The sequence below is a fragment of the Streptomyces silaceus genome, from assembly GCF_001419745.1.
Classification (GTDB): Bacteria; Actinomycetota; Actinomycetes; order Streptomycetales; family Streptomycetaceae; genus Streptomyces; species Streptomyces silaceus.
In genome coordinates this window covers 1-53299 of sequence record NZ_LIRJ01000004.1, presented here as the reverse complement: position 1 = coordinate 53299, position 53299 = coordinate 1, and the positions used below count along the sequence as shown (strand labels likewise).

73 protein-coding genes, 1 tRNA gene and 1 pseudogene (1 of these 75 cut by a window edge) are annotated in these 53299 nt (G+C 71.0%); 63 read left to right on the top strand and 12 right to left on the bottom strand.

Annotated features, from left to right (window positions below; translation table 11 throughout):
• The 12 genes from AOK22_RS00660 to AOK22_RS00605 form a co-directional block, all read left to right on the top strand.
• Positions 1 to 34 carry the 3' end of an AAA family ATPase gene (locus AOK22_RS00660; RefSeq protein ID WP_055696528.1) on the top strand. The gene continues 1763 nt to the left of window position 1, outside the view, so only the last 34 of its 1797 coding nucleotides appear in the window; its start codon lies off the left edge, out of view; its stop codon occupies positions 32 to 34.
• A gap of 85 nt (positions 35 to 119) precedes the next feature.
• Complete coding sequence (locus AOK22_RS42085) at positions 120 to 839, top strand: hypothetical protein (RefSeq protein WP_063795168.1); 720 nt, start codon at positions 120 to 122, stop codon at positions 837 to 839.
• Positions 840 to 877: 38 nt separating this feature from the next.
• On the top strand, positions 878 to 1210 hold the full coding sequence (locus AOK22_RS00650) for a hypothetical protein (RefSeq protein ID WP_055696527.1): 333 nt from the start codon (positions 878 to 880) through the stop codon (positions 1208 to 1210).
• The gene (locus AOK22_RS00645; RefSeq protein WP_157872140.1) at positions 1207 to 1710 is read left to right on the top strand and encodes a hypothetical protein; all 504 of its coding nucleotides are present in this window, start codon (positions 1207 to 1209) and stop codon (positions 1708 to 1710) included. Before AOK22_RS00650 ends, AOK22_RS00645 begins: the two co-directional genes overlap by 4 nt.
• Positions 1707 to 1895: a hypothetical protein gene (locus tag AOK22_RS00640; protein ID WP_055696525.1), complete on the top strand. Its 189-nt coding sequence runs from the start codon at positions 1707 to 1709 to the stop codon at positions 1893 to 1895. Before AOK22_RS00645 ends, AOK22_RS00640 begins: the two co-directional genes overlap by 4 nt.
• A gap of 235 nt (positions 1896 to 2130) precedes the next feature.
• Complete coding sequence (locus AOK22_RS00630) at positions 2131 to 2568, top strand: helix-turn-helix domain-containing protein (protein ID WP_055696523.1); 438 nt, start codon at positions 2131 to 2133, stop codon at positions 2566 to 2568.
• Positions 2565 to 2966 (top strand): hypothetical protein, encoded by a 402-nt coding sequence (locus AOK22_RS00625; protein WP_055696522.1) that lies wholly within the window; start codon positions 2565 to 2567, stop codon positions 2964 to 2966. Before AOK22_RS00630 ends, AOK22_RS00625 begins: the two co-directional genes overlap by 4 nt.
• Positions 2963 to 3208 carry a hypothetical protein gene (locus AOK22_RS00620; protein WP_055696521.1) on the top strand — a complete coding sequence of 82 codons (246 nt, stop codon included), beginning with the start codon at positions 2963 to 2965 and terminating at the stop codon, positions 3206 to 3208. Before AOK22_RS00625 ends, AOK22_RS00620 begins: the two co-directional genes overlap by 4 nt.
• Positions 3205 to 3375: a hypothetical protein gene (locus AOK22_RS41770; protein ID WP_167357815.1), complete on the top strand. Its 171-nt coding sequence runs from the start codon at positions 3205 to 3207 to the stop codon at positions 3373 to 3375. The genes AOK22_RS00620 and AOK22_RS41770 overlap by 4 nt, the downstream gene beginning before the upstream one ends.
• Positions 3372 to 3881: a hypothetical protein gene (locus AOK22_RS00615; RefSeq protein WP_055696520.1), complete on the top strand. Its 510-nt coding sequence runs from the start codon at positions 3372 to 3374 to the stop codon at positions 3879 to 3881. The genes AOK22_RS41770 and AOK22_RS00615 overlap by 4 nt, the downstream gene beginning before the upstream one ends.
• A 95-nt stretch (positions 3882 to 3976) precedes the next feature.
• Positions 3977 to 4693, top strand: coding sequence for a hypothetical protein (locus tag AOK22_RS00610; RefSeq protein ID WP_055696519.1), 717 nt, complete (start codon positions 3977 to 3979; stop codon positions 4691 to 4693).
• Positions 4690 to 4914, top strand: a complete 225-nt coding sequence (locus AOK22_RS00605) for a hypothetical protein (protein ID WP_157872138.1) — start codon at positions 4690 to 4692, stop codon at positions 4912 to 4914. Before AOK22_RS00610 ends, AOK22_RS00605 begins: the two co-directional genes overlap by 4 nt.
• Before the next feature lie 25 nt (positions 4915 to 4939).
• On the opposite strand, the gene AOK22_RS39240 is transcribed toward AOK22_RS00605, so the two are convergent.
• Positions 4940 to 5748, bottom strand: a protein-coding gene (locus AOK22_RS39240; RefSeq protein ID WP_167357814.1) for an IS5 family transposase whose coding sequence is annotated in 2 segments (ribosomal slippage) — positions 4940 to 5409 and positions 5409 to 5748 — 810 coding nt in all. Because the reading frame shifts where the segments join, the coding sequence is not laid out codon by codon here.
• Positions 5749 to 5976: 228 nt separating this feature from the next.
• Between AOK22_RS39240 and AOK22_RS00600 the strand changes: the two genes are divergently transcribed.
• Positions 5977 to 6294 carry a hypothetical protein gene (locus AOK22_RS00600; protein ID WP_055696517.1) on the top strand — a complete coding sequence of 106 codons (318 nt, stop codon included), beginning with the start codon at positions 5977 to 5979 and terminating at the stop codon, positions 6292 to 6294.
• A 31-nt stretch (positions 6295 to 6325) separates the two neighbouring features.
• Here the strand turns inward: AOK22_RS00600 and AOK22_RS00595 are convergent, their stop codons facing one another.
• From AOK22_RS00595 to AOK22_RS00585, 3 genes are all read right to left on the bottom strand, one after another.
• Positions 6326 to 6538 carry a hypothetical protein gene (locus tag AOK22_RS00595; RefSeq protein ID WP_055696516.1) on the bottom strand — a complete coding sequence of 71 codons (213 nt, stop codon included), beginning with the start codon at positions 6536 to 6538 and terminating at the stop codon, positions 6326 to 6328.
• Positions 6539 to 6619: 81 nt separating this feature from the next.
• The gene (locus AOK22_RS00590; RefSeq protein ID WP_055696515.1) at positions 6620 to 6835 is read right to left on the bottom strand and encodes a hypothetical protein; all 216 of its coding nucleotides are present in this window, start codon (positions 6833 to 6835) and stop codon (positions 6620 to 6622) included.
• 121 nt (positions 6836 to 6956) lie between these two features.
• Entirely contained in the window at positions 6957 to 7223 is a 267-nt protein-coding gene (locus AOK22_RS00585) for a sigma factor-like helix-turn-helix DNA-binding protein (RefSeq protein ID WP_055696514.1), read from the bottom strand.
• 192 nt (positions 7224 to 7415) lie between these two features.
• Here AOK22_RS00585 and AOK22_RS00580 point away from each other — a divergent pair, with 192 nt between their 5' ends.
• From AOK22_RS00580 to AOK22_RS00530, 12 genes are all read left to right on the top strand, one after another.
• Complete coding sequence (locus tag AOK22_RS00580) at positions 7416 to 7598, top strand: hypothetical protein (RefSeq protein WP_055696513.1); 183 nt, start codon at positions 7416 to 7418, stop codon at positions 7596 to 7598.
• Positions 7595 to 8068, top strand: a complete 474-nt coding sequence (locus tag AOK22_RS00575; protein ID WP_055696512.1) for a hypothetical protein — start codon at positions 7595 to 7597, stop codon at positions 8066 to 8068. The genes AOK22_RS00580 and AOK22_RS00575 overlap by 4 nt, the downstream gene beginning before the upstream one ends.
• A gap of 90 nt (positions 8069 to 8158) precedes the next feature.
• A complete protein-coding gene (locus AOK22_RS41245; RefSeq protein WP_157872136.1) occupies positions 8159 to 8335 on the top strand; it encodes a hypothetical protein in 177 nt (58 codons plus the stop codon).
• Between the two features lie 79 nt (positions 8336 to 8414).
• Positions 8415 to 8708: a hypothetical protein gene (locus AOK22_RS41240; RefSeq protein ID WP_055696511.1), complete on the top strand. Its 294-nt coding sequence runs from the start codon at positions 8415 to 8417 to the stop codon at positions 8706 to 8708.
• On the top strand, positions 8705 to 10189 hold the full coding sequence (locus AOK22_RS00565; RefSeq protein ID WP_157872134.1) for a DUF2637 domain-containing protein: 1485 nt from the start codon (positions 8705 to 8707) through the stop codon (positions 10187 to 10189). The genes AOK22_RS41240 and AOK22_RS00565 overlap by 4 nt, the downstream gene beginning before the upstream one ends.
• 12 nt (positions 10190 to 10201) lie before the next feature.
• The gene (locus tag AOK22_RS00560; RefSeq protein ID WP_157872132.1) at positions 10202 to 10696 is read left to right on the top strand and encodes a hypothetical protein; all 495 of its coding nucleotides are present in this window, start codon (positions 10202 to 10204) and stop codon (positions 10694 to 10696) included.
• Between the two features lie 600 nt (positions 10697 to 11296).
• A complete protein-coding gene (locus tag AOK22_RS39235; protein WP_055696508.1) occupies positions 11297 to 12946 on the top strand; it encodes a hypothetical protein in 1650 nt (549 codons plus the stop codon).
• Between the two features lie 17 nt (positions 12947 to 12963).
• The gene (locus AOK22_RS00550; protein WP_055696507.1) at positions 12964 to 13344 is read left to right on the top strand and encodes a hypothetical protein; all 381 of its coding nucleotides are present in this window, start codon (positions 12964 to 12966) and stop codon (positions 13342 to 13344) included.
• A 27-nt stretch (positions 13345 to 13371) separates the two neighbouring features.
• The gene (locus AOK22_RS00545; RefSeq protein ID WP_055696506.1) at positions 13372 to 15744 is read left to right on the top strand and encodes a P-loop NTPase family protein; all 2373 of its coding nucleotides are present in this window, start codon (positions 13372 to 13374) and stop codon (positions 15742 to 15744) included.
• Between the two features lie 25 nt (positions 15745 to 15769).
• A complete protein-coding gene (locus AOK22_RS00540; RefSeq protein WP_055696505.1) occupies positions 15770 to 16330 on the top strand; it encodes a restriction endonuclease in 561 nt (186 codons plus the stop codon).
• Between the two features lie 16 nt (positions 16331 to 16346).
• The gene (locus AOK22_RS00535) at positions 16347 to 16805 is read left to right on the top strand and encodes a hypothetical protein (protein ID WP_055696504.1); all 459 of its coding nucleotides are present in this window, start codon (positions 16347 to 16349) and stop codon (positions 16803 to 16805) included.
• 82 nt (positions 16806 to 16887) lie between these two features.
• Positions 16888 to 17190, top strand: a complete 303-nt coding sequence (locus tag AOK22_RS00530; protein ID WP_055696503.1) for a hypothetical protein — start codon at positions 16888 to 16890, stop codon at positions 17188 to 17190.
• 55 nt (positions 17191 to 17245) lie between these two features.
• Here the strand turns inward: AOK22_RS00530 and AOK22_RS41235 are convergent, their stop codons facing one another.
• Positions 17246 to 17509 carry a hypothetical protein gene (locus AOK22_RS41235; protein ID WP_157872131.1) on the bottom strand — a complete coding sequence of 88 codons (264 nt, stop codon included), beginning with the start codon at positions 17507 to 17509 and terminating at the stop codon, positions 17246 to 17248.
• Positions 17506 to 17757: a hypothetical protein gene (locus AOK22_RS00525; protein ID WP_055696502.1), complete on the bottom strand. Its 252-nt coding sequence runs from the start codon at positions 17755 to 17757 to the stop codon at positions 17506 to 17508. Before AOK22_RS00525 ends, AOK22_RS41235 begins: the two co-directional genes overlap by 4 nt.
• A gap of 102 nt (positions 17758 to 17859) precedes the next feature.
• Here AOK22_RS00525 and AOK22_RS00520 point away from each other — a divergent pair, with 102 nt between their 5' ends.
• From AOK22_RS00520 to AOK22_RS00395, 27 genes and pseudogenes are all read left to right on the top strand, one after another.
• A complete protein-coding gene (locus AOK22_RS00520; protein ID WP_055696501.1) occupies positions 17860 to 18207 on the top strand; it encodes a DUF6011 domain-containing protein in 348 nt (115 codons plus the stop codon).
• Positions 18208 to 18224: 17 nt separating this feature from the next.
• Positions 18225 to 18401 carry a hypothetical protein gene (locus tag AOK22_RS41230; RefSeq protein ID WP_157872130.1) on the top strand — a complete coding sequence of 59 codons (177 nt, stop codon included), beginning with the start codon at positions 18225 to 18227 and terminating at the stop codon, positions 18399 to 18401.
• Positions 18402 to 18417: 16 nt separating this feature from the next.
• A complete protein-coding gene (locus tag AOK22_RS00515) occupies positions 18418 to 18633 on the top strand; it encodes a hypothetical protein (protein WP_055696500.1) in 216 nt (71 codons plus the stop codon).
• A 95-nt stretch (positions 18634 to 18728) separates the two neighbouring features.
• The gene (locus AOK22_RS00510; protein ID WP_157872129.1) at positions 18729 to 19262 is read left to right on the top strand and encodes a hypothetical protein; all 534 of its coding nucleotides are present in this window, start codon (positions 18729 to 18731) and stop codon (positions 19260 to 19262) included.
• On the top strand, positions 19259 to 20599 hold the full coding sequence (locus AOK22_RS00505; protein ID WP_055696498.1) for a phage terminase large subunit: 1341 nt from the start codon (positions 19259 to 19261) through the stop codon (positions 20597 to 20599). The genes AOK22_RS00510 and AOK22_RS00505 overlap by 4 nt, the downstream gene beginning before the upstream one ends.
• 187 nt (positions 20600 to 20786) lie before the next feature.
• Complete coding sequence (locus AOK22_RS00500; protein ID WP_055696497.1) at positions 20787 to 22352, top strand: phage portal protein; 1566 nt, start codon at positions 20787 to 20789, stop codon at positions 22350 to 22352.
• The gene (locus AOK22_RS00495) at positions 22349 to 23434 is read left to right on the top strand and encodes a head maturation protease, ClpP-related (RefSeq protein WP_055696496.1); all 1086 of its coding nucleotides are present in this window, start codon (positions 22349 to 22351) and stop codon (positions 23432 to 23434) included. Before AOK22_RS00500 ends, AOK22_RS00495 begins: the two co-directional genes overlap by 4 nt.
• An 11-nt stretch (positions 23435 to 23445) precedes the next feature.
• Positions 23446 to 24804: a phage major capsid protein gene (locus AOK22_RS00490; RefSeq protein ID WP_157872128.1), complete on the top strand. Its 1359-nt coding sequence runs from the start codon at positions 23446 to 23448 to the stop codon at positions 24802 to 24804.
• 97 nt (positions 24805 to 24901) lie between these two features.
• Positions 24902 to 25342, top strand: a complete 441-nt coding sequence (locus tag AOK22_RS00485; RefSeq protein WP_055696494.1) for a hypothetical protein — start codon at positions 24902 to 24904, stop codon at positions 25340 to 25342.
• 1 nt (position 25343) lies between these two features.
• The gene (locus AOK22_RS00480) at positions 25344 to 25703 is read left to right on the top strand and encodes a hypothetical protein (protein WP_055696493.1); all 360 of its coding nucleotides are present in this window, start codon (positions 25344 to 25346) and stop codon (positions 25701 to 25703) included.
• Positions 25704 to 25803: 100 nt separating this feature from the next.
• Positions 25804 to 26862, top strand: a complete 1059-nt coding sequence (locus tag AOK22_RS00475; RefSeq protein ID WP_157872127.1) for a hypothetical protein — start codon at positions 25804 to 25806, stop codon at positions 26860 to 26862.
• 3 nt (positions 26863 to 26865) lie between these two features.
• A complete protein-coding gene (locus tag AOK22_RS00470) occupies positions 26866 to 27240 on the top strand; it encodes a hypothetical protein (protein ID WP_055696491.1) in 375 nt (124 codons plus the stop codon).
• A gap of 5 nt (positions 27241 to 27245) precedes the next feature.
• Positions 27246 to 27704 carry a hypothetical protein gene (locus AOK22_RS41225; RefSeq protein WP_157872126.1) on the top strand — a complete coding sequence of 153 codons (459 nt, stop codon included), beginning with the start codon at positions 27246 to 27248 and terminating at the stop codon, positions 27702 to 27704.
• Positions 27705 to 28478 (top strand): hypothetical protein, encoded by a 774-nt coding sequence (locus tag AOK22_RS00460; protein ID WP_055696489.1) that lies wholly within the window; start codon positions 27705 to 27707, stop codon positions 28476 to 28478. It begins immediately after the preceding gene.
• 5 nt (positions 28479 to 28483) lie between these two features.
• On the top strand, positions 28484 to 28921 hold the full coding sequence (locus AOK22_RS00455; protein ID WP_157872125.1) for a hypothetical protein: 438 nt from the start codon (positions 28484 to 28486) through the stop codon (positions 28919 to 28921).
• Between the two features lie 3 nt (positions 28922 to 28924).
• Positions 28925 to 29332 (top strand): hypothetical protein, encoded by a 408-nt coding sequence (locus AOK22_RS42355; RefSeq protein ID WP_244164650.1) that lies wholly within the window; start codon positions 28925 to 28927, stop codon positions 29330 to 29332.
• 11 nt (positions 29333 to 29343) lie between these two features.
• Entirely contained in the window at positions 29344 to 29754 is a 411-nt protein-coding gene (locus AOK22_RS00445; RefSeq protein WP_055696487.1) for a hypothetical protein, read from the top strand.
• A gap of 147 nt (positions 29755 to 29901) precedes the next feature.
• Positions 29902 to 33684: a phage tail protein gene (locus AOK22_RS00440; RefSeq protein WP_244164649.1), complete on the top strand. Its 3783-nt coding sequence runs from the start codon at positions 29902 to 29904 to the stop codon at positions 33682 to 33684.
• Between the two features lies 1 nt (position 33685).
• Entirely contained in the window at positions 33686 to 37543 is a 3858-nt protein-coding gene (locus tag AOK22_RS00435) for a carbohydrate binding domain-containing protein (protein WP_055696485.1), read from the top strand.
• Positions 37544 to 37553: 10 nt separating this feature from the next.
• Positions 37554 to 38087 carry a hypothetical protein gene (locus tag AOK22_RS00430; RefSeq protein WP_055696484.1) on the top strand — a complete coding sequence of 178 codons (534 nt, stop codon included), beginning with the start codon at positions 37554 to 37556 and terminating at the stop codon, positions 38085 to 38087.
• 9 nt (positions 38088 to 38096) lie between these two features.
• Positions 38097 to 38318, top strand: a complete 222-nt coding sequence (locus AOK22_RS00425; RefSeq protein ID WP_055696483.1) for a hypothetical protein — start codon at positions 38097 to 38099, stop codon at positions 38316 to 38318.
• Positions 38315 to 38797, top strand: coding sequence for a hypothetical protein (locus tag AOK22_RS00420; protein WP_055696482.1), 483 nt, complete (start codon positions 38315 to 38317; stop codon positions 38795 to 38797). Before AOK22_RS00425 ends, AOK22_RS00420 begins: the two co-directional genes overlap by 4 nt.
• Positions 38798 to 38799: 2 nt before the next feature.
• Positions 38800 to 39390, top strand: a pseudogene (locus AOK22_RS00415) (N-acetylmuramoyl-L-alanine amidase); the annotation flags it as partial.
• 167 nt (positions 39391 to 39557) lie between these two features.
• Positions 39558 to 39899 carry a hypothetical protein gene (locus AOK22_RS00410; protein ID WP_055696480.1) on the top strand — a complete coding sequence of 114 codons (342 nt, stop codon included), beginning with the start codon at positions 39558 to 39560 and terminating at the stop codon, positions 39897 to 39899.
• 14 nt (positions 39900 to 39913) lie between these two features.
• Positions 39914 to 40168 (top strand): holin, encoded by a 255-nt coding sequence (locus tag AOK22_RS00405; RefSeq protein WP_055696479.1) that lies wholly within the window; start codon positions 39914 to 39916, stop codon positions 40166 to 40168.
• Between the two features lie 20 nt (positions 40169 to 40188).
• Positions 40189 to 40536, top strand: coding sequence for a hypothetical protein (locus AOK22_RS00400; protein ID WP_055696478.1), 348 nt, complete (start codon positions 40189 to 40191; stop codon positions 40534 to 40536).
• The gene (locus AOK22_RS00395) at positions 40536 to 41192 is read left to right on the top strand and encodes a collagen-like domain-containing protein (protein ID WP_055696477.1); all 657 of its coding nucleotides are present in this window, start codon (positions 40536 to 40538) and stop codon (positions 41190 to 41192) included. The genes AOK22_RS00400 and AOK22_RS00395 overlap by 1 nt, the downstream gene beginning before the upstream one ends.
• 41 nt (positions 41193 to 41233) lie before the next feature.
• On the opposite strand, the gene AOK22_RS00390 is transcribed toward AOK22_RS00395, so the two are convergent.
• On the bottom strand, positions 41234 to 41779 hold the full coding sequence (locus tag AOK22_RS00390; RefSeq protein WP_055696552.1) for an HFCD family protein: 546 nt from the start codon (positions 41777 to 41779) through the stop codon (positions 41234 to 41236).
• 132 nt (positions 41780 to 41911) lie between these two features.
• Here AOK22_RS00390 and AOK22_RS00385 point away from each other — a divergent pair, with 132 nt between their 5' ends.
• From AOK22_RS00385 to AOK22_RS41765, 6 genes are all read left to right on the top strand, one after another.
• Positions 41912 to 43090, top strand: a complete 1179-nt coding sequence (locus AOK22_RS00385) for a helix-turn-helix domain-containing protein (protein WP_055696476.1) — start codon at positions 41912 to 41914, stop codon at positions 43088 to 43090.
• Positions 43091 to 43185: 95 nt separating this feature from the next.
• Positions 43186 to 43665 (top strand): hypothetical protein, encoded by a 480-nt coding sequence (locus tag AOK22_RS00380; RefSeq protein ID WP_055696475.1) that lies wholly within the window; start codon positions 43186 to 43188, stop codon positions 43663 to 43665.
• A complete protein-coding gene (locus AOK22_RS00375; RefSeq protein ID WP_055696474.1) occupies positions 43662 to 43847 on the top strand; it encodes a hypothetical protein in 186 nt (61 codons plus the stop codon). Before AOK22_RS00380 ends, AOK22_RS00375 begins: the two co-directional genes overlap by 4 nt.
• Complete coding sequence (locus tag AOK22_RS00370) at positions 43844 to 44245, top strand: hypothetical protein (protein WP_055696473.1); 402 nt, start codon at positions 43844 to 43846, stop codon at positions 44243 to 44245. The genes AOK22_RS00375 and AOK22_RS00370 overlap by 4 nt, the downstream gene beginning before the upstream one ends.
• 6 nt (positions 44246 to 44251) lie before the next feature.
• The gene (locus AOK22_RS00365; protein WP_055696472.1) at positions 44252 to 44653 is read left to right on the top strand and encodes a hypothetical protein; all 402 of its coding nucleotides are present in this window, start codon (positions 44252 to 44254) and stop codon (positions 44651 to 44653) included.
• An 86-nt stretch (positions 44654 to 44739) separates the two neighbouring features.
• Complete coding sequence (locus AOK22_RS41765; protein WP_167357813.1) at positions 44740 to 44907, top strand: hypothetical protein; 168 nt, start codon at positions 44740 to 44742, stop codon at positions 44905 to 44907.
• 45 nt (positions 44908 to 44952) lie between these two features.
• Here the strand turns inward: AOK22_RS41765 and AOK22_RS00360 are convergent, their stop codons facing one another.
• On the bottom strand, positions 44953 to 45186 hold the full coding sequence (locus tag AOK22_RS00360) for a helix-turn-helix domain-containing protein (RefSeq protein ID WP_055696471.1): 234 nt from the start codon (positions 45184 to 45186) through the stop codon (positions 44953 to 44955).
• 650 nt (positions 45187 to 45836) lie between these two features.
• Positions 45837 to 45908, bottom strand: a tRNA-Val gene (locus AOK22_RS00355).
• Between the two features lie 163 nt (positions 45909 to 46071).
• On the opposite strand from AOK22_RS00355, the gene AOK22_RS00350 reads away from it, so the two are divergent.
• The 5 genes from AOK22_RS00350 to AOK22_RS00330 all read left to right on the top strand — a co-directional run bounded on the left by AOK22_RS00350 (position 46072) and on the right by AOK22_RS00330 (position 50846).
• Complete coding sequence (locus tag AOK22_RS00350) at positions 46072 to 46875, top strand: DUF4097 family beta strand repeat-containing protein (RefSeq protein WP_055696470.1); 804 nt, start codon at positions 46072 to 46074, stop codon at positions 46873 to 46875.
• 170 nt (positions 46876 to 47045) lie between these two features.
• Positions 47046 to 48422: a coiled-coil domain-containing protein gene (locus AOK22_RS00345; RefSeq protein ID WP_055696469.1), complete on the top strand. Its 1377-nt coding sequence runs from the start codon at positions 47046 to 47048 to the stop codon at positions 48420 to 48422.
• 130 nt (positions 48423 to 48552) lie between these two features.
• Positions 48553 to 49071 (top strand): DUF4383 domain-containing protein, encoded by a 519-nt coding sequence (locus tag AOK22_RS00340; protein WP_055696468.1) that lies wholly within the window; start codon positions 48553 to 48555, stop codon positions 49069 to 49071.
• Between the two features lie 129 nt (positions 49072 to 49200).
• Positions 49201 to 49821, top strand: a complete 621-nt coding sequence (locus AOK22_RS00335; RefSeq protein WP_055696551.1) for a bifunctional 4-hydroxy-2-oxoglutarate aldolase/2-dehydro-3-deoxy-phosphogluconate aldolase — start codon at positions 49201 to 49203, stop codon at positions 49819 to 49821.
• Positions 49818 to 50846, top strand: a complete 1029-nt coding sequence (locus AOK22_RS00330; protein ID WP_279617069.1) for a sugar kinase — start codon at positions 49818 to 49820, stop codon at positions 50844 to 50846. The genes AOK22_RS00335 and AOK22_RS00330 overlap by 4 nt, the downstream gene beginning before the upstream one ends.
• Positions 50847 to 50889: 43 nt before the next feature.
• On the opposite strand, the gene AOK22_RS39230 is transcribed toward AOK22_RS00330, so the two are convergent.
• From AOK22_RS39230 to AOK22_RS00320, 3 genes are all read right to left on the bottom strand, one after another.
• Positions 50890 to 51111, bottom strand: a complete 222-nt coding sequence (locus tag AOK22_RS39230) for an FmdB family zinc ribbon protein (protein WP_079036234.1) — start codon at positions 51109 to 51111, stop codon at positions 50890 to 50892.
• 9 nt (positions 51112 to 51120) lie between these two features.
• Positions 51121 to 51930, bottom strand: a complete 810-nt coding sequence (locus tag AOK22_RS00325; protein ID WP_055696467.1) for an HAD family hydrolase — start codon at positions 51928 to 51930, stop codon at positions 51121 to 51123.
• On the bottom strand, positions 51927 to 53299 hold a 1373-nt coding region (locus tag AOK22_RS00320), incomplete at its 5' end, for a cysteine protease StiP family protein (protein ID WP_167357812.1). The genes AOK22_RS00325 and AOK22_RS00320, both read right to left, overlap by 4 nt.

The window sequence follows — 53299 nt, the reverse complement described above, 5'->3', positions numbered from 1 at the left end:
CGGCAGCCACCCCGAACCCCCCGGCGCCGCCTAGCCGCGCCCACATCCGGATACAGCCACACCCACGCACACCCCAGCAACAACCACAGCAACGAGACCCCGAGACAACGGAGATCACCATGCACCCCGCCCTCTTCACCACCCCCGGTGTCCGCCAGTTCGCCGAAGAGATCGACGCCGAACGCCAGCGGCAGATCGCCAAGTTCGGCGAGCAGCACCACCCCGACGGCACCGGCCTCCCCATCCACCAGCACGCAGCGAACCGCTACCGCGACGCCGCCGACCGCAATGCTGCCGCGGGCGTCCTCATGTGGCGTGACGTGCTGCTGGAGGAGGTCTACGAGGCACTCGCCGAGTCGGACACGTCCCTGCTGCGCGCCGAGCTCGTCCAGGTCGCCGCGGTGTGCGCCGCGTGGGCCGCCGACATCGACAGCCGCACGCCCGCCGAGAAGCAGCCCACGGAGGACGTGAAGGGCGAGCAGCCCACGCCGGGCCCGGCCCCGCGCACCGAGCGCGCGCACTGGGTGGACATCGCCAACGCCCTCAACGCCGCGGCCGACGCCGGGATGCCCGTCGGCATCGACATCGACGGCACCCTCACCGACCGCAACGCCTGGTCGGTCGTCTGGGACGCGGCCGCCGCGCGGTGGACGGTCGCCGGATACGACGAGGACATCGAGGAGCGGCCGGCGTGCGCTAAGTGCCGCCGCCCGTTCGACCCCGCCGACACCCGGTACGCCGGACGCGCCCGCTACAGCGGCACCCCGTACTGCCGCGGCTGCGTCGAGGCCTGCCACGACAACGAGATCGCCGATCACCGCTGCGTGATCTGCGCGTGAGCCGTACGACCACCGACCCGACACCACGAAGGAGCACCATGCCCACCCGCCAGTTCACCCGCGAGCAGCTCGCCGCCCTCGGCGTCCCGCCCGACAGCCCCGAGGACGTCGAGTACAGCGTCACCCTCCTCGCTGACGAGCACGTCACGAACCTGAAGTACTCCCAGCAGCGCCGCGCGATCTTCTGCGCCGACGACGACGGCAAGACGTACGCCGTCGCGTACGAGGCCCCGGTCGACGCCGGCGACTTCGAGGTCCACGGCCAGAGCCCGGACGACTACGGCTGGTACGGGCCGACCGTCGAGGCCGTCGAGGTCGAGGAGCGCGCGGTGACCGTCACGCGCTGGATGCCGGTCGACGAGCCGCAGTGAGCAGCAGGACGGTCCGCCCCGCAGCAACCGGGGCGGACCGCACCTCCCAGCACACCACACCCGATCTGGAGATGACCATGGCCGAGAAGCCGTACACCGACGCCGAGCACCAACTCGCCACCGTCCAGCGCGTTCGCCACGTCCTGGAGACGGAGCCCGTCATCGGCCGCAACGCCCTGGCCTACCGGGGGCTGGTCCTCGCCGCGGTCATGGCCGACGAGGCGCAGCAGATGGAGGCCGCCGGCGAGAGCGACTGCCGCACCCCGCTCACCCATAACTGGGGCTGCGGATGCCCCACCGACCCGCCTCACCGCGGCGACAAAGTCGAAGCCTGGCTACGCACACGCCGCGAGGAGTACCCGCACGGCTCCCCCGAGTGGCACACCGTCGACTGCGTCCTCGACCGATACCGGCTCCACGCCGACACCGGAACCCTGCTCACCGAGCACGCCTGCGAATGCCGAGACGCCGACGACTGCGACTGCCGGGAGCGGACGTGACTGCCCGCCGGTGCTCGCGCGGGCACTTCATCCCCGCCACCGCCGACACCACCGCCTGCCACTGCGTCCTCGTGCCCCGCGCCCGCTACCGCAGGCACCGCCTCGGCTCAGACCTGTGGGGCCAAGGCCTCGCCGCCCGCCGCAAGGCCATCCGCACCGTCACGCTCGCCGGGAGCTACCTGTGATCGACGCCCTCGACACGTTCCTCCGCACGCTCGGCCTGTGGGTCGCCGTGGGCGCCGCGCTCGGCACACTCCTCGCCCTCGGCACCCTGACCACCCTCGCATGGGCCTGGAGACGCCTCCTGCGGCGCCCTGTACGCCCGTCCTGGGCCCGCGGACGCCTCCGCGCCCGAATCCTCGCCCGCACCCGCCTCAGGGCCTCCAAGAGCCGCACAGCGCCTCACAGTCGGGGGACAGCATGACCCTCACCCAGGAACAGATCGAAGTCATCTGCGGCATCGCCCGCGGCCACACCCTCCACCGCATCGCCCGCACCCTGCGCATCAGCCACGGCGCCGCCCGCAAACGCCTCCAAGCCGCCACCCGCTCCGCCGGGATCACCACACCCCGAGCACAGGCCCCCCTCGTCGACTACGCGTACCGGGAGGGCTACCTCGCCGGCCTGCCCCCTGAGCCCCGCAGCCCGGTGCACCTCGGCCCGCGCCTGGAGGAACTCCTCGACGCGTACGCCCGCGGACTGACCACCGCCGACATCGTCGCCGAGACGGGCACGACGAGGAGCACCATCACGGACCGCCGCGACCTCCTCCTCGACCTGCTCGGCGCACACAGCCCGGCCCACGCCGTCGCCCTCGCCTGGCAGCAAGCACTCACCACCTCTGGGAGACAGCCGTGACACACCACCTCACCTACGCCCGCGGCCTCACCGCCGGCGCCCTCCTCAGCGCCAGTGCCGCCGCCTACCTGACCACCACCTACACACCCCTGTGGGCCGCTCCCGTCGTGTACGTCGCCGGGCTGCTCGCCTGGTGCGCGCAGCGCGAGTACGCGTTCCATCGGGCGCGCCTGGTCGAGCACGAGCGGGCCCGCCGCGCCGCGTACGTCCAACAGCCCCCGCCGTGCTGCGAGTTCTGGCGGCACTCCGACGGCGCCGTCCACGGGCCCCGCTGCACCCGCCCGCACGACCCGACGGCCGAGCTGTACGCCGCGTGCTGCGCTGCGGGGTTCGTCTCGCGCGGCACCGACCACGAGCCCACCTGCCCGACCCGCACGACGAGGAGCAATGCCGCATGACGCTCAACGCCCGAACACGCACCCACCTGAAAGCCATCGCCGCCGAGTTCCAACGCGGACTGTCCACCGATCCGGCCGAGGCCCCCGCGACGTGGTTCCTGTCCGGCGCCATCAACGGCATCGCGCTCGCCGTGAAGGTCGCGGACGGAGAGAGCGCGGAGCAAGCGATGGAAGACCTCGCCAAGAGCCTGGAGAAGAACATGCAGCGCGTGGCGCCACCGCTCAGGAAGGACGGGCAGTGACCGGCCCGTCGTCGACGCCCCGGGGCGAGCACGCGCCCGCCCCGGGCGTCACCTGGCAGACCGAGCTGGTGCGCGTCGAGCAGTTCGTCGACGACGACGCACCCGACCCTCGACCGAACCGGCAGACCCGCCGCGCCCTCGCACGCGCAGCACGGAGGAAGAAGTGACCATCACCCGCCGCCGCAAGAAGCCCGTTGAGGTCGACACCCTCCAGTGGACCGGCGACAACGAGGCCGCCGTTCAGGACTTCGTCGGCGGTCCCGCCGTCTTCTACGCGCTGGACGACGCCGACCGCGAGAACTCCGACGACCCAGAGGCCACGGCGGCCGTCTTCGATGAGCTGCACTCCACCTGGGTCCTGGTCTACACCGGGCAGCACATCGTGCGCGGCGTGAAGGGCGAGTACTACCCGATCGCGGAGGACGTGCTCGCCGAGACGTACGAGCCGGTGCAGCCCGCCCCGACAGCGACCGACCCTGCCGAGGCCCGGAAAACCGCCCGCATGTACGCCGCCCTGTACAGCAGCGCCGAGCAGACCGTCTCCCGCGTCATCACCCTCCACGAGCAGTGGACCAAGACCGGACCGCCGCCCCTCGGTACGAGCCTGTCCCGCTGGTGGGACGCCCGCCTCTCCGAGCTGCACGACGCGATCCTCGGGCCCGACCGCCGCTGAGCATGACGAAGGGGCGCCCTCGCAGTCTCCCCAGACCAGGACGCCCCTCAGGTGCTGATCACCGTACCGCCCCACGCACCACAGGAGCACCCACGATGACCACCACCGCCACCCACCTCCGCACCATCGCCCTCCACTGGCACGACCTCCACGAAGCCGCCGGACAGCCGCCGCAGATCGGCGCGTTCGGGCTCGGCCTCCGCGGCTACCTCGCCCGCCTCGACGAACTCGACACCGACCGCGCCCTCATGGACGCCGCCCTCGCCCGCGCCGCCGAGCGCGCCGACTCCAACCCCGAAGCCCTCGGCGAGCGGCCCGTCCCGGTACGCCTGTCCGTCCTCGACACGATGCGCGCCGTCGAGGCCGCCCTCGTCGACTGCGCCGACCAGACCGCCGCAGTCGTGCAGCGCTCCCCGATGGCGTACGCCCCGCGGGGATGGCCGGCCGCCGACCGGGCGCGCCGCGACGCCCTCGCGCGGGCGGACGCGCTCGACCCCCGCCGGTGGAGGTACACCGGGCAGAGGACGGCGCCGTACGCCGCGCTGTGGTTGTTGGCGCGCGTCGAGCGGAAGGGCGGTCCGTTCACCGCCCTCAGCGACGGGCAGCGGACTCGTATCGGCGTCGTCGCAGCGGGCGCGGCCGAGCGTGTCGAGCGGGCCCTCGACATCGCCGCGCAGCGCCTCACGCTGGAGCGCCCGTGCGTGAATTGCGGTGGTGCAATCGACGTTCACGGCGGCGAGGGACGGGCGCCGCTCGCGCACTGCACGGGATGCGGGCGCATCTGGTCGGAGGGACAGGTGATCGCAGCATGAGCGAGTACGAACTACCCGACCGCACACACCTTGTGGGCCAGGAGGTGAAGCTGAAGCTGCACCGGTGGGCCATCAAGGGACCGAAGCGCGGCATCTTCCTCGGACAGGGCGAGCGCGGCCTGTCCATCCGAGCCAAGGGCGGCGGGCGGCACATCTACTACCACGCCGAGATCAAGTCGGTCCGGCCCATGAGAGGGCGCGGGCGGGCCGCTCGCAGCTGACGCTCGCCCGCGCTAACTGATGGTTTCAAAATGAGGTTCGTAGGCGTCTCAGGCAGATGATGCTGCAGGCGAGTTGGAGCAGTGCGAGGTGGAGATCAGCACGTGTTTCGTAGCGGATCCGCAGGCGTTTGAACTGGTGGAGCCACGCGAAGGTCCGCTCGACGACCCATCGAGTCCTGCCGAGTCCAGAACCGTGGGTGGTGCCTCTGCGCGCGATCCTTGGTGTGATGCCACGCGCTCGAAGGATTCGGCGGTACATGTCGAAGTCGTAGCCGCGGTCGGCGAAGAGCCGGCCCGGCCGGTGTCGCGGCCGTCCGCGGACACCGCGGATCCGGGGCATCGCATCCAGCAGAGGCACGAGCTGCGTGACATCATGACGATTTCCGCTGGTCAACGAGACGACCAGGGGTGTGCCGTACCGGTCGACGATCAGGTGGTGTTTGCTGCCGGGCCGTGCCCGGTCGACCGGCGAAGGTCCGGTGTGAGCCCCCCTTTCAGGGCCCGGACATGTGAAGCGTCGATGGCGGCGTCATCCATGTCCAGCAGGCCCGCGGCCCGCAACTCGCACAGCAGTACCTCGTGCAACTGCGGCCAGACACCGGCCTCGGTCCAGTCACGCAGACGTCTCCAGGCCGTCACACCGCTGCAGCCAACTTGCTCCGACGGAACGTCCCGCCAGCTCACGCCCTTGCACAGCACGTAAACGATGCCCCGCAGAGCAGCACGATCGTCCGCGGGCAGCCGCCCGGGATACCGGTGCCGTCTGGCCGGACGAGCCGGCAACAGCGGGGCCACCCGTTCCCACAAGTCATCAGGCACAAGGTCAGCAGGCACTCCACCAACCCTGCCCCTACATCACCCAACTGCCAAGCCTCACAGCAGACTTCATTCTGAAACCATCAGTAAGCCGACGCTACGACGGTCTGAGGTCGAGGGGAACGAGGCAGCCGCGTGCGCCAGGCGCGTACACGCCACGGCGTCTCCACCCGAGTACGAACGAGGTATTGACCCCCGTCCGTACCTCAGAGCAGCCTGTACCCCCCACGCACCACGGGAGGGTCCATGTCGACGCAGAACGATGACTACCGCGCGTACGAGTACTGGCCGAGCAAGGACGAGCGCCGCATCGTTGCGTTGAAGCGCACTCCGGAAGTGGATGCGATGACGGACGAGCAACTGGTCTCCCGGCACGTGGCTCAGGAGAACCCCAGTGTTCGATCGCGTGTCGTCAGCCGTGACGAGGACGGCGGGGGCACGACCGTCGCCGTGTTTGCACGCACCGAGGAGACCGACAGACTGACCGATGAGGAGCTCATGGCGTCGGTGGATGAGTGGAAACGGCATCGGCGCCTTCGAGTCGTCGGCGACGAGGGCGAGTAGGCCAGCGCTTCCGGGCATCCAGTTGGACTGCTCAATCTGTCCACCCCACATCGAGCACCTCGACGGTGCCGCGCGCCGCTCTGCACGTGACCCAGCTCGACACTCCGAACGCCACGACCGGCCCCGGTCGCGTGTCCGGGGCGTCCGCCACGGAGTCGATGACGGCGAGCACCTCCTCGTGCACGTCGTCCGGCAGCATCACCATCACCGCGTCGGCCTGGCACGACAGCTCCACCCTGTGCATAACGCCCCCTTGTGATCCACAGGGGCGTCACGGTAGAGCGAGGGCCGCGGGAACGAGTGTGCCTGTGGATAACCGGGCCGCTCAGTGCACCCATGCGTCCGGGCCGCCGCCGCGCCAGTCGATGAGCGGGGAGCGCACGACGTCCATCTCGTCCCACTCCTGGAGTCCGGCTTCCTGCATGAACGCGGCGATGTCGCGCACGGAGTAGGCGCGGCCGAGGATTGTGCCGTCGACCCGCACGCGGCGGCCGCCGTCCTCGTCGGGCGGATAGATCACTACAGGCGTGGTGGAAGCCATACCCCCAGAGTCGCCGCCCGGCGAGGCGGCCGCACGTCTGCCTACTCCAGCACTCCGAGCCGCGCCGCCTCTGCGTCGATGTCGAGCTGCTCGCCGAGCCACTGCACGAGATCATCCACCGCTACGCCTCCGCGCCGTCATCAACGTCTTCGGCGAGAATCTGGCGCACGCGGCCGAAGCTGATGCCCATCTCCTTCGCGATCTCCCGGAGCGTCATTCCGTCCGCCTGCATCTCTCGTGCCGCTTCCTGCCGGCGCCGCCTCCACTCCAGGCGCGCGGCGTCCATGGCAGCGTCCAGCCGACGGGCTCTTTCTGCGGGCGGCATGTCTACCGCTACGGCGGCGATGGCTTCGCGCACGCGCCGCACCTCCTCCGACTGGTCGTCCATATCCGTCCCTCTCCGGGATGGGGAGGAGGATTGCCTTTACCGTCTTGTGTAGTCACCCTACACGCGTGTAGCTTGACTACACAACGGTGCGGGATCCTCTCCGTCCGTGATCAACAACAAGGCCCCGGCCCGGGAGTCGCCACTCCATATGGGTCGGGGCCGCCCACCCTCACTCTGACGAAAGGGCAGGCAATGCCCGAGCGTACCGATCACCTCCCTGAGCAGCCCAGCCCCGCGCAGCCGGTCGCCACCGACCCGCAGGCCGACGCCCCCGAACTGCTGCGCCGCGCCGCCGCCGACTACACCAGCACTCAGGCCCACCACGCCGAGGTCGACCACGAGGACCGCGTCCACGGCATGGAGATGAATCGATGACCGGCGCGATCGTTGCTGCCGCCGCCGCTCTGGTCTCCGCGCTGTCCGGCGTGCTGCTGCAAGCGCTGATCGGTGAACGTCGGGCGCGTGCCGAGCGGGAGCGGCAGGAGGCGGAGCGTCGCCGGGCCGAGCTCATCGAGGCAGTCCGCAACCTGCTGGGAGCCTACGTCCGCTTCCGCGACCAGCAGTACCGCAAGATCCGCGCCCGGCGCATGGGCCGCGACGACACCTACGAGTCGATCGACGGCCGGTACGAGGCCCGCAGCACGTTCACCGAGGCGATCGACGGCGTGCACGCCGTCACCGACGACCAGGACCTTCTGGCATCGGTGGAGGAGGCCCGCCGGCTGGTGTTGGCGCTCGGTGATGCCGCCCCCGCCCCGGGCCAGGTCGATGAGGCCGAGGTGGCGCGGATCGGGGAGTTGGCCCGCCAGAAGCACACCGCGCTCCGCCGCGCCCTGCACCCCTGAACATCAGCCCCGCTACCTGCCGTGAGGGCGGCGGATCGAATCCGCCCCGGGGCACGCACCACTTCATCCACCGACACGAAGGAGCCCGTCATGTTCAAGCGCACCGACAAAGAATGCGCGCAGGAGCTGGTGGCTGCGGCGATGGTCACGAAGGACTCTGACGAAACCGCCGAGGTGATCAGGCAGACGATGACGCTCGGCGAGATGGCCCGCGGCGGCGCCTACATCCGCTCCGGGAAGCCCGTCACCGGCCCCGACGAAGACTGACCAGCTGGCCGTCGAGCCCGTCTCGCACGGGCCCGACGGCTGACGATCCACTCGCACCCGACTCAGGACGGACACCGTCATGAAGAGCCTCCTCCGCGTCAGCGCCCCGCGACTCGCGCTGATCTTCGGCATCCTGTTCCTCATCGCCTGCCCGTCGGCCTTCCGGCTCGCGGTCGAGGCCCTGCTCCAGGTGCTGCCGATCGCGGTGGCCGTGCTGGCGTGGCTCCTGATCGCAGGCGTCGAGGTTGCGGTCTGGCTGCTGACGACGCCCACGGGCGCTGCGCTGCTGGGCATCGCGGCCGCGGCCGCGCTCCTCCGGTGGGCTGTGACGCAGCTGCGGCACGGCGTCCAGCTCGGGTGGGGGCGCGCGTGAGCACCACCGCCCCGCCCGGCCTGACACGCGCCGAGAAGTGCCTCGTCGCGGTCGCCTGCCTGCTCGCCACGACCGTGTCCGTCCTCGGCCTCCTCTCCAGCTTCCAGGCCCTGGCAACCCGGGCCGGACTGTGGGGGTGGGACTGGCCGTGGATGCTGCCCACCGGCATCGACCTGTCGATCCCTGCGTTCACCATCACCGCGCTCCTGCTGATCCGTATCGACATGCCGCTGGCGTGGGTGGCGTGGGTGCCGAAGCTGCTGACCGGCGCAACCGTGTACCTGAACTGGTCGGCGGCGAGCACCCTGCCGGGGCAGATCGGGCACGCCGTCCTCACCCTGCTCTGGGTCGTGTTCAGCGAGATCGCCGGGCACGTGTACGCCTCGTACATCGGCGCCCGGACCGGGCAGCGCATCGAGAAGATCCGCCGCATCCGGTGGGCGCTGGCCCCGATCTCGACGCTGATCATGTGGCGGTACATGCGGCTGTGGGAGGCCCACGGCTTCGCTGCCGTGGTCGACCATCGCCGCGAGGCCACCGTGTTCCGCGCCCGCCTCCGTGCCGAGCACGGCTGGTTCTGGTGGCGGAACTCCCGCTTCGCCACGGAGCGGCTCGCTCTGCGGCTGTCGCGGGTGGGCGTCCCGATCGAGGAGACGCTCGACGCGCCGCGCCGGCAGGCCGAGGAGCAGCGTCGCGCCGAGCAAGCCCGCCAGGAGGAGGAGCAGGAGCGCCTCCGGGTGGCGGAGCAGGAGCATGCCGAGCGGATCCGTCAGCAGCGCGAGGAGCAGGCGGAGCTGAAGCGCATCGCGGCCGCCGAGCAGGCCAGCGACGAGGAAGCGGCGCGCGCCCGGCGGTTGGCCGAGGCGCAGGTGGCTGCGCAGCTCGCGGAGATCGAGCGCGGGCAGCGGGAGGCCGACGAGCGGGCCGTCGAGGAGGCGCGGTTGCGCGAGCAGGCCCGCGAGCGTGAGGCCGTGGAGATCGCGGAGCGTCTCGCGGCGGCGGCGAAGGCTTCTGCGGACGCCGAGCAGAAGCGCCGCGAGGAAGTGTCTCGGCGCCGCGAAGTCGAGGCGCAGCTGCGGCAGATGGCGCCCCGGCCGGCGCCGCAGCCCGCCGCGCCCGGCGCCTCGCAGGGCGCTCCGGCCGAGCCCGCCACAGCGCCACGGCCGACCGTCCCGGAGCGCCACGAGCCGACGCCCCACGCCACCCGGCAGGGCGCCACGGTGCCCGCCACGGGGGCGCCACGGCCGACGCGCACGAGGCGCCGCGCACCCGCCACCCGTGGCGACGCAGTCGACGCCATCAAGGCGCTCTACACCGAGCTCGGAAGGCGCCCGCTGGAGAGCGAGATGGTCGACGAGCTGAAGGCGATCAAGTCTCCCTTCGACTCGCGCCAGTTCGCTCAGAAGATCCGTAAGGAGATCGAGGCACAGCATCCCGAGTTGGCTGCTCTCGGCTCCGACAACGTCCGCGCTATCAGCTGAATTGGAACGGCTATGGAGAACGAACAGAGCCCGTACGGCGGGCCCGTCCAGAAGTCTGGATTGCAGCGCCGCAAAGTCGCATTGGCTGCCGGTGCCGTCATTCTCGCGAGCGGCAGTCTCATCGGGTATCAGGTGCATTCCGATAACGCCGCAGAGAACGACCTGAAGGCGCAGAAGCTTGAACTCGAACGCCTGCGGGAGGTCAACCGGGCCGCCGAGTCCGGCCGCGACGAGGCGAAGGCACGCCAGCAGGACGTCGATGCGTGCGTGAAGGGCAACGGCGCCAAGATCGGCGAGCCGTCCTACCGGGACGTGGTGAACGACTGCCGCGCCCAATACGCCGGCACCGTGTCGGGGGATGACATGGGCGCCGCCGCCTCCGCGCAGAGCTCGGACTCCGGCACCGCCGTGTCCACCGGGCTGCTGGCCGGGGTCGGTGTGGTCGCGCTGGGGGTGGCGGCGTTCGCGAAGTTGGGCCGCCGCCGGACCTCGTACTACGAGTACTGATCGAGTTACCTACTCCCTACCTCCCGGCCTCAAGAGCCCGCACCCACGGCCCTATGCGTGCGGTGAGCGGGGCTTTTCGGGGCGGTAGGTAGGGAGTAGGTAGCCGGAAGGTGAGGATTCATGGCGACCGACACGGCGCCCCCGCGCGCGCCCGGCCCGCCCGCTTCTCCGGATGCCGGTCTGCCCGGTGGGCCGATCCGGGAGGAGGGGCTGATCGCGTCCATGCTGCGCCCCGTGCAACCCGCCCGGCCGACCCCCGAGGCCCCGGCCGCGCCCGCGGGTGATCCGCAGGGAACGTATACGGCGGGCTCGTCCGCCGACTATCACGGCACCCCGTACCGGGAAGACCGGCCGCCGGCCGGGCCGCGGGGCCAGGTTCCGGGGATCCTGCGGACGCTGGTCGTGGCCGCGCTGCAGCGGTGGGGGCGTGGCGGCGGCACGGCGAACAAGCGACTGGACGTAGAGAAAGCGAAGGCGCAAGCGCGGCAGTTGAAAGAGTCGCGTCAGGTGTCTGTGAACCATTCCAGTGCGCCGATGCCGAAACCGGCTCCTTCGCCTGCCCCGAATGGGAAGACGCCGGAGAACAAGGGCGGCGGAAAAGTGGACTCGAAGAAGGACGTGCCGCCCCCTCGGCAGTCCAATGGGAGTGCGCAGAATTCCCCTGCGGGCCGGTCCGACAAGGGTGGCGGGCGCGGGTCGTCCGGTGCCGGGACGGACAGCCGTAAGGGCCCGGCAGGGTCCGGGAAGGGTGGCGCTCCGGAGAAGAGCGGCGGCCGTGGCCGCGCCACGGGCACGGACCGGGGCGGCGCCACCGGGGGCGGTGGGAAGGGCGCCACGAGGAGCGGGTCCGAGGGCGCCACGAAGAGTCCGAGGAAGGACGCCACGGGCGGCGGGAAGGGGACGTCGTCCGGTGGCGCCACGCGCAACGCTTCCGGGTCGGGCCCGAAGGGCGCCACGGGTGGCGGCTCGAAGGGCGCTGGCGGTGGCGGCACGTCCGGCTCCGGGGACCGGAAGTCGGGGGCGCAGCGTGGCGCGGATGGTGGCGCCTCCGGCGGCGGGAAGAAGGTCCCACTCCGCAAGGACGCGCCCGCGTCGGGCGGGGGACGTGGCGGTGCCGGGTCCAAGTCGGACGGCAAGTCCGGCCCCGGCTCGAAGGGCTCCGGGGCGTCGGGGGCGTCCGGCTCGGGCCCGAAGGGATCCGGATCCGGGTCCGGGTCCGGGGCTGGCGGGCCGAAGGGGCAAGGCGCCGGCGGCTCGAAGGGCTCGGGGGCCTCGGGGGCGGGCAAGGACGGCGGCCCGGGGAAGCAGGGCAAGGACGGCAAGCCCGGCAAGGACTCGCCCTCCTCGTCCGGCAGCGTTGGTCACGGCGCCGGGCAGTCCGGGAAGCAGCAGGGACCCTCGCTCCAGAAGTCCCGCGAGATCGGGCACGGCGACGGCGGCCGCGCGCGCCGCGTCGTCGACCACGTCAAGGCGTACGCCGACGGCGCCCGCGATGGCTGGCGCGACGAGAAGGACAAGAACGCCCGCGAGCACGACCGCCTCGACAAGGCGCACGACGAGCACAAGGGCAAGCCGAGCGGCAGGGACAAGACCCCGGCGAAGAGCGGCCCCATAGGCCGGACCCGGGACGACGACCAGCCCACGACGAAGAGCGACAAGCCCGCAGCGAAGGACACGGACGACCTCGACCGTCCCTTCCCGATCGCGGCCGAAGACGAAGACGAAGAGCCCATGGAGGACCCGTTCATGTCTCAACCCACGCCGATCCAGGCGAAAGGCGTCGACGCGTCGAGGATCACCTTCCCGGCCTCAGACGCCTTCACCAAGACGAGCATCTCCCGCGGGGAGCTGCGCTGTTTCATCCAGTACGAGGGCCGCCTGGAGGCCCGCATCGACGGCCTGGCCAAGGTGTCCGAGGCGACGAAACAGCTCGCCGCTCAGGCGCACGAGCAGGCCGACGACTGCCAGAAGCTCGCCGAGGAAGGCAAGGGCGTCGAGGGCGGTGACGACCTGGTCGCCGAGCTGGCCACGCTGGCGGAGAAGGCCAAGGTGCAGGCCGACGAGGCCGACGAGGTCCACGCGCGGGCCGCGCGCGCCCACGACTTCGCCAAGGCCGTCCTGTCCAACGTGCAGGGCCGCTACCGGCCGCTGTATCAGGCCGTCGTCGACAGCAAGTTGACCAAGCCCGCGGAGATGCGTTTCTACGCCGACCGCGGCATCTACCCGTCCGACCTGGCACTGTCGGCCTGACCCGGAGGAACTGTCTCATGAGCGAGCTGACGTACAAGTCGCTGAAGGCGCAGGCCGCGGCCCTACAGAAGAAGGTGCTGCGGAACGCCGAGGAGACCCAGGAAGCGATGAAAGTCCTCGACGAGGAGGCCACGGAGACGGCCCGCGAAGCCGACCAGATGGCAGGCAAGTCCGTCGACAAGGACACCGTCGCCGAGTCGCACGAGCTGGCCAGCACCCTGCGCGGTTTGTCGGACGGGTTCTCGACGTACGTCGCCAAGGCGCAGGACACCGCCGGGCAGGCCAAGGCCGTGGGCGACGAGGCCGCCGCCAGCCACGGCGCCTTCCAGGAGGCCTTTGACCGCTCGGACGTCGACGGCTTGGAGAACCTCGACCGCGACTGGCTCGAACAGCAGTAACCGCCCCCGTCTCGAAGGAGCTTCACCGTGAGCACCATCACGACGCCGCGCGCGGCCGGCACCGAGCGGGCCATCGCTCTGGCCACCTCTGTCGCGCCCGTCGTTACCGGTTTGCTGGCCCCGCTGCTGGACGGGGGCGCGGCGGCCACGGCGGGTTGCGGTGCCGTCGCGGCGACCGCGTTCACTGCGGCGAACTACATGAACCGGATCCCGCCGGACATCGTCGAGCAGCTGCCCGCCGGCGACATCATCCGGGCGCACGCCGGGCCGATGTTCCTCAGTGCGATCACCAGCGGAATGGCGGTGTCCATGGGCACCGTCGTGGGCCCGCAGGGTGCGGACGCGCTGATGGCCGGGGTGCTGACCCTGCCGTCGGTGCCCGGCATTCTGTCGCTGGGCTGGTGGGCGGCGGTCGCGCTGGTGCCGTACAAGTTGCGGACGGTTTTCGGGCACCGCCAGATCGTGCCGCGCGAGGAGCCCGCCGCTGCGGGCGACATCGTGGTTCTGCCCACCGACGCGGATGACGTCCTTCGGCGGTGGGGGGCGTTCATCTCCAGCCCCGACAGCGGCACCCATAAGCACCAGGTCCTCACGGACGTGCACGTAGAGGTCGACCGGGCGGGGCGGCCGGTCCGGTGGGCCGGGCGCATCCTGGCCCCGGCGGGGAGCGGGGTGACCGTCGACAAGAAGGCGGTGTCGTCCGTGTATCGGGTGGATCCCGCCTGGATCGAGATCGAGACGGGGGACCACTCCGGCGAGGCCCGGATCACGGTGAGTCTGACGAAGCCCGCTGATCTGGATCCGACGTCGTTGGCGGGCGCGTGGAAGCGGTACGCGGCGCGGCGCGGCGGGCTGATGGAGAAGACCCATCTCGAAGGTGTCGTCGATGACCCGAACACGGGCGGGCAGGCCGCGTACGTGGTGGCTGACGACGAGTTGGACGTCCTCAGGGTGCCCAACCAGATGGCGTTGGCGGGCGCGCTGCGGACCTCGCCGACGCTGGTGTCGTACGAGCCGATCGCGAACGATCCGCGCCGGGCGATGGTCCGGATGATGCCGGAGTCCCCGCTGGAGCGCGGCCACCCCTTCCCGGGGCTGGAGGCGATGCGGATGACCAAGGGCGGGCGGATCCCGCTGGGGCGTACGGTCTCCGGCCACCCGTCGATGATCCCGATTCTCGATCCGGTGCTGGGCGCCATGCACGTGGTGATCGCGGGGGCGACCGGGTCCGGGAAGGGTGGCGCGGCGCAGGTCCTGGCGCTCGGGTACCACGCCAACGGGGGCGCGATGATCTACGCAGACCCCAAGGGCGCGTCCAACCCCGCAGTCACACGCATGGCCGCGCACGCAGGCCTTCAGGACTACGGCGCGTTGGGCGCCATGCGGATCGCCTACTGGGTGTGCCAGCACCGCAAGCAGGAAGCCGCGCGATACGAACTGAAGAACTTCCAGCATTCCGCCATGCGCCCGCTCGCCCCCACGATCCTGGACGAGGCGAACAGGCTGCTCGGCCCGCGCGCGGTCGACCGCAAGGAAGCCGTCTTCATCACCGGCGAACTCACGTCGCAGGGCCGGTTCATCGGGATGCCGTTCTGCCTGATCAACCATGTCGTCAACCTCGACCAGATCGGCGGAGAGCAGGCCATCCGCGCCAACCTGATCAAGGGCGGTTCCTGGATCATCCTGCGCACCGACTCCGATCAGACGAACCTGGCTGACCTGCCGGAGGGGTTCGAGGGCATCGACCCGGCTGACATTCCCGACGTGTGGAAGGTCGGCGAGGAATCCCTGATCTACAACCCGGCCGAGATCGCCGAGGACGACCCGATCCGCACCTTCGGCCTCGGCTTCGTCGGATCGGCTGGCGGCCGCCCGGGGATGCAGCGCATCTGGATCCTGGAGGACGCCACCCCGCACATCCAGCCCGACCTGATCGCGGCCCCGGAAGACGTGCCCTGGTGGGGCGACCGGGACCGCATGGAGGAGCTGGCCAACACGCCGCTTCCGGGATTCGAGAAGGACGGCTCCGGTCCTGCCGAGTCCGGCGGTTCGAAGTACACCCCGGGCGTCGACCTTCCGGCCTCCGCGAAGAAGGAGTCCGCGGACAAGCGGATCGTCCGGGCGCTGCGGGACCACTCCGACCCGCTGCACGTCCAGGCCCTGGACGGAGCGCCGTTGGCGCCGGAGGACTACGAGGTCGCCTATCTCGACCGGGACACCATCAGTCGCGAGACCGGGCTGGCGGGCTCGACGCTCGACAACGCTTTCACCCGTCTGACCAAGGCCGGTGAGATCCACCGACAGGTCAAGGACGGCGCTGAAGTTCGAGGTGTGTACGCCCTCGGTCCGGCCCCGACGACGCGCGAGGAGGACGAGCATGCCGACTCGTGCACGGTCTAGGCGCCCGCTCACCACCACCGGCGCGGTGCTCCTCGTGGTGGGGACGCTGACCGGCGCCCGCTGGCTCGCCGACCGGCCCGCGCTCGCGGCCCTCCTCGTGGTTGCGGTGGTGGCCGCGGCATGCCTCGTCGGCCGTCAGCGGATGCAGCACGGCGTGTGGGCTCCGCCGGTCCGCCACCTCGTCGCCGCCAACCCGCGCACCATGGGGCCGCGTCAGTTCGAGCACTTCCTCGCCGACCTGTGCCGCCGCGACGGCTGCCGGGACGTCACCGTCGTCGGCGGCGCGAACGACCACGGCGCCGACGTCCTGTACACCGACCCGTCCGGGCGCCGGGGCCTCATCCAGGCCAAGCGGCACCGGCACGGCAACGGCGTGGGCAACCCGGCCGTGCAGGTCGTCAACGGCACCTACCGCGACGCCCACCACTGTCACCACGCCGCGATCGTCACCACCAGCCATTTCACCGTGCCCGCGCGGCAGTTCGCCCACCAGGTCGGCATCGAGCTCGTCGACGGCCGCCGCCTGCATGCGTGGATGCGCGGCCAGCGCGCCGCCGCGCCCTGGAACCGCGCCACCACCTTCTGAGAGGACCCACTGCGCCATGTACGAGTCGCCGTCCGGCCGAACGCCCGACCTCCACGCGGGGCGGCGGCGCTTCGCGCCCACGCCCGACCCTCAGCCCATCGAGCTGTACGACGAGCACGACCCCATCGTCCACGTGCCCGACCCGTACGACCCTCGGCGGTCCGTCGCCGTACGCCGCAGCCAGATCCAGGCCGCCGCGCCCTCACCGCCCCGCGATCTGCGCCCGCTGCCGCTGTTCGACCCGATGGCACAGCGGCTGCTCGGCGCCGGCGTCGGCGGGGGCGTGCTCGCGGCAGGCGTCGGGTGGGGCACCGCGCAGGTCGTCAGCGCTGCGGCGGGCGGGGTCACGGGGCTCGTGCTGCTGGTGGCGCTGGTGCTGCTGGCCCGGATGACGGGGCCGCGGACGACGATGCGTATCTCTCAGCACGTCGTGAACCACAACCGTGGGTTCGGCCGGAGCACCACCAACCTCTGAGCGCAGGGCCATTCGCGGTTCCTGCCCGCGCGGACCCCCCGCACCGCTACGCTCCGGGCCTCACACACGCCTGGGGGGAACCATGCGCCGCACTGCCATCACTGCCTTACTCACCGCCGCTGCGCTCGCCCTGGCCGGCTGTTCCAGCTCGGACGACAGCGAGCCTCCGAAGGCCACCAAGACCGTGACGAAGACACCCAAGCTGTCAGCGGCCGAGCAGCGAGAGGCGTGCGTCGATGCGTGGGCCGATGTCCTCTTGGCTGATGAGGATGCCGAGTTGGAGGCGGAGCCGGAGGAGTGCGACGGCCTGCCCGACGACGATCAGTTGGATCGGTACATGGAGGGCATGCAGAAGCGAAACGAGATCAACCGCGCTGCGCTGTAGCTCCGTAGGCCGGACGTGAAGCGGCCCCGCCTGGAGATTCCGGGCGGGGCCTTCGTCATGCGGTGGGTTCGTCGTCCGGGCGGTCCGCGTCCGGGCCGTAGAAGCCGTCGAGCTGGACGTTGAGCTCGGCCAGGTCGGGATGCTCGGCGATCTGACGGACCTCGGATGCGGTCAGCGCGGCTGTGAGTCGGCGCATAGAGCGGGCCGCGAGTCCTGCTTCGGCCGTCCTTTCGAGTTCGTCGGCCCTCTTGCGGTGCAGGCTGGCCAGGATCCGCAGTTGCCGGGCGCGCAGTTCATAGGGGTCTACAGACTCGCTCATGCGCTCGCGTCCCTCTTCGGGCGGCCGCCCTTGCGTGCGCGGCGCTCGGCGAGCTCCTGCTCGGCCGCTTCGAGTTCGGCGAGCTCCTGCTCGTTGCCGTGCTGCCGGATGAAGTCGCGGACGTGGGCGACGAGGTCTGCGCTGCGGTCAACACCTGTTCGCTCGGCGGCGGTTCCGTATGCGTCCCACATGCGGCGCGGGAGGCGGAATCGGGTGGCGAAGGTGTGGTCCTTGTCGTCTGCGGCCATGCAGCTCATGTTCCCACAGAGATTCTTCGACGCAACCCCTTGTGTGGGTACACGGTTTAGGCTTACCGTGTACCCACAAGGTTAAAGACCGAGGGGGCCGCAATGCAGAACACCACCACCGAGCAGCACACCACCTGCCTCGGCTGCGGCCGCAAGCTCACCTCGCCGAAGTCCATCGCCGCCGGTCGCGGCCCGGTCTGCGCCCGCAAGGTCCGCCAGGCCGAGCAGACCGTCGACCTCACCGGCTACAAGCCCCACCAAGTCGCCAGCGCCCGCGAGTTGATCGCCGACGCCGCGATCATCCCCCTCCGCAGCGTGGTGTTCCTCGCCGTCTCCACCGACGGCACCGAGACCTACCGCAGCGCCCCCACCGCCTGCACCTGCCCCGCCGGAATCAAGGGCAGCCGCTGCTACCACCAACTCGCCGCCCGGCTCCTGCTCGCCGCCTGACCCACGAGGAGAACACCATGCCCCGTTCCGAGCACCTCGCCGACATGTCCACCCAGGGACTCCAAGACGAACGCGACGCCTGCCTGCGGCTGATCGACAGCCGCTACGACAAGTGCAGCGAGTCCGTGAAGGAGTTCCACGCCGACTACGCCGACCGCGTCAGCGACGAAATCGACCGCCGCGCCAACGACTGACCGGGAGGGACACACCATGCGCGACCTGAACCTCGACAAGAGCAAGCAGTACGACCACGAGTACTCCGACGACGGGGGCCGCACCTGGGTGCCCACCAACACCAACTGCAGCGCCATGGTCGAAGCCGAGGTCATCCACGCCGAAGAGGAGGGCAACCCGGTGACCGTCAACGGCCAGATCGTGATCATCGACGAGGGCGCCAGCCTGACCCGATGGACCCCGCGCTCCTGACCGCCCCACGCCAGAGGCCCGCCCCCGCCACCCGGGAGCGGGCCTCTACCCGTGCACCACCGTCCACCAGACGCACGCGCCGTTACCATCACACCATGACAACCGGTAACGAGCCACCCGTACCGGCCGAGCCACTCCCACCGCCCGGCCAAGCCCGCGACAAACGCGGGCACTACATCACCACTGCCGCCCACGACGAACGCGCCGCCGCCGCAGCCCGCATGCGCGCCGGCAACCCGAAACTGACCTACCAGCAGATCGCGGACGCCGTCGGCTACAGCAACAAAGGCGAGGCATGGCGCGCGATCCAGAAGTGCCGTCAGGCCGTCCTCCAATCCGCCGGCGCCGAGCTGATCGCCTCCGAGGCCGCGCAGCTCGACGACCTGTTCGTGTCCGCCCTCGAAGTCCTGGAGCGGGACCACGTCGTCGTGTCCCACGGCAAGGTCGTCACCGGCGCCGGCGGTGAGCCGCTCCTCGACGACGGCCCGAAGTTGGCGGCGATCCGTGAGATGCGCATGCTCCGGGAGTCCTACCGGAAGCTGTACGGCCTCGACCAGCCCGCGCAGGTCGCCGTGTCCGGCGCGGTGCGGTACGAGGTCGTCGGCGTGGACGCCGCGGACCTCACGTGACGACCGCGCTCGACCGCGACGCGGTCGTCCGCTACGAACCCCGCGGCGCCGCCCGCGAGTTGTTCAAGAACCGGGAGTCCGAGGTCGTCATCGCGGGCCCGGCCGGCACCGGCAAGAGCCTCGCCGCCCTGTTCCGCGTGCACCTCGCCGCGCTCAACAACCCGGGGATCCGTGCGCTGATCGTCCGCAAGACGGCCGTATCACTCGGCAGCACGACGCTGGTGACGTACGAGAAGAAGGTCGCCGCGGACACGCTCGCGCGCGGGGTGGTCCGCTGGTTCGGCGGCAGCCCGCGCGAGGCGCCGTGCTACCGGTACTCGAACGGCAGCGTCATCGTCGTCGGCGGCATGGACAAGCCCGAGAAGATCATGTCCGCTGAGTACGACTTGGTCTTCGCGGACGAGGCGACCGAACTCACGGAGACGGACTGGGAGTCGATCGCCACCCGGCTCCGCAACGGGCAGTTGTCGTGGCAGCAGCAGATCGCCGCGTGCAACCCGGCGCAGCCCACGCACTGGATCAAGCGCCGGTGTGATCAGGGCCGCGCAAAGATGCTCGTGTCCCGGCACGCCGACAACCCCGCATACGTGAACGCGGACGGCAGCCTCACCGAGCAGGGCCGCGACTACTTCAACAAGCTCGACGCCCTCACTGGAGTGCGCAGGCTCCGGCTGAAGGACGGCGTATGGGCGGCGGCCGAAGGCCTGATCTACGAGGAGTTCGACGAGGCCGTGCACCTCGTCGACCCGTTCAAGATCCCGCCGCAGTGGTCGCGGTGGATCGCGGTCGACTTCGGATTCACGAACCCGATGGTCATGCAGTGGTGGGCCGAGGACGGCGACGGCCGCCTCTACCTCTATCGCGAGCTGTACCACTCCCGCCGCCTCGTCGAGGAGATGGCCACGCAGGCTCGGGACCTAATGGTGTACCCGTCCGGTCAGTGGCGCGAGCCGCAGCCCCGCGCGGTGATCTGTGACCACGACGCCGAGGACCGGGCCACGTTGGAGAAGTACCTCCAGATGGGCACGCAGCCTGCGGAGAAGGCGGTGAGCACTGGCATCCAGGCCGTGAAGTCCCGGCTCAAGGTGGCGGGTGACGGACGTCCGAGGCTCTACGTCGTGCGCGGTGCGCTGGTCGAGCGGGACCCGGTGCTCGACGACGTGAAGAAGCCGGCCAGCACCGAGGAAGAACTCAGCGGCTACGTGTGGGCGGTGAAGCCGGGCGGGACTGCGCCGGAGGCGCCATTGAAGGAGAACGATCACGGCGCGGATGCGCTGCGCTACATGGTCGCCGAGCGGGATCTCGGTGGGCGGCCCCGGATGAGGTGGGTGGGATGAGGAAGCCGAACCCCTCAATGCTGAAAAATTTGCGGTCTCAATGCCTATTGACAGGAGGATTTACACTCATCACAACAGGAACATGGAATATCTTCGGCATGGGCGTGGGTCTGATCACCGCCGGAGCGTCCCTGTTCGTCATGCAGTGGTGGGTAGACAGCGGCGACTGACACAAGGGAGGTGACCGATGGGCAGAACACTCCTCGGCTCCCTCGCCTCCGCCGCCGCCAGCGCCGTCAACCGCACCCCCATCCCCTTCGCCCCCGCCACCGGCCGCGCCGGTTTCGGCTCCGGCTTCGTGCGCCCTGCCGGGCAAGAGGCGCAGATGCGTGCCATGGGTGGCAGCAGCACTCTGTACGCGATCGTCGACCGCATCACCACCACGTACGCCGGCGTCGAGTGGAAGCTGTACCGCTCCGCCACGTCGGGCCGTGACGAGGACCGCGTCGAGGTCACCTCCCACGCCGCCCTCGACCTGTGGAACGCGCCGAACCGGCACATGACCGGGCCCGCGTTCCGCGAGTCGGCGCAGCAGCACGAGGAGTTGACCGGCGAGCAGTGGTGGGTGATCGCCTGCCATGAGCGCTCGTCGATCCCGCTGGAGCTGTGGCCGGTACGCCCCGACCGCATGGAGCCAGTCCCGGACCCGCAGGAGTTCCTCCTCGGCTACGTCTACCGCGGCCCGTCCGGCGAGCGCGTCCCGCTCGGCGTGGACGACGTCATCAGCCTGCGAAGGCCCAACCCGCTCGACCCGTACCGGGGCATGGGTGTGGTCCAGACGATCCTCATGGACATCGACGCGACCCGCGCGAGCGCGGAGTGGAACGCGAACTTCTTCCGCAACAGCGCAGAGCCGGGCGGTGTCGTCGAGGTCGACCGCCGCCTGAGCGACGACGAGTTCGAAGAGTTCCGGACTCGGTGGGGCGAGCAGCACCGCGGCGTGTCCAACGCCCACCGCGTCGGCGTGCTGGAGAACGGCCTGAAGTGGGTCGACCGCAAGTACTCGATGCGCGACATGCAGTTCACCGAACTCCGCAGCGTCAACCGGGAGATCATCCGCGAGGCATTCGGGTTCCCCAAGCCCATGCTCGGCGCCACCGACGACGTGAACCGCGCGAACGCCGAAGCCGCCGCGTACGTGTTCGCCCGCTGGCTGATCCAACCGCGCCTGGAGCGCGTACGCGAGATGCTCAACACCCGCCTGCTCCCCCTGTACGGGGCGACCGCCCGGGGCCTGGAGTTCGACTTCGTCAGCCCCGTCCCCGAAGACAAAGAGGCCGAGGCCACCATCCTCGGCCAGCGCGCGCAGGCCGCCGCCACACTCCAAACCGCGGGGTTCTCGCCCGCCGATGTCCTGTCGACCGTCGACCTTCCCGAGATGGCCGCGCGACCGGCAGACGAGCAGCTCCTCGTCGACATCGTGCGCGGCGCCCCCGCCACGGCGCCGCTGATCCTGCCGCTGCTCGGCTTCAACGTGCCCGGTCTCGACGCGCAGCCCGCCAACCGGTGGGCGCCGCCTCCGTGGGTGACCAACGAGATCGAGGCAGCACGGCGGTGGGTGGCGGTCGCCGAGGACGACGACAACACCTGCGGCCCGTGCAGCGAGAACAACGGCCGGACGTACAAGAACCGGGCCGACGCCTATGAGGACTACCCGGGCGGGCGCGGCTACGTGAACTGCGTGGGCGCCGAGTACGGCAACGACTGCCGCTGCCGCGTCGTCAAGCGCGGGCGGAAGGGAGCCAGCGAATGAACGGAATCCCCGGGCTCGTGCTGCCCGCAGCGGCGGCCGGGTTCGTCGCGCGCCAGCGGGAGCAGGCCGAGCGGCTGCGCGCGGCGCACGGTGTCGCAGCGCAGTCCTGGTACCGCATCACGAACGCGTCCGACTCGGACGAGGCCGAGGTGATGCTGTACGACGAGATCGGCGGCTGGTTCGGCGCGACGGCGGATGAGTTCATTGCGGACCTGCGCGGGGTGACCGCGCCCAAGCTGCGCGTGCGCATCAACTCGCCGGGCGGGTCGGTGTTCGAGGGCATCGCCATCGCCAACGCGCTGCGGTCGCATCCGGCGAACGTCACGGTGCAGGTCGACAGCGTCGCCGCGTCCATCGCCTCCGTCATCGCGATGTCCGGCGACCGGATCGAGATGGCCCCGAACGCGATGCTGATGATCCATGACGCGTCCGGGGTGTGCCTGGGCGACGCGGCCGACATGGAGGAGATGGCCGAACTCCTCGGCCTGATCAGCGACAACATCGCCGACGCCTACGCCGCCCGCGCCGGAGGGACGCGCGCGCAGTGGCGTGAGGCCATGCAGCAGGAGACCTGGTACCTGCCGGAGGACGCGGTCGCGGCTGGGCTGGCGGACGAGGCCCTCGCGAAGCCGAAGGCGGGCGAGCCTGCCGAGGAAGCGGAGCCGGACGAGGACGAGCCGGACATGGCGCGCGCGTGGGACCTCGCCGCGTACGGCTACACCGGCCCGCGTCAGCCGGACCCTCCGAAGCCGCGGCCTGCGCCGCCGCGCGCGACTGCGGTAGAAGACGCCTCGCAGATGGTGGTCAGCCTCGCTGAACTCCTCGGTGAGGACACGGTGGCCCGGCTCCAGGCCGCCGTAGCGGCGCCGGCCGATTCCACCCCCACGGCCGGCGCCGCCCCTGTCGACGACGGCGATGACGCCGCCGAACCCGCTGAGGCGGCACCTGAGCCAGCCCCAGCCGAGCCAACCGATTCCTGGGCTGACCTTGTCGCCCACCTCACCGACGACGCCCCCGACTGGTCGGCGCTCGTCTCCAATCTGATCGAGCCCGAGGCGTCGTCCAGCGCGGCGACGGACTGAAGGAGGCACCAGTGGCACCCACGATGACCATCCCGCGCAACCCTGAGGAACTGGCGGAGATGCTCGCCGACGGCGGCAAGCTGAAGGAGGTCATGGCGAGCAGGGACTCGCTCACCGAGTTCATCACCGCGTACGGCGAGGCGCTCCAGGGCGAGGGCACCGACCTCAACCGGCTCGTCGCCGAGGAGACGCAGCGCGTGTTCGCGCAGATGATGCGCGAGAACGGCATGGACAAGGCGGGCAAGGACGCGATCAAGCGTCTCGACCTCGACCCTCAGGCCAAGCGCGGCGGGAACATGCTGACCTCGCACCGGCAGGGCACCGCGCACAACGCGACCGCCCCGGGCGCCGCGCTCGACCAGCACTTCTCCAACGCCATCGAGTACGTGCAGAACATCTGGCACAAGAACCCGAAGGCCGACGCCGACAAGCTCAGCGCGCTCCGCAACGCCGCCTCCAGCGTCAGCCCGGCCGACGGCGGGTTCCTCGTCCCCGAGACGCTCCGCAGCCAGCTCCTCCAGCTGGCCCTGGAGAAGGCCGTCGTGCGGCCGCTGGCCACGGTCGTCCCGATGGAGTCGGCCCGCGTCCCGTTCCCGATGATCGACACCACCACGAACGCCGGGTCGGTGTTCGGCGGCATGGTCGCCTACTGGGGTGAAGAGGGCGCGGCCCTCCAGGACTCCAACCCGAAGTTCGGCCGCGTCGAGCTCGACGCGAAGAAGCTCACCGGTCTGTCCGCCGTCCCGAACGAGCTGCTCCAGGACTCCATCGTCAGCTTCTCGGCGCTGATCGAGACGCTGTGGCCGACCGCCCTCGCCTTCGAGGAAGACAACAAGTTCCAGACGGGCAGCGGCACCGGCGAACCGCTCGGCTACCGCGGCGCGGGCAACTCCGCCGCCGTCACCGTGACCCGCGCCAACGCCAACAAGATCCAGTACGTGGACGTCATCGGCATGTACGCCCGCATGCTGCCCTCGTCGCTGTCCAACGCCGTGTGGATGTGCTCCCCGGACGCGCTGCCGCAGCTGCTCCAGCTGTCGCTGACCGTCGGCACCGGCGGCAACTCGGTGTTCGTCGTCAACGCCGCCGCCGGTATGCCGATGTCCATCTTCGGCCGCCCGCTGATCATCACCGAGAAGGGCGGCGTCCTCGGCGCGCGCGGCGACCTCGCGTTCGTCGACCTCTCCTACTACCTGGTGGGCGACCGGCAGGTCATGACCGCCGACTCCAGCACCGACTACGCGTTCGGCAACGACAAGACGACGTTCCGGATCATCCAGCGCGTCGACGGCCGCCCCTGGATCCAGTCGGCCATCACCCCGGCCAACGGCTCCACCTCCACGCTCTCCCCGTTCGTCGAGCTCAACTAACCCACCCCGGCCGCCGCCGGCATTCACACCCCGACGGCGGCTTTCACCGGGCCGGCAGTGTCGCCCCGGACCGGACACCAGACGGAAGGAACTCCCCATGTCTCAGCGAGCACTTGGCCGACTGTTCAACACGACCCCGGCCGCGGACGGCGCGTGGATCGCCCTGAAGGGGGCGGCTGCTGGCGTCACGTTCTCCTGCTACCTCGGGGGTGGCGTCGGCGACGTCTACACCCTCCAGGAGGCGAAGGACTCGTCCGGTACGGGCGCGCAGAACCTCGCCTGCATCGCCGAGTACCACACGTGCACCGGCAACGGGTCGGACGCGTGGACCAGGCGCACGCAGGCGGCGGGCGCAACCGTGACCACGGCGGCGGCTGCGACGCAGAACGCGGCGGTGATCGAGGTGGAGGGGACGTCCCTGTCGGACGGCTACCGGTACGTGAAGCTCACCAGCACCGGCGCGGGCACCGTCAACGCCCTCACGCGCGACCTCGGCGTGATGCGCGCTCCGGCGTCGCTGCCTGCCACGGGGGCCTGACATGGCCGTGTGGGAGTGCGCCGAGTGCACGGCCAAGTACAGCGTGGGCGCGCCGAAGTGCCCGCAGTGCGGGTCGACGGTGCGGATCAACGAGGCCACACAGCCCGAGCAGACCGAGCAGCAGAAGGAGACCAGCATGCCGAAGGTGACCGTGCACGGCGGCCCGACCATCGACGGGTTCGAGGTGGACCCGGACAGCGGCGAGCTGACCCCGATCGAGGAGGGAGGCGAGGAGTCATCTCCTGGCAGCAGCTCCTCGACATCGTCCGAGAAGGAATCGGCCTCGCCCGCGACGAGCAGCAGCAAGAGCCCGTCGCCTGCCCCCAAGACGGGGAGCCGCTCCGCGAAGGACCGGACGTAGATCCGGGCCGGTACTGCCCGTTCTGCGGGTGGCGGCCCGGTGACCGGTACGTCGGCGACCGGCTCCGCTGACCAGCTCATACGAGAGGAGGTGACGAGAGATGACAACGCCCTGGTACACGACCCGCGAAGAAGTGAAAGCGGAGCTCGATGTGAAGGAGACCGCGCGCTCGAACGCGCGGATCGACCGTGCGCTCGCGGACGCGGCCGACGCTGTGCACGGGCTCACCCACCGCGTGTTCTACCCGACGCTGGCCACCCGTGCATGGGACTGGCCGGCCGGGCAGAGCGCGCCTGCATGGCGGCTGTGGCTCGATGGCAATGAGCTCATCTCCGTCTCCTCCCTCACCACCGGCGGCAAGATCATCGACCCCGCCGACTATGTCCTGCGCCGCTCCGATGGACGGGATGAGCCGCCGTACACGCACCTGGAGCTGAACATCGGCTCCAGCGCGGCGTTCGGTGGCGGGGCCACCACACAGCGGGCCGTCAGCGTGCAGGGCCTGTACGGGTACCGCAACGACGAGACGCCAGGCGGCACGATCACCGAGGCCCTCGACGCGGTCGAGACCGGGGTGGACGTGGACGCTGCCGCGTCCGCCGCAGTCGGTGTCGGCTCGCTGCTGCGCATCGACAGCGAGCGGGTCATCGTGACCGGCCGGTCGCTACTCGACACCGGGCAGATCATCGCCGGGGACCTCACAGCCCAGAACAACACCGTCATCGTCCCCGTGAGCAGCGGCGCGGCATTCGCGGCCGGGGAGATGATCCTCGTCGACGGGGAGCGGATGCTCGTCGAGGAGATCGCCGGGAACACGCTGCTCGTCCGGCGGGCGTGGGACGGCTCACCGATCGCCCCGCACGCCACCGGCGCGGCCGTGTACGCGCCGCGGACCCTGACCGTGCAGCGCGGCGCTCTCGGCACCACGGCGGCCGCGCACACGTCCGGCGCGGCGGTGGCCCGGTGGGAGGCGCCCGGCAGCGTCCGGCAGCTGTGCCTCGCCGAGGCCCTCGTCGACCTCATGCAGGGCCGCTCAGCGTACGCGCGGACAGCCGGGTCTGGGGAGTCGGAGCGGGAGGCGTCCGGTAAGGGCCTCGTCGATCTCCGCGCCCGCGTCTACACCAGCCACGGCCGCAAGGCCCGCGCCAGGGCGGTGTGACGGATGCGCCTCGATGTGTCGACCAGCCGCCGCGGCCCGATCTTCGACGGGCGGGCGCGCCGCGCCGCGAACGAGTACGTCAACCGGCTGGAACGGCAACTCGCCGAGGAGGGCCGCACGATCCTCCTCGGCGAGCTCGACCGGGTCCTGAAGACGCAGACGCCGTTCTACACGACCCGGATCAAGGTCGAGGACGGGCACACGATCACTGACTCGCGTGTCGTCTACGGGCCGTGGCTGGCCGGTGTGGGCTCCCGCAACTACCCGGTGACGAAGTTCAAGGGCTACGACCACTGGATCGTCACCCGGGACCGGCTCAACTCCCGCAAGCGCGGCATCGGCGAGCGGCTGCTGCGCCGCTACACGGGACGGATGTGATCGCCGTGCCCCTCGACCTCCTCACCTACCGCAGTGTGGCCATGTCGCACGCGCAGAGCCTTGGCCTGTTCGAGCAGGTACTCGGCCACGAGCCGGTGTCCGCCCCCGGTTCGGGGCTGGTCTACGCCCTGTGGGTGGCCCGGGTCGGCCCGGTCCCGGCTGCGTCCGGGCTGCGCGCCTCGTCGGGCCGCCTGGAGCTGACCGGCCGCGTGCTCACGCCGGCGGACGCGCAGCCCGAGGATGACGTCGACATCGCCGTCACCGGCGCGGTGGATGCCCTGATGTCGGCGTACGCGGGGGACTTCGACTTCGGCGGCAGCGTCCGCAACGTCGACGTGCGCGGCGCCCATGGGGCAGGGCTCGGCGCGCAGTTCGGGTTCTCGCGGTTCGACAGCACGACGTACCGGGTGGCCACGCTCACCGTGCCTCTGATCGTCAACGACCTTTGGGAAGAGGTGGCATAGGTGGCCAAGCAATCAGGGCTCGGCGACGCGCTGTTCATCGCGGGCTATGACCTGTCCGGTGACATCAGCGCCGTCGGCAACGTGGGCGGCGGGTGTGCGGCGCTGGAGTTCACCGGCATCGACAAGTACGCGTTCGAGCGCAAGGGCGGCGTGCGCGACGGTCGCCTCCAGATGACCTCATTTTTCAACCCGGGCACGCTGCCGGACCAGGCGCACGCCCGGCTGAAGACGCTGCCGACCACGGACGTGATCGCCGCGTACTGGCGGGGTACGGCGCTCGGCGGGGCATCGGCGAACATCGTGGCCAAGCAGCTCAACTACGACGGCACGCGCGGCGACTCCGGCGAGTTCACGTTCGCTGTCGAGGCGGCCGCGAACGCGTACGGCCTGGAGTGGGGCCGCTCGATGACCGCCGGGAAGCGCACCGACACCACCGGCACGAACGGCACGGGCGTCGATTTCGGTGTCGGCAGTCCGCCGCTGTTCAACGGGGCTGCGCTGTTCGGCCTCCAGGCCTACCTCCACGTCTTCAGCCTCACCGGGACGTCCGTGACCGTGAAGCTCCAGGAGAGCTCGGACAACGGCGTCGGCGACACGTGGGCCGACGTCACCGGCGGTGGCTTCACCGCCGCGACCGGGCCCGGCGCGCAGCGCATCGAGACCGCGCGCGGGCAGACCGTCGAGCGGTACCTCCGGGTCGTGACGACCGGCACCTTTTCCAACGCCGTGTTCGCCGTCTCGGTGGCACGCAACGACGTGGCGGTGACCTTCTGATGCAGATGACCAGGCCGATCAACCGGGTCGCCCCGAACATGCCGGTGAGCGCCTACCAGACGTACAGCATCACCAGCCCGCAGGACACCTCGGTCGTGGCCGCATGCGCGCAGGTGGGCTGCGCGGCGTGGCGCCACGGTTGGGAGTCGAGGGTCGACGAGCGGACCGAACTCGGCGCGCGGCAGGCCGCGTACATCCGCAGCCAGTCCCGCCGGACGTTCCGCGAGCAGCGCACCGACGTAGGGCTCACCGTCTTCCGCTTCGAGAGCGGTCAGCGGTGTTTCGCCGAGCACCGGACGCGGCCGGAGGTCTACGCCGTCCGCGATGGCGACTGGCGCGGGAACCCAACCGGCCGCACACGCACCCACCAGCGCCCCGCTGACTGGGTTGAGGACTTCGGCGAGCACCAACTCCGCCTCGTCGAGCAGCAGAAGGAGGGCTAGGCCATGGCCAAAGAGAGCGGACTTGGGTGGACGACCTGCTCCGTCGATGACGCAGCAGGCACCGCAAGGGCGATCAAGAACGACATCACGAACCTTCAGTTCGCGACGCCGCGCGCGGTGCAGGACGTGACGGGTATCGACAAGAGCGCGATGGAGCGGCTGCTCCTGCTCGCCGATTTCTCGGTGACGCTGAACGGCGTCTTCAACGACGCGGCGGGCCAGTCCCACGACGTGTTCAAGACGGTGCCGTCCACGAGCGTGCTGCGCACGGTCTCTCTCACCGTGTCCGGGCAGTCCCTGAACAACGAGTGCCTGTTCACCGACTACCCCCTCTCGCGCTCCGACTCCGGAGAGCTGACCTTCGCGGTCCCCGGCGTCCTCGCCGACGGCACCGTGCCCACTTGGACCTGAGAGGCACGCCGATGGCTGGCTACCGCCCCAAACGCAGGATCTACGACCTGGACTTCAGCGACCACCCCGACCCGGACATGCACGGGCTGCGGGTCAAGCTCCGTCACGTCGACACCGGGCAGGCCCTCGCTCTGGACGCGGCACTCGAAGAGGGCGGCGACGCCGGCCTTAAGGCGACGCTGGAGATCCTCGCTGCGCAGCTCATCGAGTGGAACGTCGAGGACGACCAGGGCCAGCCCGTGCCGGTGGGCATCGACGCGGTCATGGCGCAGGAAGTCGACTTCAACATGACGATCGTCAACGCGTGGCGGGAGGCCATCGCCGGGGTGCCTGCCCCTTTGGACGGCGCCTCGCCCGATGGCGGGCCGTCCCTGGAGGCGTCGATTCCGATGGAGCTGCCCTCCGAGAGCCTCGCGAGCTGATCTATGCGCGGCAGGTACTGGCGCTGTGCCAGCAGTTCCGGTGCCTGCCCTCGCAGCTGACCCGAGAAGACCCCGAGCTTCTGCGGCTGCTGGCGATCGTCGAACTCGGCACACCTGGGGAGGAGGGGATGAGCGATGTCGGATGACGTGACGATCACAGTCCGCGTCAACGACGCCACGGCCGCAGGCTTCCGGGACATCAACGGGCACCTGCGCACGCTGGACGGCCGCTTCGCAGCGAGCGCGGGCAGCATGACGCGGTCCGGGCAGCAGCTCGACAAGACGTTCACCGGGCTGAAGGCCTCGCTCGTCAACCTCGCTCCGGCACTGATCCCGGTGGCGGCGCAGGCCGCGCCGATCGCGGCCGGGCTGGGGGCTGCGGGCCTCGCGGCGGCCGCGTTCACGGCGGCGGTGGTCCCCCAGATCTCCGCCATGGGCGAGGCCGCGGCGGCTCAGAAGAAGTACCAGGACGCAGTGAAGGCGTCCGGTGTCGGCTCGCAGGCGGCCGCGAAGGCGCAGGCCGAGGTGCAGCGGCAGCTGGCGGCGATGCCTGCGGCGACGCAGCGCGCGGCCGGGTCCTACATGGTCCTCTCCGACGCGTTCCGTACCTGGTCGGACCAGACGGCATCGTTCACCATGCGTCCCGTCGAGCAGGGCCTCCAGATCACCACGGCGCTTTTGCCCCGCCTGACGCCGCTCGCGCGCAGCGCCTCGGACCAGCTGACCCGGCTGACCACGGTGGCGGGCGGCGCGATCGAGACTCCGGGGTTCGACCACCTCACCAGCACCGTGCAGGACTTCACCGACCGCACCCTCGACCGCGCGACCGACAAGGCCCTGCACTTCATGCGGGTCCTGTCCGAGGGCAAGGCCGAGGGCCCGCTCACGGAGGTCATGCAGTACGCGCGGGCGGCGGGCCCGGAGGTCAAGGAGACGCTGCAGGCGCTGGCGGAGACGCTGCTGCATGTCCTGGACGCGGCGGCGCAGGCCGGGCCCGGCATGCTCACCATCGTCAACGCGTTCGCGCAGCTCGTGTCGGCGGTGCCCGCGTCACTGCTGGCGACGCTGCTGCAAGTCGCCACCGCCTTCAAGCTGATCAAGCTGGCCGGTGCGGGAATCGGCGCGGCAGGCGCGGGCCTGGGGACGCTGACGGGCCGGGCGACGGCACTGCGGGCCGCGTTCGTGGCAGCAGGCGGCGGCGTCGCGGGCATGAACGCCGCGCTGGGAACCCTGTCGACCGGCGGCAAGGCTGCGCTCGCGGCCGGCGCCGTGGGCGCCCTGGTCCTGGCACTGCACGAGCTGTCGGGTGCGAAGCCCGCGGTCGAGGTGGACGCCCTGTCGTCGTCGCTGAAGACGCTGACGACGACCGGGAAGGTCACCGGCACTCTCAAGACCAACATGAAGGAGATGTCCGAGTCCATCGCGATGGTCTCCAAGAGCGGCTCGGAGAACAAGCTCGGGCAGCTCGTCTCCGACTTCGGCTCATGGGTGGGCATCGCCGAGGGGCCCGGCATCTCGACGGCGAGGAAGAACGTCGACGCGTGGGACAAGTCGATGGCGAACCTCGTGCGGTCGGGGAACCCCAAGCAGGCGGCCGAGCAGTTCGACTTGCTGAAGCGGGCGTGGAAGGCCGGCGGCGGCGACATGTCGCAGTTCAAGAAGCACACGAACGACTATCGCGACGCCATCGCCGACGCGAAGTTCGAGGCGAAGATGGCGGCCGAGAGCATGGGGCTCTTCGGGACGCAGGCGCAGGCGGCGCAGGCGAAGCTGGACGGGCAGAAGCAGGCGGCCGACGGGCTGCGGCAGTCCATCCAGGCCCTCAACGACGTGCAGCGCGCGGGCCTCGGCGGGATGATCGGCTTCGAGGGTGCCATCGACGCCGCGGCGAAGGCCGCGCAGGCCAACGGCCAAGCGCTGTCGATGACCGGTGGAAAGCTCAACCTCAACTCCGAGGCTGCCCGCACGGCAGCGAGCGCACTGAACGATCTGGCGGCCAAGACCGACGAGGCGGCGGCGCAGGCCCGCGAGTCCACCGGGTCGTGGTCGGCGGCGAACGATGTGTACCGGCGGGGCCGGGCCGAGCTGATCCGGCAGGCCGACGCGATGGGTCTGTCCCGCAAGCAGGCCGTCGCGCTGGCCGACCAGATCTTGAAGGTCCCGAGCAAAACGGCGCGGATCAAGATGGAGAAGGAGGACGCCGAGGCCGGGCTGCGCGCGTTCAACGCTGCTGTGAAGAAGACGCCGGGCAGCAAGAGCGTGACCTTGAAGACGCTGTCGAAGGGCGCCGAGCAGATCCTGGAGTCGTTCGGGCTGAAGGTGAAGCGCCTGCCGAACGGGAAGGTCACGGTCACCGCCGCGAACGGCAAGGCGCTGTCGGGCATCCGTGATGTGCAGGGGGCACTGTCGCGTCTGCCGCGCTCGCGGAACATCACGATCACGACGTTCCGTAAGAACACCGTCCGCAACATCACCGAGTATCAGACGAAGTACCTGTCCGGCCGCAGCCAGCACGACATCGTGGGCGCCACGGGTGGTCTGTTCACCGGCAGCGCGTTCAAGCACGGGTACGCCGACGGCGGCCCGGTGGTCGGGCCGGGCACGGGCACCTCCGACGACGTGTTCGCCCCCTGGTTGAGCAACGGCGAGTTCGTGATGAAGGCCGCGGCGGTCGCGAAGTACGGCGAGAAGTTCATGCACCTCATCAACGAGGGCCGTCTCGACATGCCGAAGTTCGCGAAGGGCGGGCTCACGAAGGCGCAGAAGCGCGCGGCGGCACAGCGCAAGTCGGAGCACGAGGCCCGCAAGGACGCATGGAGCGACCTGACGGTCTCCCACTTCGGGCAGCTGGCGGGCGGCCGGCTGTCGGAGATCCGCCGTGGTCTCGGTGACCCGGATTCGCGGTCGTCGCTGGTGTCGTCGCTGAACCAGTGGCGCTCCACGATCATGAAGTCGACGCACGGCGGGACGGAGCGGCATCTCCTGCGGCAGCTCGACTCCTACGGCAAGGCGCTGCTGCGGCACGAGAAGAGCCTGTCCACGGTCACCAAGAGCCTGGAGAAGGCGAAGAGCAAGCTCGACGACCTGAAGAACAGCGCGTCGCAGCTGCGGGACTCGGTCAAGAACAACGTCCTGTCCTCCGCGAACATCACCAAGGGAGGCGCGGATGGGGCGCCGATCACCACCGCGTCCGTCATGGCCGGGCTGACCCGCTCCCGTGACCAGGCATCCGCGTTCGCGTCCGCGCTGAAGGGCCTCCGGAAGAAGGGACTGTCGAAGGATCTGATCAACCAGATCGCGGAGGCCGGCATCGATGGCGGTGGGCTCCAGACCGCGGGCGCGCTCCTCGGCGCCTCGAAGTCGGAGATCGCCTCTATGAACAAGCTTCAGCGGCAGATCGGCTCGTCGGCGTCGAGCGCGGGCAAGACCGCGGCCGACTCGATGTACGGGTCGGCGATCCGGAATCAGACCGCCGTGGTGAAGGCCCTGACCTCCCAGCAGAAGCGGCTGGAGAAGGCCATGGACAAGCTCGCCCACACGATGGAGAAGGCCATCGAGCGGGCGTTCCGCCGCAAGGCCACCGGCGGGATCGTCGGCGCCGCAGCGGTGGGCGGGCCGCGGTCGGGGCTGACGTGGGTGGGCGAGCAGGGCCCGGAGCTCGCGGACCTGCCGGTCGGCTCGCGGGTGTACTCGTCGCCGGACTCGATGCGTAAGGCGCAGGCGCCGTGGGCGTCGATGCTGAACACGCCGCCGCGGCGGGCTGCGGCGGCCGCGCGCGGCACTGCTCCGGCGCCGGCGGGGGGCGAGCGGCCCATCGTCATTCAGGTGAGCTTCGGCACCAAGGAGCTCGGCGAGCTGGTCATCGATCCGGTGCGCTCCGCAGTGCGGGCCCGCGGCGGGCTGAAGGCCACGTTCGGGAAGGTCGACTGAGATGCCATTCGCGATCAAGGCCGAGTTGCTCGTCGGAGCCGTGTGGGTCGACGTGTCGGGGGATATCCGCTACGACACGGCGATCCGGATTCAGCGCGGCCGCTCGGACGAGTCGCAGCAAGTGGAGTCGTCGCGCTGCTCGCTGGTGCTGGACAACAACGCGGGCGCGTACTCGCCGAAGAACCCGGTCGGCCCGTACTACGGGCAGATCGGCCGCAACACCCCGATCCGGATCAGCGTCCTCACCGGCAGCACCTACCTGGACCTGCCGGGCGGGACGGCCGACTACGCGGAGACCCCGGACACGGCGGCCCTGGACATCGTCGGCGACCTCGATGTCCGTCTCGATGCGACGCTCGCGAACTGGGTGCCGCCGCTGGACTCGACGACCGCGGACGCCGTCGAGATGATCGGCAAGTTCGGGTCCGGGCAGAAGTCCTGGTTCCTCGGCTCGCGGCAGGGCCGCCTGTACTTCGAGTGGTCGGCGGACGGCTCGGCGTCCCTCGCGGCGTCCTCGACGGTCGCGCCGGTCGTGCCCGGCGCCGGGGGCCGCCTGGCGGTGCGGGTGACGCTGGACGTGAACAACGGGTCAGGCGGCTGGACGGTGCGGTTCTTCACGGCCGACAACCTCGATGCGCCCTGGACGCAGCTCGGTGACCCGGTGTCCGGCGCGGGCGTCACCAGCATCTTCAACTCGACGGCGCCGCTGCGGATCGGGAACGCCACCGGGTTCATCCTCCGCCTGCCGATCGGCCGGGTGCACGGCGCGGAGGTCCGCAACGGCCTGTGGGGCACGATCGTGGCGCAGCCCCGCTTCAACGCTCAGGCCGCGGGGACGACGTCGTTCGCGGACAGCGCCGGGCGGACGTGGACGCTGGCGGGCGGCACGTCGATCACGAACAAGCGTGTCCGGTTCGCGGGTGAGGTCACCTCGTGGGCGCCACGCTGGGAGTCCAAGCACGATCTCGTGACACAGGTCGAGGCATACGGCGTCATGCGGCGGCTCACGCAGGGCACCGTCCCCGTCCGGTCGGCGATGTACCGCGAGTTCACCAACCCGTCCCGCACGAGCATCGTGTCGTACTGGCCGATGGAGGATGAGGCCGCCGCCACGACGTTCGCGTCCGCGCTGGACGGTCAGCCCGCCATGCCCGTTCCGGCGGCCGGCGTGGCGATGGCGGCGTACGCGGACTGGGTGGCCTCCGCGCCGCTGCCGACGTTCACGTACGGGGTGACCCGCGTGAAGGTCGCCCCCTACACCGCGACGAACTTCACGTTCCTGCGGTTCGGTGCGGCCGTCCCGGCGGGCGGTGTCACGGGCACCGACCGTATCTTCAGCGTGTCGATGACCGGCACGGCACGCACCTGGTCCCTGTTCGTCAACACGAGCGGGAGCTTGGAGCTGCGGGCCTACGACGCCGACGGCACTCAGATCCTGGCGTCCGGGTTCGGCACGTTCGCCATCAACGGAGTGCCGCGGCACATCGGGATCGAGCTGACGCAGAACGGCGCCAACATCGACTGGCGCCTGATCGTCCTGAAGATCGACGAGAGCAGGCTGTCGAACACCGTCTCCAGCTTCCTGAGCGGCACCCTCAACGCCTACACCGCAGGCTCCGCGACGGACGTCCGCATCGGGCAGGACGGCCTGCTCAACGGCACAGCCATCGGGCACGTCGCTGTCGCGAGCAGCAGCACCGCGTACTCCGGCACCATCAACGCGATGATCGGATGGCGGGAGGAGACCGCGTCCAACCGCGTGCAGCGCCTCGGCATCGAGGAGGGCCTCCCCGCCTACAGCGCGTCCCTGTCCGAGCAGCGCCTCGGCGTACAGGGGCAGCTCACTCTCCTGGAGCTGATGCGCGAGGCCGCGGCGGCCGACGAGGGCATCCTGTGCGAGGAGCGGTCCTTCCTCGGCCTGCGGCTGCGGGACCGGGCGTCGCTGTACAACCAGGCCCCCGCGCTCACGCTGGACTACACGGGCAGCGACGGCCTCGTCAGTCCGCTGGAGCCGACCGACGACGACCAGCAGCCCCGCAACGACATCACCGTGCAGCGCACCGGCGGCAGCTCGGCGCGGCGCACCCTGGAGTCGGGCCCGATGTCCGCGGCCGCTCCGCCGGCGGGCATCGGCCGCTACCCGGAGTCCGTCACGCTGAACGTCGCGGACGACGCGCAGCTCGGTGACCATGCGGGCTGGCAGCTGCACGTGGGCACGGTGGATGAGACCCGCTATCCGGTGGTGCGGATGCTGCTCGCGAAGGCCGCGCATCTGGTGGAGGCCGCGGCGGCGGTGGACATCGGCGACCGCATGAAGATCGTGCGGCCGTGGGAGCTGGTGCAGCCCGACGACCTCGATCTGATGGTGCAGGGCTACAGCGAGAGCCTTGATCAGTTCATGTGGAACATCGACTTCAACACCACCCCGGCCAGCCCGTGGGATGTGGCGTGGGTCGGCGACACCAACACCGCGTCCAGCTTCCGCGAGTTCATGCAGTGGACCGACACCGACGGCTCCGCACTCGCCGAGGCGCTCACCTCGTCCCAGAGCACCGCGACGGTTGTCACGACCGCGGGTCCGGTCTGGACGCCGTACGTCCGCGACACCCCGTTCGACTGGCGCGTCAGCGGCGAGGTCATGACGGTCCTCGCGCCGTCGACGCTGCTCTCCCCGAACCCGTTCTTCGAGACAGACATCAGCGGGTGGACGGCGCAGAGCGCCACCGCGACGTGGTCGAAGACGTACGTGCACCCGCACCCGCGCGCGCTGGGCTCGCTGCGGATCGTCCCCGACGGAGTGACCTCGGTCGGCGGCGCCCTCGGCGATTTCACCGCGGTCGGCTCGGTCACCCCGGGTGCGACGTACGTCCTGTCCGGGTGGGTGTTCTGCGCCGATGGCTGGTCGGACGTGCAGGTCTGCCCGAACTGGTACGACGCCGGCGGGACGCTGGTGTCGTCGGTGGCGGGGACGGGCGTGGCGGTGGGCGCGTCGGTGTGGACGTGGGTGGAGCAGGAGTTCGTGGCGCCGGCGGGGGCCTCGCGCGCGAAGGTGCGGGTGCGGCATGGGGGGACGCCGCCGTCGTCGGCGATCTACTACGTGTGGGCGCCGCGCATCGCCCGGAAGAAGTCGTCGTTCCTGTATGACGACTTCGGGCGGACCGCGTCGAGCACGTGGGGCACCTCGGACTCGGGGCTCGCGTGGAACCAGGTGGGCGGCGGGGCTGCGTCGGACTACAACGTCAACGCCGCCCTGTACGCGACGCACATCCTGTCGACGCTGGACATCTCGCGGCGCAGCGCGGTGACAGCGGTGCACCCGGACTTCGATCTGTACTGCGACGTGACCACCAGCGCGGCCGCGTCGGGGGATTCGCTGTATGGCGGGCCGACGGCGCGGATGGTCGATGCGAACAACATGTACATGGCCCGGCTGGAGTTCCGCACGACCGGCACGATCATCCTGACCGTGCGGGCGCAGGTCGCCGGGACCGGCACAGGCATCGGCTCCTCCTACACGCTGCCGTTCACCCACACCCCGGGCAGCTTCGTGCGCGTGCGGTTCCAGGGCAAGGGCACCACCTTCCGGGCCAGGGCATGGCGGGCAGGCGACATGGAGCCGGGCATCTGGCACATCGAGGGCGCCGACGCCGCGTTCTCCGCGGCGGCGCAGATCGGGACCCGCTCGATCCGCTCCACCGGCAACACCAACCTGTCGACGGTGGAGGTCCGCTACGCCCGCTTCGACGTGATCAACCCGCAGGTGTATTCGGTGCGCCGCTCGCAGAACCGCGTCATCAAGAGCCAGGCGCTCGGCGCTGCCGTGTCCGTCGCCAACACCCCGGCATTCGCCGCTCTTTAGGAGGCCTCGCGTGTCCAGATACCCGGCGATCTACGCGGGCCAGCGGCTGACCGGCCAGCTTCTCCAGTCGTCGCAGCCCGACATTTACACCAAGGTCACCAACTTGGACCGGGCGGCGACGACGACGCTGACCGACGACCCCGACCTCACGGCGGCCCTGGAAGCGAACGCCGTCTACCACGTGGTCTTCTACATCCACTTCGCCGCGCTGGACGCCGCGCAGATCCAGACGCAGTGGACCGTCCCCGCGTCCGCGTCCGGGGTGCGGTCGGCGGCCGGCGCCGCGTGGACGCTGGCGGGCGGCGTGGCGACCGCGTCCGCCGCCGACGGCGGATACCACCGCTCCGGCGTGCACGCCTACTCCACCGCGGTCCGCTACGGCACCCGCAACAGCGCCTCGAACCAGTGCGTAGCCGTCGAGGAGTCCGTGCTGACGACGGTGTCCGCGGGCACGTTGGCGCTCCAGTGGGCGCAGGCCGTGTCCAACGCGACCGCAACCCGGGTGGCGGCCGGGTCCTCCCTGCACATCCGACGACTGGCCTAGGAGCCTGCCATGCCCGAACTCCCCTACCCGCATTACAAGATCCAGGCCGACGGCCCGAACGAGACGGGCTGTGTGATGACCGTAGTCATATCCGACGGCGTCGGCGGGCCCCTGCCCGGCACCACCGCCAAGGGTATCGTCGAGGACCTGGCCCGGCGCCTGGCGGGCGAGGACGGGGACGTGACGGTGTCGCTGGTCCGCACCGAGATCTCCGCGACGAGCCTGCGGTGACGGTCCTGGTGTGCTCGCTGAAGACGAGCGAACCCCAGCGCATCGAGCCCGGCGCCTACCGGGTCGTGCGCTTCCCCTTCGGCGCCGCCGAGTCCCACGACGTGCACACCATGCACCAGGTCGTGCAGCCCGACGGGGTCCGCCTGGCCGACTGGATCCGCGACGACCGCTCAGGGCTGATCTGGCCGGCGGCCGAAGGGTGGGGCACGCTGCACGCGCTGATCCAGTGGGAGGACGGCGAATACACGGAGGTCCGCAGCCAGTTCGTACGCGACCCGCTCGGCCTGAGCACGGGCCCGGACTCGACGTGCACCGAGGACGACGTGCCCACGCCGGGCGGTCAGTTCCGGGCCAAGACGTGGGGGCTGTTCGTGCACCCGGGGACGCCGCTCGCGCTCGTGGTGCGGCACGACGCCCGGACGGCGCAGCGCGTGACCCTCGCCGAATTCAAGCTCGCCATCCACCCGACGGAGGTCTGATCATGGCTTCACCCCTGTCCGCGAGATCCTTCCTCGACGCGCTCCGCGACGAGGGCGTCACCGTCGTCGAGGTCGGCGACTGGGAGCACCACAACCGCAACCACAAGGGCCCGTGGGGGCCCGTGCACGGGATCGTCATCCACCACACCGTGACGTCGGGCAGCGCGCGCACCGTGAAGATCTGCCGCGACGGGCACGCCGCCCTGCCGGGCCCGTTGTGCCACGGCGTCATCACCAAGGACGGCCGCGTCCACCTCGTCGGGTACGGCCGCGCGAACCATGCCGGGCTCGGGGACGACGACGTGCTCCAGGCCGTCATCGCCGAGCGGGCCGCGCTACCGCCGGACAACGAGGCGAACACCGACGGTAACCGGCATTTCTACGGCTTCGAGTGCGAGAACCTCGGCGACGGCGAGGACCCCTGGCCTGCCGCGCAGTTGCTCGCGATCGAGAAGGTGTCGGCCGCGATCTGCCGTCACCACGGGTGGTCCGAGCGCTCGGTCATCGGTCACTTGGAGTGGCAGCCCGGAAAGGTGGACCCCCGCGGCTTCGCCATGTCATCGATGCGCGTCCGGATCGCCGCCCGCCTCAAGCCGAGCCGTACGTACACCGTCCGCAAGGGCGACACCCTTTCCTCGATCGCCGCCGCGCAGCTCGGTGACGACGCCCGCTGGCGCGAGATCGCCAGGCTCAACGGCCTCCAGGACCCCGACGCGATCCGCGTCGGCCAGAAGCTCAAGCTCCCCAAGAGGTGAGCGGGATGATCCTCAACCTCACCCCGCACCCGATCCGTCTCTACGCGGCCGAGCGAGAGGACGGCATCGACGACCTCGAACCGCATCTGCGCGACGTCATCGGCCCCGAAGGGACACCTGCCCGACTCTCCACCAAGGAGCTCGGCGGCGGCATGTGGCCCGAGCTCGTCGAGTTCGGGCACGCGCAGAACCTCCCGCCCAAGCGCGACGGTGTCCAGTACATCGTCTCTCTCGTCGTCGCCCTCGCCCTCGCCGACCGGCGAAGCGACTTGCTTGTCCCCTACCGCGAGGTGCGCAACGCCTCCGGAACCGTCATCGGCTGCCGCTCGCTCGCGCAGCCTGTCTGAAAGAGGTAACGCCCATGAACACTGGCGCTTTCTGGAAGGCGACCGCCGAGCGCGCGGTGCGCACCTTCGCTCAGTCCTCCCTCGCCCTCATGGCCGGGGACGGCATCGGCCTCCTCGACGTCAACTGGGGAGAGGTCGCCTCGGTCGGCGGCCTGGCCGCAGTCGCCGCAGTACTGACCGCGATCGTGACGAGCGGCGGCACGACTGGCCCCGGCATCACCGAGACCGTCGCCACCCCGAGCACTCCGCGCGGGCCGTCCTCGATCTGACCTGACGGGAGGGCCCACCAGTGCCCGAGGAGCAGACCGTCGGGGAACTCGGGCGCTCGGTCGCCGCCCTGCGCCGGGACATTCAGGCGATGGCGCAGGGCATCAACTCCCGCCTCGACAAAGTCGTTTCCACGGAGGTCTACAGCCTCCAGTCCGCGTACACCGACCAGCGGATCACGCAACTGTCGCAGGAGCTCCAGAAGATCAGCGATGCGCGGGAGACGCTGGAGACCCAGTTCGAGCAGTACCAGCTCGCCGAGCGTGACCGGCGCGAGCGGGAGCGGCAGGCGCGCCTGTATCAGCTCGTCGTGCCGGTGCTTCTAGCGCTGTTGTCCGCGGGCGTCGCGGTGTGGGCGGTGGTGGCGTGATGCGCGCGGCCCACAGCAGGACGCGGCATCTGCGGCTGCCGCGCGTCGAGTGGCTGATCGGCCTGACGCTGGTCGTGGTGGTGGCGTTCCTCGGCGTGCTCACTGTGCTGGTGGTGCGGCAGTCGCAGGATCTGCGGACGGCGAACGAGGCGCGTGATGCCTTGGCCAGGCAGGTGCAGGGTCTTGGTGAGCGGCCGGTGGCGGGGCCCCCGGGGAGCCGTGGGGAGCCGGGCCGGAGCGTGAGCGGGCCGCGCGGCCCGAGCGGCCCGGCTGGCGAGCCCGGCGACACAGGCCCGTCCGGGAAGCCGGGCCGCGCGGGCGAGGACGGCAAGACGGGCAAGGACGGTGCCACCGGCGAGCAGGGCCCGACCGGCGCCGCGGGAGAACCCGGGGCCGACGGAGCGGACGGAGTCGCGGGCCCGCCCGGACCGCAGGGCGAGCCGGGGCCGGCGGGGCCAGCAGGACCGCCAGGTGAGCAAGGCCCGCGCGGTGAGGCCGGACGGGATGGGCAGACCTGCCCTGACGGCTACAGCCTCCAGGCCCCGGCCTCCGATCCGGACGCGCTCGTGTGCCGCCGCGACGGCGCCCCACCGCCCGACCCCGAGCCCACGCCGCAGGCAGCGGCTCTCGACCCACAGCGACGCCAGTACGTGTGAGACGTGCCCCCTTCCGCCTTCGGGCGGGAGGGGGCCTTCCGTCATGCCTGGTCGGCCAGCTGCTTCGCCGCTGCGAGCGCGAGATCCCAGGGGTAGCCCTTCGGCGCCCCGGAGCCGGGCGGATTGGGTTGGAAGCCACCCTCTCCGTAGAGGACGGTGACGCCCTGCTCGCGGAGCTCGGTGACACTGCGGTCGAGCTGGCGATGCTGCGCGTATGCAGCGTTCACACACGGCATTGCCACGGTCGGGATGCCCTTACCGATGCCCTCGGCGACCACGCCCACGACGAACACGGACGTCAGGCCGAGCGCCCAGGAGTTGAGGCTGTTGAACGTCGCCGGAGCGAACAGAATCACGTCCGCCTTGGGCCAGACATCCGGCTCACCGGGGAGCTTGTACTCGCTGCGCACCGGGTGCCCGGTAAGCGCACCCAAGTCGTCGAGGCTCTCCTCCAGCCACCGGGCTGCTGTCGGGGTCAGTCCAAGGCAGACGTCCCACCCGCCTGCCTGCGCCGTCTCGATCACCTCAGCCACCTGGAAGACGGGCGGCGCGGCCGAGCCGAACAGATACAGGGTGCGTGAGGTCATGGCGCCATCCCACCCTGCGCCGATGGCCACACGCAACTGCCCCCGATCCTGGTGGATCGAGGGCAGAAGCCGGGCCAGCGCTATCGAGCGCGGGTACCGTTCCAAGTGGTGAGCCAGGAACGGAGTTCCAGTATGCCCAGAGACGACCAACCCGGAGCCAGGATCGCGAAGTACCGGAAGTTGGCCGGATACACACAGAGCGGCTTCGCGCTGAAGATCGGATACTCGTACAGCCTCGTTCATCAGGTGGAACGTGGACATAAGGCTGCGAGCCCTGACTTCACGGCTGCGTGTGCTCGGGCTCTGGATGTCGATGTCACCACGCTGACAGGACAGCCGTACATGACCGAGCTGCAACAGGACCGCCTAGCCGAACTGATCCGACCGATCCGCGAGTCGCTCGATCTCTACGACCTGGGAGCCGACCCTGATGTGGCCACGCGCGAGACGCCTCAACTAGTCAGGGCAGCGGAGACTCTATGCCAACAGGTCCGGGCCACACTCCTGAACAAAGCAGCGCAGACGCTGCCCCGGCTGGTCGCCGAGCTGACGACAGCGGCCTACCGCAATCCGTCTACTGAGCTGTGGGCCGCGCTGGGCTCCACCTACCGCACCGCTCATGACGTGACGGTCAAACTCGGCTTCTACGACCTCTCCACGATCGCCCTGGATCGCATGGAGTGGGCTGCGCAGCGGGCATCGGATCCGGTGCTCTCTGCTGTCCGGCAGTACATGCGAGGGCTCGTGTACCACCGGGAAGGGGAGCACACCATCGGCCTTCGCCTTGTGGACGCCGGCCACCACCTTCTCGATCAAACGATGGAGACTCCAGAGTCGCTAGCCGTGGCCGGACAACTGCATCTCGGCGCCACGGTGATCGCCGCTCGGGCCCGCGATGAAGACGCGGTGAAGACTCATCTTGCGGAAGCCAAGCAGATCGCCAGGCGTGCCGGGGACGTCGAGCACGTGCACTGGCTGTCGTTCGGAACTACGAACTGGGCTGCTCACGAGCTGTCCGCGCTCACGGAGATGGGTCAGTACGGGAAGGCAGTGGAGAAGGCGAAGAAGCTCCGCATGCCCGACTCCTGGCCTACCTCTCGCCGTGCGCACGTGTGGATCGACCGAGGCCGCGCCGAGATGGAGACGGGCCGTAACGAAGCCGCCCTCACGTCGATCGCGATGGCCCGGAAGCTGGCTCCGCAGCAGACCCGCTATCACCCCGGGGCCCGCGCGACGATCGAGGGCCTCGTGCACCAGCAGCGCAAGACGCCGGACGCCTTGGGACATCTGTCGGCCTGGCTCGGCCTGTGACACCCGCTGTCACTGAAGAGTGACAGTTCCCGCCGCTGCAAGTCATCACGCTGATCTCAGACCTGATCGACGCTGATGACGGCAGGGGCAAGACGGTGAGTTTCGAGACGACGAACATTGCTCAGTGGCTTGCGCGCAGCCACGAGGCGCCTGCGCAGGCGTGGGCTGAGTGGACCCACGCTGGTGTCGCACTGCTGCCGCTCGGCCAGCGCTTCGACGCGGTCCGCCTGCCCGACGCCCTCGTGCACGCCGCGGTCGGCGCCACCGACCCCGACGAGACCGCCGCGCGCCTCGCGCAGTGCCTTCGCGGCCCCGTGATCCATGACAGCCGGACCATGGGCGGCATCTACTACGCCCTCATGCGCCCGGTCGAGCGGATCCGGTGGCGGCACCAGGACATCGCCCCCCGCCTCGGCATGAACAACTACCTCGGCGTACCCACGCTCACCCGCACCGCACTTCCCGGCCCCTACTGGGTGGTGCTGCCCCGTTTCGAGGGCGACCTGTGCGAGCCCTCGGCCGTCGAGTGCCTCGTCACCGCCGGCAGTGCCGCCCTGAGCGGAGCCGAGCAGTGATCGCGGACACGATGACCGCCGAGGAGCAGCGGGCGGACGAGGCGTACCGGCTCCTCCTCTCGCACACCGAGGGATGCGGGCGCTGCCGGGCGAACGACGACTGCGAAGACGAACGGCGCCTGGCGCGCGCCTGGCGGGCGCTGCGCTCCGCCGCGGCCCACACCACGGGCGAGGCCTCATGAGCGAGACGTGCGGCCTGTGCCTCCGTCCCATCCGCGCCGGTGAGCCGACGCAGGAGCTGATGGTCTACGTCGACGGCACACCGCAGCTCGGCCGCGCCCACGCGAGAACCTGCCCGGAGGTGCTGCTCGTCTGGTGCGCGCCGTGCCTGCGCGCCCTCCTCACCGGCGCGGCCGGGCCGCACGGCTGCCTCCTGGAGACCTCGCTCGGCATCGACGGCAACCGGATCGTCGTCATCCCGGAGACGGACTGCCTCTGCCACTGCCCGCCCGACGGCGCGGTGGCGCCCCCGGCGGAGAGTGAGGCGCTGCGCGCCGCACGAGACAGAGCGCGGGTACCGACGGCCCGCGAACTGTCGGTCCCCGCTCGTAGACTTGCCCGGCCGCCACGAGAGGATTGATCACAAATGCGCCCCGACGCGTTCCAGGACTACGCCGTTGATCTGCTCAAGAATGCCGCCGACGTGCAGCGCGTACAGACGCTCGCCGAGGCGGGAGACGACAAGCATCCGTACGGCCTCGCCGTGACCGTGGCCGGCCGCGAGGTTCGGTGGCAGATGATTGGGCAGCTCGCCGAGGGCGCCAAGCACGACCCGCCCACCGCGGCCGTCCAGGGCGCCCCCGCCCCCTTCGAGGCTGCCCCGGTGACGGCCGCGCCGGATGCGTGGCTAGCGGGCGTGATCGGAGCCGCAGAGTCCCCGGAGATCGCCTCGCTCGACGTGTGGTCGGCGCGCGAGGGTGACACCAGCGGGCACGGCGTGACGATCACCTGGCACAACGGCGAGCGGACGTTCGTCCGCAAACTCTGACCCTCCACGCTTGGCCCGGACCCTGCCGAGCAGCGGAGTGCACCACACCAGTCAGCACCATCCCACCACCCAAGGGAGAACTGATCATGTGTGACCAGCAGCGCGGCCACCGCTTCGACCCGGGCCAGTGCTCGGGCATCTGCCAGGTTTGCGGCGTCTACTCCGGTGTCGAGCCGGGCCAGCCGATGCCGCCGCACCAGCCGCAGGGCGGCGGTCGAGAGATGTGCTCGGGCGCTGGCACCCCCGCCGGGTGACAACCAGGGCGGGGCTCGGTCTACCCGTGAGCCGGGTCCCGCCCGTCACACGAGGTCGCGGAGCGGGACGCCGAGCGCGTCGGCGATGCGGATCAGGTTGTCCAAGATGGGCGAGGCGTGGCCCTGCTCGATGCGGTTGATCGCCTGGCGGTCGAGGCCGGCGCGGTCGGCGAGCGCCTCTTGCGTGAGGTTGGCGTGGAGGCGTGCGGCCCGGATGCGTTGGCCGACGGCTCGCCGGGCGGCGAGTACGCGGGGCGATGGGGGCGGGACGAGCGGCACTCGTTCAACGCTCGCGGCGGGATGATCTCGTGTCTGTATCGTTGACCGTACATTTTTGGATCATGGGAGTGGTGTGGGCAAGCCCCTTCGAGGGGGCGCCCGTTCGCCTGATACCGGTCTCGCCGCGTTGCGGGGCGGCCACACCATTCGGTCTGATAACTGCATCTGGCATATACCTCCGCCCGAGACCGGGCGGGCTCCTCGTGGTCTGCCCTGCGGGGGAGATCGCGGAAGGGTGAGCAGACGGCAGAGGTGTTCACGTGTCCGCCTCGGTTCAGCCACCCTTGGCTCTGACTCGGTCAGAGCACGCCGCCCCACCACAACTGTGTGGTGGGGCGGTCTAGTTTGTTCGTACGGCCCCCGCCGACTGATGCGACGGGGGCCGTAGCCTGCGGGCCCGGCCTCCCCGCCGGGGCGCCACAGGATTGGACGAGCACGTGTCTGGCGCACGCGGGGAGACGCGCCAGCCCTCGTCAGCAGTGACTCTATGCGGGAGGCTGACGGCGTCCAGTCCCTCGAACGAGTGATGACGCTCGTCATGATCGCCAGGGGATGTGGACTCTTAGTGGACTTCAACCACGAAGAGACCCCCCGACCGATCACGGTTGGGGGGTCTAAAAACAGGCTCTCACCTGCTACTTCCTACCCGGTGGGCGCGGACGGTTTCGAACCGCCGACATCCTCCTTGTAAGGGAGGCGCTCTACCCCTGAGCTACGCGCCCGGGACGAGTGGACAGCCTACCTTGCCGCGGGCAGTGCCCCGCAAACCGCTCCGGCCGGGGGTTATCCCCACCCCCGATGCGGTGGCGGTCCGGATCGTCCCGGCTCGGGAGGATCCGTACAGTCTGACGGAGGAGCACAAGATCGTCTTCAGGGGGAACCGTCATGTCCGTCCGTGCCCGGCGCCGTCCGCGCGCCGCCCGTGCCCTCGTCGCCGCCGGTGGGACCGCGGCCGCGGTCCTCCTCGTGGGGGCGTGCGGGGCCGACGCCGGGAACGATTCCGACCCGGAGCACCGCACGTTCGCGCTCGCGGGCAAGACACTGACCATCGACTCCAGCGACTCCGCGCTCGACGTCGTACCGGCCGGGGGCGACGCGAAGGACGTGAAGGTGACCCGGTGGTTCGACGGACAGACCGTGCTCGGCGGCAGCCCGAAGGTGACGTGGAAGATGGCCGAGGACCGGCTCACCCTCGACGTGTCGTGCTCCGGCGTGATCTCCGACTGCTCGGCCCGCCACCGCGTCGAGGTGCCCCGCGGGGTCGCGGTGACGGTCGAGAACAGCGACGGCCGGCTCACCGCGAGCGGCTTCCGGGAGGCGCTCACGGTGCGCTCCAAGGACGGCGCCGTCACCGTCGAGGACACCTCCGGACCGCTCGACCTGACCGGCGCCGACGGCTCCCTCACCGTGCGCGGCGCGACGTCGCGGCACGTGACCGTCGACTCCGAGGACGGCGCCGTACGCCTGGAACTGGCCGCCGTGCCCGACCGCGTCGACACCCGCAGCAAGGACGGCTCCGTCGACATCGCCCTCCCGGACGAGAAGGACGGCGAGCGCGTCCGCTACGACGTACGCACCGAGACGCGCGACGGCTCCGTCGACGTGACGGTGCCGCGCTCCGACGACAGCCCCCACCACGTGGCCGTCCGCAGCGCCGACGGCAAAGTCACGGTGCGCAGCGCGAACTAACCGGCCCGTGTATTCGTCTTTAACCGGTGGGAGAATGTGACACCGGGCAGGGCGGATGACAGCACGGGAGAGGGATAGTGACGGCGACACCTTCGCAGCCGTACACACCGGACAGAGCGGGGCCGACGACCACGACGACCGCCGCGGGGCGCCCGACGGACGCGCCGTCCGTGCCGCACGCCCCGGCCCGTGACCGCGTCCGCCGCGCGAGCTCGCGCCGCGGCGGTCCCCTGCGCGACGTCCTCGCCCTCGCCCTCCTCCCGCTGCCCCTGCTCGCCGCGACCGTCCCCGCCGCGTTCGCCGGCGGCGGCACCCGCCGGTGGTTCGGGGGCCGCGGCGAGAGTCTGCGCGCCGAGGCGCAGGCCGCGAAGGACGCCGCCGCCGCTGCCTTCTACGAGCTGGACACCGCCCAGCGCGACCTGCGGATCTCCATAGAGACGATCGTCGCCGTCGACTCCTCGCCCGCGGCACAGCGGACCGTCGCGGACTTCGAGGCGCTCGGCCACCGCATCGACGAGGTCAGCCACCGCTACATCAGCGCGGTGGACGCCCACGACCTGGACCGCGACGACCTGGAGTCGTCCGTCGCGGCCCGCGCGCGGACCGAGCTCACCCAGGCCAAGGACGAGCTGGTGCGGACCAAGGAGGAGCTCGAGCGGTTCCGGCAGGGCCTCGGTCCGCTCCTCGACAAGGCCGAGACCCAGCTCGCCCGGCTCGCCCCCGCCGTGGAGCGGGCCCGCCAGACCCTCCTCGCCGCGAGCAACGCGCTGGACGCCGTCCGCGCGGCCGGCCTCGAGGCCGACGACCTCGCCGCCCGCCTGGCCACGCTCGGCCCCGAGCTGACCAAGCTCAACCAGGGCGCGGGCCGGCACGGCGTGGCGGAGACCCTGCAGCGCGCCGACCGCGTGCTGCGGGACGCCGAGGCCGTGCGCGCCGAGGCCGAGCGGCTGCCCGAGCGCGCCGCCGAGACGGACCGCCGCCTGGTGTCGCTGCGCACCCGCGCACAGGCGCTGACCACCCGCAGCGGCCAGGTCGAACCGATCCTCAGCGAGCTGCGCCGCCGGTTCTCCGCCGCCTGCTGGCAGGACCTGCAGCGCGTCCCCGACCAGGCCGCGGAGAATGTGCGCCAGGCCGAGACCAAGCTCAAGGAGGCCCAGCAGGCCCGCGACGAGCAGCGCTGGCCGGACGCCACCGCCCGGCTCTCCACGGTCCGCGCGCTGCTGAACTCGACGGACGAGGCGGTCTCGGCCGCCGGCGACCGGCTCCAGCGGCTGAACGCGGTCGCGAAGGACCCCCAGCAGGAGATCGAGCGCACCCGCTTCGCGATCCGGGACGCCCAGCGCCTGGCGATGACGGGCCGCCAGACCCCCGAGCCGCGCCACGCCCGCCCGCTGGACGAGTCCGTGGCCCGCCTCGACCGCGCGGTCGCCTCCCTGGAGGGCCGCCACCCCGACTACTGGCACTTCCTGACCGAGACCGAGGCGGTCCGCACGACGGTGGCGCGCGTGGTCGCGCAGATCCGGGAGGAGCGGGGGCAGGGCGCCTGAGGCCCGGACCTCGGGCAGGGAGGCCCTGAAGCGCCCGAAACCGCGGGTCCGCGCGGTGCGGCTGGCGGTCGCCGCCCCGCGGGCAGATCCTGGAGATACGTACGGCCTCCGCGCTACCAGGGAGACGGCCATGGCCACGCACGTACTTCACTCGGGACCGAAGGGCCACAAGCGTCGCATCACCCTCGACGAGGAACTGCCCGTCGACCACCGCCTGAGCAGGGTCTACCGCGTGGGCGCCGGCCTGATGGGGCTCGTGCTCCTCGCCTTCGGCGTCCTCGGCCTCATCGACAAGATCGGGTTCTTCGACACCCGCGGCGACACCGTCGCCGGGCTCAACACCAACGGCGCGCTCAGCGTCCTGTCGATCGCCGTCGGACTGCTGCTCTTCGCCGGCATGGTGATCGGCGGCAACACGGCCTCGACGCTCAACATGGCGGTCGGCGTCGTCTTCGTCCTCAGCGGCTTCGTCAATCTCGCCCTGCTGGACAGCCGGTACAACGTCCTGGCGTTCCGGATCCAGAACGTCCTGTTCAGCTTCGTGGTGGGGCTGCTGCTCATGACCTTCGGGATGTACGGGAGGGTCAGCGGCGGGCTGCCGCACGACAACCCGTACTGGAAGGCGCGCCACCCGGATCCGGCGGGCTAGCCCCGGCTCCCCTCGCGAGGGTCGGCCGGTCCGCGCGGGCCGGATCGGGCGGCCGGCTTCGCCCCGCGCGTGCCACCCGGATCGGGCGGCCATGGTCACCTGTGCGAATCTGGGACCATGCTCGACCTGTTGGATTTCCCCGCGGTTCTCCGGGCGCGGCGCCTCATCGCCATCGTGCGCGGCAGCGACCCCGACGCCTCGTTCCGTACGGTCATGACGCTCGCCGAGTCCGGCGTCCCGCTGATCGAGGTCTCCCTCAGCGGCGCCGACGCGCTGGGCGTGCTGCGCAGGGCCCGCGCCGAACTCGGCGCCGACGCCTGGCTCGGCGCGGGCACGGTCCTCACCGCCGAGGACGCGCGCGCGGCGGCGGACGCGGGCGCCAACCTCATCGTCACGCCGGGCCTCGGCGCAGGCGTCGACGAGGCGGTGCGGCGGGGCCTGCCGGTGCTCGGCGGCGTCCTCACGCCGACCGACGTCATCGCGGCCCAGGCTACGGGCGTGACGGCCCTGAAGGTCTTCCCCGCGTCGGCGATGGGCGGCCCCGCCTACCTCAAGGCGCTGCGCGGCCCCTTCCCGCGGACCCCCTTCGTGCCGGTGGGCGGCGTGGACGCGGCGGCGGCCGAGGCGTATCTGGCGCTGGGCGCGGTCGCGGTGGGCGTCGGCTCGCCGCTGATCGGCGACGCGGCGGACGGCGGCGACCTGGACGCGCTGCGCGCCCGCGCCGCGGAGTTCGTGAAGGTGACGTCGTGACGGGGGCGGCGTCGGTGGCCGGATCCGACGTGGCGGCGGCAGGGGCCCACGACGTCCTCACCCTCGGCGAGACCATGGTCGCCCTGCGCGGCAGCGGCCCCCTCAAGCTGGGCGGCACGCTGGACGTGTCCGTCGCGGGCGCCGAGAGCAACGTCGCCATCGGCCTGTCCCGCCTCGGCCACACCGTCCGCTGGGCGGGCGCGGTCGGCGCCGACGAGGCCGGTGAGCTGGTGCTGCGCACGCTGCGCGCGGAGGGCGTCGACGTCACCGCGGCCACGCGCGACGCGGACGCCCCGACCGGTCTGATCCTCTTCGAGCCGCGGCTGCCGGAGGTGACCCGCGTGCACTACTACCGCGCGGGATCGGCGGGTTCACGGCTCGCCCCCGAAGCGGTCGAGGCCGCCTTCGCCACCGGGCCGGCGCCGCGCGTCCTGCACCTGACCGGCATCACCCCGGCCCTCGGCCCGTCGGCGGCCCGCGCCTGCCGCCGCGCCCTGCACCTGGCCCGCGAGCACGGCACCCAGGTCTGCCTGGACGTGAACTTCCGCTCCCGGCTGTGGAGTCCGAAGGACGCGGCGGCCGAGCTGCGCGCGTGGATTCCGTACGTCGACGTCCTCATCGCCTCCGACGACGAGCTGCCGCTGTGCCTGCCGTCGCGGGCGGGATCCGGGGACGTCCTCACGGAGAAGACGCTGGACGTCCCCCCGGAGAAGACGCTCCTGGACCTCGGCGTCCGCGAGGTCGTGGTCAAGCTCGGCGCGGACGGCGCCACCGCCCACACCGCCGAGGGCACGCTCCGCTCCCCCGCGCGCGAGGTGCGGGCCGTGGACGCGGTGGGCGCGGGCGACGCGTTCGTGGCCGGCTATCTGTCGGCGCTGCTCGACGGCGCGGACCCGGCGGGACGCCTGGACCGTGCGGTCACCACGGGAGCGTTCGCGGTGGCCTCCCACGGCGACTGGGAAGGGGCGCCCACGCGGGCGGAGCTGGGCCTGCTGGGGGCGGGGCCGGGCACCGTCGTGCGCTGACGGGCACACGGAGGAACCCCGAACCGCCTCCCCCACGGCACTCTCAGCCGCAACAACCCCCACCGCAGCAACCGCCGCCACCGCCGCCACCGCCTTCCCGCGGAGCCGAGACGGAAGAAGAACCCCCCACCGCCACCGCCGACAGCAACTTCACCGTGTCGCCGTGCCCGGCAGGGCACACCGCCGGGTCACCGGACTCGGCCATGGGCCGGCTCAGCTCGAACGTGTCACCACAGGACCGGCACCGGTATTCGTATCGAGGCATGGGCCCAGGCTATCCGTGCCGCCCCGCCACGAGGAACGCCCTCGCGATCTCCTCGCCCGCCGCGATCCCGCGCTCGGGCAGCACCGTGAGGCCCGGCGCCTCGAAGTCCGTGTCGGCGAGCTCGCCGTGGCCGGGCCGCCAGGAGCGGTCGGCCGCCAGCAGCAGATCCGCGTCGAGCAACGAGTCACCCGCGGCGAGGATCTCCTCGGCACCGGTCCGCCGGGCGACCTCCCGCACCGCCGCGCTCTTGGTGAGCGGCTTCGGCACGGCGTAGAGCTTGCGGCCCTGCAACGAGACCGTCCAGCCGCGCGCCTCCGCCCAGGCGGCGAGTTCCTTGACCCACGCGTCGGGCAGCAGCGCGCGCTCGACGACGAGGTACGCGAAGAGGTCCTCGGCGACGCGTTCCTTGAGCAGCCAGGCCGGGTCGGCGGTGCGCACCAGATGGGCACGGACCTCGTCCAGGGAGGCGCACTCGGCGGCGAGGCGGCGCGCGACCGCCGCCTGCCACTCGGGGTCGGACACACCGTCGACGAGCAGGTGCCCGCCGTTGGCGCAGATCGCGAACTCCGGTGCGGGGCCGGGCAGATGGATGCGTCCGTACTGCTCGCGGGTGCGCGTGGTCGTCGGCACGAAGACGGCCGTGCGGACCAGCTCGTCGAGGAGCCCGGCGGCGGTCTCGGTGACGTACGAGAGCGGCTTGCCCTCGTACACCTCGACGCAGAGCAGGCGCGGCGCCTCGGCGTCGGGCATGGTCAGACCGAGGGCGGCGGCCGAGTAGATGAGGGTGCGGTCGAGGTCGCTGGCGACGATCCTGGTCACGGGGCGACCACCGCCCTGCCGTCCGCCCCCGTGGCCCCGCGCGTGTACTTGGGGTGGATCAACCCCACGCAGCTGTACGGGAGTTCGCCGACCTCCTCGACGGGTACGCCCCGCTGCTCGGCGAGCAGGCGTACGTGGTCGAGGTCCGCGCCGGCGCCCGCGCGGGCCAGGATCTTCCAGGGGACGCGGCGCAGGAGGACGCGGGTCGTCTCGCCGACGCCCGGCTTCACGAGGTTCACGTCGTGGATGCCGTACTCCTCGCTGATCCGCTCGACGGCGGCCCAGCCCTCCCAGGTGGGCGCCCTGTCGGCCGAGAGCGCCTCCTTGACCTGCGCGTCCACCGCGTCGGCGACCTCATCGAACCGGCCCACGACCGTGTCGATGAACTCGCCGGACACATCGGCGTCCACGAGCTCGCGGTAGAACTTCGCGCCGTGGAAGTCGTCCGGGCCGACCAGGTCGGCGCGGAGCACCGTACGCGAGATCAGCCCGGACACCGTGGAGTTGAGGCACGCGGAGGGGATGAGGAAGTCCTCGCGGGTGCCGTAGGTGCGGACGCACGAGCCGGGGTCGGCGAGCACGGCGATCTCCGGGCTGAAGCCCGCGGGACCGCCCGCCTCCTCGAACTCCCTGACGGCGTCGGCCAGTTCACGGGTGATCGCGCCCTTGCCGGTCCAGCCGTCGACGAAGACGACGTCGGCGGGGTCGTGGTGGGCGGCGAGCCAGCGCAGCGCGTTGGCGTCGATGCCGCGGCCGCGCACGATCGACACGGCGTAGTGCGGCAGGTCGAGGCCGTGCCGGTGCGCGGCCCAGCGGCGCATCAGGACGCCGACGGGTGTGCCGGCGCGGGCCAGCGACACGAGGACCGGGCGGGGGGAGCGCTCGGCGAGGACGGTCTCGGTGACCGTGCCGACGGCCTGCGCGATGCGGGCGGCGGACGTGCCGAGCGCGGCCCGGAACAGCTCCTGGTAGCGCTCGCTCGGCTGGTACTCGACGGGCAGCGACTCGGCGTAGTGCGCGCCGCCACTCTGGATCGCCTCCTCGCGCTCCTCCGTGGGGGCCTCCAGCGTGACGTCCGAGAGGTCCTGCAGCAGCCAGCCGACGTCGTCGGCCGCGTACGAGGAGAAGGCGGGGCCGCGGAGGGGCTCGGGCAGCATGGGGGGCCTTGCGGGGGCGTGCGGGAGGGCGCGCGGCGGGGCCTGCGCCGGGACGTACGAAGGCGCGTCCGAGGACACGGACGACGCGGGCGCGGACGGCGACGCGGACGAGGGGACGTACGAGGGGACGACGGCCAGCAGGACGTGCCCGGTGTGCGCCGACAGCTGGGCGAGGAGTCCGTCCGGGGCGTGCAGGGACGGGGTGTCGGCGA

Bases quoted from the DNA above. Each gene is read 5' to 3' on its own strand.
- AOK22_RS42085 (WP_063795168.1), top strand. From the start codon at position 120: ATGCACCCCGCCCTCTTCACCACCCCCGGTGTCCGCCAGTTCGCCGAA.
- AOK22_RS00650 (WP_055696527.1), top strand. From the start codon at position 878: ATGCCCACCCGCCAGTTCACCCGCGAGCAGCTCGCCGCCCTCGGCGTC.
- AOK22_RS00630 (WP_055696523.1), top strand. From the start codon at position 2,131: ATGACCCTCACCCAGGAACAGATCGAAGTCATCTGCGGCATCGCCCGC.
- AOK22_RS00620 (WP_055696521.1), top strand. From the start codon at position 2,963: ATGACGCTCAACGCCCGAACACGCACCCACCTGAAAGCCATCGCCGCC.
- AOK22_RS00610 (WP_055696519.1), top strand. From the start codon at position 3,977: ATGACCACCACCGCCACCCACCTCCGCACCATCGCCCTCCACTGGCAC.
- AOK22_RS00605 (WP_157872138.1), top strand. From the start codon at position 4,690: ATGAGCGAGTACGAACTACCCGACCGCACACACCTTGTGGGCCAGGAG.
- AOK22_RS00600 (WP_055696517.1), top strand. From the start codon at position 5,977: ATGTCGACGCAGAACGATGACTACCGCGCGTACGAGTACTGGCCGAGC.
- AOK22_RS00595 (WP_055696516.1), bottom strand. From the start codon at position 6,538: ATGCACAGGGTGGAGCTGTCGTGCCAGGCCGACGCGGTGATGGTGATG.
- AOK22_RS00590 (WP_055696515.1), bottom strand. From the start codon at position 6,835: ATGGCTTCCACCACGCCTGTAGTGATCTATCCGCCCGACGAGGACGGC.
- AOK22_RS00585 (WP_055696514.1), bottom strand. From the start codon at position 7,223: ATGGACGACCAGTCGGAGGAGGTGCGGCGCGTGCGCGAAGCCATCGCC.
- AOK22_RS00580 (WP_055696513.1), top strand. From the start codon at position 7,416: ATGCCCGAGCGTACCGATCACCTCCCTGAGCAGCCCAGCCCCGCGCAG.
- AOK22_RS00575 (WP_055696512.1), top strand. From the start codon at position 7,595: ATGACCGGCGCGATCGTTGCTGCCGCCGCCGCTCTGGTCTCCGCGCTG.
- AOK22_RS41245 (WP_157872136.1), top strand. From the start codon at position 8,159: ATGTTCAAGCGCACCGACAAAGAATGCGCGCAGGAGCTGGTGGCTGCG.
- AOK22_RS41240 (WP_055696511.1), top strand. From the start codon at position 8,415: ATGAAGAGCCTCCTCCGCGTCAGCGCCCCGCGACTCGCGCTGATCTTC.
- AOK22_RS00560 (WP_157872132.1), top strand. From the start codon at position 10,202: ATGGAGAACGAACAGAGCCCGTACGGCGGGCCCGTCCAGAAGTCTGGA.
- AOK22_RS00550 (WP_055696507.1), top strand. From the start codon at position 12,964: ATGAGCGAGCTGACGTACAAGTCGCTGAAGGCGCAGGCCGCGGCCCTA.
- AOK22_RS00535 (WP_055696504.1), top strand. From the start codon at position 16,347: ATGTACGAGTCGCCGTCCGGCCGAACGCCCGACCTCCACGCGGGGCGG.
- AOK22_RS00530 (WP_055696503.1), top strand. From the start codon at position 16,888: ATGCGCCGCACTGCCATCACTGCCTTACTCACCGCCGCTGCGCTCGCC.
- AOK22_RS41235 (WP_157872131.1), bottom strand. From the start codon at position 17,509: ATGAGCGAGTCTGTAGACCCCTATGAACTGCGCGCCCGGCAACTGCGG.
- AOK22_RS00525 (WP_055696502.1), bottom strand. From the start codon at position 17,757: ATGGCCGCAGACGACAAGGACCACACCTTCGCCACCCGATTCCGCCTC.
- AOK22_RS00520 (WP_055696501.1), top strand. From the start codon at position 17,860: ATGCAGAACACCACCACCGAGCAGCACACCACCTGCCTCGGCTGCGGC.
- AOK22_RS41230 (WP_157872130.1), top strand. From the start codon at position 18,225: ATGCCCCGTTCCGAGCACCTCGCCGACATGTCCACCCAGGGACTCCAA.
- AOK22_RS00515 (WP_055696500.1), top strand. From the start codon at position 18,418: ATGCGCGACCTGAACCTCGACAAGAGCAAGCAGTACGACCACGAGTAC.
- AOK22_RS00510 (WP_157872129.1), top strand. From the start codon at position 18,729: ATGACAACCGGTAACGAGCCACCCGTACCGGCCGAGCCACTCCCACCG.
- AOK22_RS00500 (WP_055696497.1), top strand. From the start codon at position 20,787: ATGGGCAGAACACTCCTCGGCTCCCTCGCCTCCGCCGCCGCCAGCGCC.
- AOK22_RS00495 (WP_055696496.1), top strand. From the start codon at position 22,349: ATGAACGGAATCCCCGGGCTCGTGCTGCCCGCAGCGGCGGCCGGGTTC.
- AOK22_RS00485 (WP_055696494.1), top strand. From the start codon at position 24,902: ATGTCTCAGCGAGCACTTGGCCGACTGTTCAACACGACCCCGGCCGCG.
- AOK22_RS00480 (WP_055696493.1), top strand. From the start codon at position 25,344: ATGGCCGTGTGGGAGTGCGCCGAGTGCACGGCCAAGTACAGCGTGGGC.
- AOK22_RS00475 (WP_157872127.1), top strand. From the start codon at position 25,804: ATGACAACGCCCTGGTACACGACCCGCGAAGAAGTGAAAGCGGAGCTC.
- AOK22_RS00470 (WP_055696491.1), top strand. From the start codon at position 26,866: ATGCGCCTCGATGTGTCGACCAGCCGCCGCGGCCCGATCTTCGACGGG.
- AOK22_RS00455 (WP_157872125.1), top strand. From the start codon at position 28,484: ATGACCAGGCCGATCAACCGGGTCGCCCCGAACATGCCGGTGAGCGCC.
- AOK22_RS42355 (WP_244164650.1), top strand. From the start codon at position 28,925: ATGGCCAAAGAGAGCGGACTTGGGTGGACGACCTGCTCCGTCGATGAC.
- AOK22_RS00445 (WP_055696487.1), top strand. From the start codon at position 29,344: ATGGCTGGCTACCGCCCCAAACGCAGGATCTACGACCTGGACTTCAGC.
- AOK22_RS00435 (WP_055696485.1), top strand. From the start codon at position 33,686: ATGCCATTCGCGATCAAGGCCGAGTTGCTCGTCGGAGCCGTGTGGGTC.
- AOK22_RS00425 (WP_055696483.1), top strand. From the start codon at position 38,097: ATGCCCGAACTCCCCTACCCGCATTACAAGATCCAGGCCGACGGCCCG.
- AOK22_RS00410 (WP_055696480.1), top strand. From the start codon at position 39,558: ATGATCCTCAACCTCACCCCGCACCCGATCCGTCTCTACGCGGCCGAG.
- AOK22_RS00405 (WP_055696479.1), top strand. From the start codon at position 39,914: ATGAACACTGGCGCTTTCTGGAAGGCGACCGCCGAGCGCGCGGTGCGC.
- AOK22_RS00395 (WP_055696477.1), top strand. From the start codon at position 40,536: ATGCGCGCGGCCCACAGCAGGACGCGGCATCTGCGGCTGCCGCGCGTC.
- AOK22_RS00390 (WP_055696552.1), bottom strand. From the start codon at position 41,779: ATGACCTCACGCACCCTGTATCTGTTCGGCTCGGCCGCGCCGCCCGTC.
- AOK22_RS00385 (WP_055696476.1), top strand. From the start codon at position 41,912: ATGCCCAGAGACGACCAACCCGGAGCCAGGATCGCGAAGTACCGGAAG.
- AOK22_RS00370 (WP_055696473.1), top strand. From the start codon at position 43,844: ATGAGCGAGACGTGCGGCCTGTGCCTCCGTCCCATCCGCGCCGGTGAG.
- AOK22_RS00365 (WP_055696472.1), top strand. From the start codon at position 44,252: ATGCGCCCCGACGCGTTCCAGGACTACGCCGTTGATCTGCTCAAGAAT.
- AOK22_RS41765 (WP_167357813.1), top strand. From the start codon at position 44,740: ATGTGTGACCAGCAGCGCGGCCACCGCTTCGACCCGGGCCAGTGCTCG.
- AOK22_RS00350 (WP_055696470.1), top strand. From the start codon at position 46,072: ATGTCCGTCCGTGCCCGGCGCCGTCCGCGCGCCGCCCGTGCCCTCGTC.
- AOK22_RS00340 (WP_055696468.1), top strand. From the start codon at position 48,553: ATGGCCACGCACGTACTTCACTCGGGACCGAAGGGCCACAAGCGTCGC.
- AOK22_RS39230 (WP_079036234.1), bottom strand. From the start codon at position 51,111: ATGCCTCGATACGAATACCGGTGCCGGTCCTGTGGTGACACGTTCGAG.